46 protein-coding genes are annotated in these 42,657 nt (G+C 62.4%); 13 read left to right on the top strand and 33 right to left on the bottom strand.

Annotation, left to right across the window (positions count from 1 at the left end; genetic code table 11):
• Positions 1 to 249: hypothetical protein (locus QM649_RS15080; protein WP_415199883.1), on the bottom strand; the 249-nt coding region annotated here is incomplete at its 3' end.
• A 249-nt stretch (positions 250 to 498) separates the two neighbouring features.
• On the opposite strand from QM649_RS15080, the gene QM649_RS15075 reads away from it, so the two are divergent.
• Positions 499 to 3,108, top strand: a complete 2,610-nt coding sequence (locus QM649_RS15075; RefSeq protein WP_415199882.1) for an LPS-assembly protein LptD — start codon at positions 499 to 501, stop codon at positions 3,106 to 3,108.
• 91 nt (positions 3,109 to 3,199) lie between these two features.
• On the opposite strand, the gene QM649_RS15070 is transcribed toward QM649_RS15075, so the two are convergent.
• The 6 genes from QM649_RS15070 to QM649_RS15045 all read right to left on the bottom strand — a co-directional run bounded on the left by QM649_RS15070 (position 3,200) and on the right by QM649_RS15045 (position 5,242).
• Positions 3,200 to 3,736, bottom strand: coding sequence for a hypothetical protein (locus QM649_RS15070; RefSeq protein WP_415199881.1), 537 nt, complete (start codon positions 3,734 to 3,736; stop codon positions 3,200 to 3,202).
• Complete coding sequence (locus QM649_RS15065; RefSeq protein WP_415199880.1) at positions 3,736 to 4,470, bottom strand: hypothetical protein; 735 nt, start codon at positions 4,468 to 4,470, stop codon at positions 3,736 to 3,738. Before QM649_RS15065 ends, QM649_RS15070 begins: the two co-directional genes overlap by 1 nt.
• Before the next feature lie 95 nt (positions 4,471 to 4,565).
• Positions 4,566 to 4,691, bottom strand: coding sequence for a hypothetical protein (locus QM649_RS15060; RefSeq protein WP_415199879.1), 126 nt, complete (start codon positions 4,689 to 4,691; stop codon positions 4,566 to 4,568).
• Positions 4,692 to 4,749: 58 nt separating this feature from the next.
• Positions 4,750 to 4,875 (bottom strand): hypothetical protein, encoded by a 126-nt coding sequence (locus QM649_RS15055; protein WP_415199878.1) that lies wholly within the window; start codon positions 4,873 to 4,875, stop codon positions 4,750 to 4,752.
• Between the two features lie 58 nt (positions 4,876 to 4,933).
• The gene (locus QM649_RS15050; protein ID WP_415199878.1) at positions 4,934 to 5,059 is read right to left on the bottom strand and encodes a hypothetical protein; all 126 of its coding nucleotides are present in this window, start codon (positions 5,057 to 5,059) and stop codon (positions 4,934 to 4,936) included.
• A gap of 60 nt (positions 5,060 to 5,119) precedes the next feature.
• Positions 5,120 to 5,242, bottom strand: coding sequence for a hypothetical protein (locus QM649_RS15045; RefSeq protein ID WP_415199877.1), 123 nt, complete (start codon positions 5,240 to 5,242; stop codon positions 5,120 to 5,122).
• Between the two features lie 187 nt (positions 5,243 to 5,429).
• Here QM649_RS15045 and QM649_RS15040 point away from each other — a divergent pair, with 187 nt between their 5' ends.
• From QM649_RS15040 to QM649_RS15025, 4 genes are all read left to right on the top strand, one after another.
• Positions 5,430 to 5,660 (top strand): hypothetical protein, encoded by a 231-nt coding sequence (locus tag QM649_RS15040; protein ID WP_415199876.1) that lies wholly within the window; start codon positions 5,430 to 5,432, stop codon positions 5,658 to 5,660.
• A 556-nt stretch (positions 5,661 to 6,216) separates the two neighbouring features.
• Complete coding sequence (locus QM649_RS15035) at positions 6,217 to 7,194, top strand: DsbA family protein (RefSeq protein ID WP_415199875.1); 978 nt, start codon at positions 6,217 to 6,219, stop codon at positions 7,192 to 7,194.
• A gap of 122 nt (positions 7,195 to 7,316) precedes the next feature.
• Positions 7,317 to 8,450 carry a SurA N-terminal domain-containing protein gene (locus QM649_RS15030; protein ID WP_415199874.1) on the top strand — a complete coding sequence of 378 codons (1,134 nt, stop codon included), beginning with the start codon at positions 7,317 to 7,319 and terminating at the stop codon, positions 8,448 to 8,450.
• 107 nt (positions 8,451 to 8,557) lie between these two features.
• Positions 8,558 to 9,565 (top strand): Gfo/Idh/MocA family protein, encoded by a 1,008-nt coding sequence (locus tag QM649_RS15025; RefSeq protein ID WP_415199873.1) that lies wholly within the window; start codon positions 8,558 to 8,560, stop codon positions 9,563 to 9,565.
• A gap of 365 nt (positions 9,566 to 9,930) precedes the next feature.
• Here QM649_RS15025 and QM649_RS15020 read toward each other — a convergent pair whose 3' ends face one another.
• The 10 genes from QM649_RS15020 to QM649_RS14975 form a co-directional block, all read right to left on the bottom strand.
• Positions 9,931 to 10,749, bottom strand: coding sequence for a tetratricopeptide repeat protein (locus tag QM649_RS15020; RefSeq protein WP_415199872.1), 819 nt, complete (start codon positions 10,747 to 10,749; stop codon positions 9,931 to 9,933).
• A 201-nt stretch (positions 10,750 to 10,950) separates the two neighbouring features.
• Positions 10,951 to 11,382, bottom strand: a complete 432-nt coding sequence (locus QM649_RS15015; protein WP_415199871.1) for an ExbD/TolR family protein — start codon at positions 11,380 to 11,382, stop codon at positions 10,951 to 10,953.
• A gap of 64 nt (positions 11,383 to 11,446) precedes the next feature.
• Positions 11,447 to 11,896, bottom strand: a complete 450-nt coding sequence (locus QM649_RS15010) for an ExbD/TolR family protein (RefSeq protein ID WP_415199870.1) — start codon at positions 11,894 to 11,896, stop codon at positions 11,447 to 11,449.
• 201 nt (positions 11,897 to 12,097) lie between these two features.
• Positions 12,098 to 12,844, bottom strand: coding sequence for a MotA/TolQ/ExbB proton channel family protein (locus tag QM649_RS15005; RefSeq protein WP_415199869.1), 747 nt, complete (start codon positions 12,842 to 12,844; stop codon positions 12,098 to 12,100).
• Between the two features lie 103 nt (positions 12,845 to 12,947).
• Complete coding sequence (locus tag QM649_RS15000) at positions 12,948 to 13,673, bottom strand: TonB family protein (protein WP_415199868.1); 726 nt, start codon at positions 13,671 to 13,673, stop codon at positions 12,948 to 12,950.
• 169 nt (positions 13,674 to 13,842) lie between these two features.
• Positions 13,843 to 15,048, bottom strand: coding sequence for a protein translocase subunit SecF (secF, locus tag QM649_RS14995; RefSeq protein ID WP_415199867.1), 1,206 nt, complete (start codon positions 15,046 to 15,048; stop codon positions 13,843 to 13,845).
• Positions 15,049 to 15,184: 136 nt separating this feature from the next.
• Entirely contained in the window at positions 15,185 to 16,798 is a 1,614-nt protein-coding gene (gene secD / locus QM649_RS14990; protein ID WP_415199866.1) for a protein translocase subunit SecD, read from the bottom strand.
• Positions 16,799 to 16,878: 80 nt separating this feature from the next.
• A complete protein-coding gene (gene yajC, locus QM649_RS14985) occupies positions 16,879 to 17,187 on the bottom strand; it encodes a preprotein translocase subunit YajC (RefSeq protein ID WP_415199865.1) in 309 nt (102 codons plus the stop codon).
• A 320-nt stretch (positions 17,188 to 17,507) separates the two neighbouring features.
• The gene (locus QM649_RS14980; RefSeq protein WP_415199864.1) at positions 17,508 to 18,713 is read right to left on the bottom strand and encodes a tRNA guanosine(34) transglycosylase Tgt; all 1,206 of its coding nucleotides are present in this window, start codon (positions 18,711 to 18,713) and stop codon (positions 17,508 to 17,510) included.
• Positions 18,714 to 18,895: 182 nt separating this feature from the next.
• Positions 18,896 to 19,345, bottom strand: coding sequence for a peptidase inhibitor family I36 protein (locus tag QM649_RS14975; protein ID WP_415199863.1), 450 nt, complete (start codon positions 19,343 to 19,345; stop codon positions 18,896 to 18,898).
• Positions 19,346 to 19,555: 210 nt separating this feature from the next.
• On the opposite strand from QM649_RS14975, the gene QM649_RS14970 reads away from it, so the two are divergent.
• Positions 19,556 to 20,185 carry a thymidine kinase gene (locus QM649_RS14970; protein WP_415199862.1) on the top strand — a complete coding sequence of 210 codons (630 nt, stop codon included), beginning with the start codon at positions 19,556 to 19,558 and terminating at the stop codon, positions 20,183 to 20,185.
• Between the two features lie 691 nt (positions 20,186 to 20,876).
• Here the strand turns inward: QM649_RS14970 and QM649_RS14965 are convergent.
• From QM649_RS14965 to QM649_RS14955, 3 genes are all read right to left on the bottom strand, one after another.
• The gene (locus tag QM649_RS14965; protein ID WP_415199861.1) at positions 20,877 to 21,842 is read right to left on the bottom strand and encodes a 2-hydroxyacid dehydrogenase; all 966 of its coding nucleotides are present in this window, start codon (positions 21,840 to 21,842) and stop codon (positions 20,877 to 20,879) included.
• A gap of 144 nt (positions 21,843 to 21,986) precedes the next feature.
• A complete protein-coding gene (locus QM649_RS14960; protein ID WP_415199860.1) occupies positions 21,987 to 22,826 on the bottom strand; it encodes a hypothetical protein in 840 nt (279 codons plus the stop codon).
• Positions 22,827 to 22,979: 153 nt separating this feature from the next.
• Complete coding sequence (locus QM649_RS14955; RefSeq protein ID WP_415199859.1) at positions 22,980 to 24,158, bottom strand: pyridoxal phosphate-dependent aminotransferase; 1,179 nt, start codon at positions 24,156 to 24,158, stop codon at positions 22,980 to 22,982.
• 87 nt (positions 24,159 to 24,245) lie between these two features.
• On the opposite strand from QM649_RS14955, the gene QM649_RS14950 reads away from it, so the two are divergent.
• Entirely contained in the window at positions 24,246 to 24,455 is a 210-nt protein-coding gene (locus QM649_RS14950; protein WP_415199858.1) for a hypothetical protein, read from the top strand.
• On the opposite strand, the gene QM649_RS14945 is transcribed toward QM649_RS14950, so the two are convergent.
• The 11 genes from QM649_RS14945 to nadD form a co-directional block, all read right to left on the bottom strand.
• Positions 24,448 to 25,122, bottom strand: coding sequence for a HisA/HisF-related TIM barrel protein (locus QM649_RS14945; protein ID WP_415199857.1), 675 nt, complete (start codon positions 25,120 to 25,122; stop codon positions 24,448 to 24,450). The genes QM649_RS14950 and QM649_RS14945 overlap by 8 nt on opposite strands.
• Positions 25,116 to 25,886 carry an imidazole glycerol phosphate synthase subunit HisF gene (hisF, locus tag QM649_RS14940; protein ID WP_415199856.1) on the bottom strand — a complete coding sequence of 257 codons (771 nt, stop codon included), beginning with the start codon at positions 25,884 to 25,886 and terminating at the stop codon, positions 25,116 to 25,118. Before hisF ends, QM649_RS14945 begins: the two co-directional genes overlap by 7 nt.
• Entirely contained in the window at positions 25,880 to 26,476 is a 597-nt protein-coding gene (hisH, locus tag QM649_RS14935) for an imidazole glycerol phosphate synthase subunit HisH (RefSeq protein ID WP_415199855.1), read from the bottom strand. The genes hisF and hisH overlap by 7 nt, the downstream gene beginning before the upstream one ends.
• On the bottom strand, positions 26,473 to 27,132 hold the full coding sequence (hisB, locus tag QM649_RS14930) for an imidazoleglycerol-phosphate dehydratase HisB (RefSeq protein ID WP_415199854.1): 660 nt from the start codon (positions 27,130 to 27,132) through the stop codon (positions 26,473 to 26,475). Before hisB ends, hisH begins: the two co-directional genes overlap by 4 nt.
• Positions 27,132 to 28,232, bottom strand: a complete 1,101-nt coding sequence (gene hisC, locus QM649_RS14925; protein WP_415199853.1) for a histidinol-phosphate transaminase — start codon at positions 28,230 to 28,232, stop codon at positions 27,132 to 27,134. The genes hisB and hisC overlap by 1 nt, the downstream gene beginning before the upstream one ends.
• The gene (gene hisD / locus QM649_RS14920) at positions 28,229 to 29,503 is read right to left on the bottom strand and encodes a histidinol dehydrogenase (protein WP_415199852.1); all 1,275 of its coding nucleotides are present in this window, start codon (positions 29,501 to 29,503) and stop codon (positions 28,229 to 28,231) included. Before hisD ends, hisC begins: the two co-directional genes overlap by 4 nt.
• The gene (gene hisG / locus QM649_RS14915; protein WP_415199851.1) at positions 29,504 to 30,385 is read right to left on the bottom strand and encodes an ATP phosphoribosyltransferase; all 882 of its coding nucleotides are present in this window, start codon (positions 30,383 to 30,385) and stop codon (positions 29,504 to 29,506) included.
• A gap of 2 nt (positions 30,386 to 30,387) precedes the next feature.
• Positions 30,388 to 30,816, bottom strand: a complete 429-nt coding sequence (gene hisI / locus QM649_RS14910; RefSeq protein ID WP_415199850.1) for a phosphoribosyl-AMP cyclohydrolase — start codon at positions 30,814 to 30,816, stop codon at positions 30,388 to 30,390.
• Between the two features lie 169 nt (positions 30,817 to 30,985).
• A complete protein-coding gene (locus QM649_RS14905) occupies positions 30,986 to 32,542 on the bottom strand; it encodes an ATP-binding protein (protein ID WP_415199849.1) in 1,557 nt (518 codons plus the stop codon).
• 232 nt (positions 32,543 to 32,774) lie between these two features.
• A complete protein-coding gene (rsfS, locus tag QM649_RS14900) occupies positions 32,775 to 33,392 on the bottom strand; it encodes a ribosome silencing factor (RefSeq protein WP_415199848.1) in 618 nt (205 codons plus the stop codon).
• A gap of 97 nt (positions 33,393 to 33,489) precedes the next feature.
• Positions 33,490 to 34,179 carry a nicotinate (nicotinamide) nucleotide adenylyltransferase gene (gene nadD, locus QM649_RS14895; RefSeq protein WP_415199847.1) on the bottom strand — a complete coding sequence of 230 codons (690 nt, stop codon included), beginning with the start codon at positions 34,177 to 34,179 and terminating at the stop codon, positions 33,490 to 33,492.
• A 65-nt stretch (positions 34,180 to 34,244) separates the two neighbouring features.
• Here nadD and folK point away from each other — a divergent pair, with 65 nt between their 5' ends.
• Together folK and QM649_RS14885 are read left to right on the top strand one after the other, a co-directional pair.
• Complete coding sequence (gene folK, locus QM649_RS14890; RefSeq protein WP_415199846.1) at positions 34,245 to 34,811, top strand: 2-amino-4-hydroxy-6-hydroxymethyldihydropteridine diphosphokinase; 567 nt, start codon at positions 34,245 to 34,247, stop codon at positions 34,809 to 34,811.
• A 17-nt stretch (positions 34,812 to 34,828) separates the two neighbouring features.
• On the top strand, positions 34,829 to 37,045 hold the full coding sequence (locus tag QM649_RS14885; protein WP_415199845.1) for a TonB-dependent receptor: 2,217 nt from the start codon (positions 34,829 to 34,831) through the stop codon (positions 37,043 to 37,045).
• A gap of 19 nt (positions 37,046 to 37,064) precedes the next feature.
• On the opposite strand, the gene QM649_RS14880 is transcribed toward QM649_RS14885, so the two are convergent.
• Positions 37,065 to 39,200 (bottom strand): hypothetical protein, encoded by a 2,136-nt coding sequence (locus QM649_RS14880; protein WP_415199844.1) that lies wholly within the window; start codon positions 39,198 to 39,200, stop codon positions 37,065 to 37,067.
• Between the two features lie 184 nt (positions 39,201 to 39,384).
• Between QM649_RS14880 and QM649_RS14875 the strand changes: the two genes are divergently transcribed.
• On the top strand, positions 39,385 to 39,630 hold the full coding sequence (locus QM649_RS14875) for a hypothetical protein (protein ID WP_415199843.1): 246 nt from the start codon (positions 39,385 to 39,387) through the stop codon (positions 39,628 to 39,630).
• 85 nt (positions 39,631 to 39,715) lie between these two features.
• Here QM649_RS14875 and QM649_RS14870 read toward each other — a convergent pair whose 3' ends face one another.
• Positions 39,716 to 40,408, bottom strand: a complete 693-nt coding sequence (locus QM649_RS14870; protein ID WP_415199842.1) for a hypothetical protein — start codon at positions 40,406 to 40,408, stop codon at positions 39,716 to 39,718.
• Here QM649_RS14870 and purM point away from each other — a divergent pair.
• The 3 genes from purM to purN all read left to right on the top strand — a co-directional run.
• Entirely contained in the window at positions 40,395 to 41,474 is a 1,080-nt protein-coding gene (gene purM / locus QM649_RS14865) for a phosphoribosylformylglycinamidine cyclo-ligase (RefSeq protein ID WP_415199841.1), read from the top strand. The two genes, QM649_RS14870 and purM, sit on opposite strands and share 14 nt — an antisense overlap.
• Before the next feature lie 138 nt (positions 41,475 to 41,612).
• Positions 41,613 to 42,107, top strand: a complete 495-nt coding sequence (locus QM649_RS14860) for an MgtC/SapB family protein (RefSeq protein ID WP_415199840.1) — start codon at positions 41,613 to 41,615, stop codon at positions 42,105 to 42,107.
• Between the two features lie 139 nt (positions 42,108 to 42,246).
• On the top strand, positions 42,247 to 42,657 hold a 411-nt coding region (purN, locus tag QM649_RS14855; protein ID WP_415199839.1), incomplete at its 3' end, for a phosphoribosylglycinamide formyltransferase.

The raw sequence follows: 42,657 nt of genomic DNA, 5'->3' as shown, positions 1-42,657 counted from the left end.
GATTGCTTCGGCAGCCAGCATTTCGCTGTAGGTCGGCGCCTTGGAGTAGCGCTCGGCGACACGCGCGGCTACCCGTGCGGCACGCGAGGCCGCGGGCGGCTCCATGCCGGGCAGCGGCTGCTGCGAATTCTCCTCCCCGCTCACGCGGCGAGTGCGGTGCGCACGTACGCGCGCATTGACTTCCTGTTTCCAGTCCGGCACGGATGCCAGCACGGGCTCAGTCTGCATGGGGCTCGTGGAAGCGCTCAACGTTCCTCCTCATTTCTTTCCGCTTTGCATCCGGCCGCAACTTCCGCGACAAAATCGTGCAAGGACGCGTCTGCTGTATGTAGCAACGTGCGTGGATGAAGAGAGGAAAAGAGGCTGGACACACGAGTACGTTTCATTGGCGTATACCCAATGTCGGCGAGAGAACGAAACTTCAAGCCAGAGCGGCGAACCTTCTTCCCGACGATCTCCCCAAACACAGCCTTTGCTATTCTTGAGAAGCCCCTCGCGATGAGAGTCCGCACTTTTTTGTGTACCATGCTGCTCCTGCTGTGTCACTCGCAGCTTTGGTCGCAGGCGTTGACGAAGCAGTTTCCCCTCCCCGGGGCGGCGCTCACTCCACTGTCTGCTTCCACGCCCGCGACGGCCATTTCAGGCTCGACAGATCTCCCGGAAGACGCCAGCGTCGAGAGCCAGATTCCCGAGGCTCACGTCGTTCCCGCGCCCCCGCAGGGCACGCCGGTGCGCATTCAGGCCGACTCGCAAACCTATGTGAAAACGGACAGCGGCGGCGTTTATACGCTGATCGGCCATGTCGTGATCCATTACAAGGACTACGTGATCTCCGCCGACCGCGCGACCTACAACCAGGACAGCGGCGAGGTCGTGGGCACCGGCCACCTGCACGTGGATGGCGGCCCGGACAGCGCACACCTGATGGCCGACCACGGCACGGTGAATCCGGACGCGCACACCGGCCACTTTTACGACGTGACGGGCACGCTGGGACTCGGACACAATCCGGACGACTCCCAGGCCAAGACGGTCACCAAGTTCGTCTCCGGCGCCGGCGAGGTCCAGCAGGCCAAGATCCTGCTCCAGTCCTCAAGCCCGTTCGCGGTTACCGGCAAGGAGCTGATCGAGACCGGCGAGCGCCAGTACCATGTCATCGACGGCTCGATGACCTCCTGCCGCCTGCCCAACCCGGACTGGCGGCTCATCGCGCACGATTTTCTCCTGAACAACAATGTCGCCAAGGGCGCGAACAGCTGGTTCGAGCTTGATGGCCTGCCAATGGTGCACCGCGTGCCGTTGTTCTACCTGCCGTACGTGACCCACCCCATCGATAGCGACTCCCGGCAGAGCGGCTTTGTGATCCCCTCCTTCGGCAGCGACACCACGAAGGGCCTGATCCTCGGCGAGGACTACTACCAGGTGCTCGGACGCAGCGCCGACCTTACCGTAGGCTCGCAATATTACTCGAAGCGCGGCTTCGCCCCGCGTGCCCTCTTCCGCTATCGCGGGCGCGACTACGACTTTGCCACCTTCCGCTTTGTCAGCCTGCTCGATCGCCTGCCAGGCACCGAGAACCAGGGTGGCGTGGACATGCTCTTCGACGGACGGCGCGACTTCGATTCCGAGACCCGCGCCGTTGCCGACCTCGAGTACCTGAGTTCGTACGTCTATCGCCAGGAGTTCGAAGACAACTACGTTGTCGCTATCAACTCCGAGGTCAAATCGCAGGCCTTCTTCGCGCACTCTCACAACGGCCTGGCCGAGAGCGTCGCTTTCAATCGCTACGAAAGCTACGAGAGCAGCTCGTCCACGACTTCGGGCGAGGAAGAGATCAAGATCATTCACGCGCCGACCCTGGCGTTTGACGGCGTCGACCAGTACCTGCCCGGCACTCCGCTGATGTGGGGCGTCAGCTCCAGCGGCACCGGACTCTCCCGCTCTGAGCCCGGATTCCAAACCACACACTTCATCCCGCGCCTCGATCTCGAGCCGCACCTGGCCATGCCGCTGCACTTCTCCGGCTGGAGCCTGCGGCCTGCCATTGGTGTGCGCGACACCTTCTACGGAAGCAGCCAGAATCCCGCTCCTGTCGGCGTGCTGCCGACCGAGCGCGACTCTTCCGTAAATCGCAAGGACTTTGAGGCGGATGTCGACCTGCGCGCCCCTGCACTTCAGCGCGATTTCTCGTCACCGCTGCTGGCCAAGGTCTTTGGCGCGGATATACGCCACACGATCGAGCCAGAGGTTGAATATCGCTACGTGGGCGGCATCGATAATTTCAATTCCATCCTGCGCTTCGACCCGACGGACGTCGCCAGCGACACCAACGAACTCGGCTACTTCCTGCACCAGCGCATCTATCTGCGGCCGCTGAAGCCCAAGCCCTGCAAGGGCGACGAGGCCCTGGGTCCGGATACGATGTGCAACAGCACCACCAACGCGTGGCTGAACTGGGAAATCGGCCAGAAGCTCTACTTCAACGACGATTTCGGCAAAGCCGTGACCGACCGCACCCGCAATGTGCTGGAATCGACACTCGACCTGACCGGCGTCGCCTTCCTGTCGCACCCCCGCGATTATTCGCCGATCATCTCCCGCCTGCGCATGCAGACGACCTCGACGACCAATGTCGAATGGGACATGGATTACGACACCAAGGCCGGGCGGCTGGATTCGAGCAATCTCTTCGGAACATACAAGCAGGGAGATTTCTCTTTCACCCTGGCCGACGCGCACCTGCATACGCTGGCGGGCGCCAGCGCACCCGAGGAATCGAAGACGGCCTCCGGCACCACGACCCTCACCAGTACGACCTCGAGCAACCAGGAGGTCGACTTCAACCAGCTGCGTCTTACTGCGGTCTACGGCAGCCCCATCCGGCCAGGCCTGAGCCTGGGCATGAACACCGGCTACGACTTCACCCTCGATCGGCTACAGTACGGCGGCATCCAGGCCAGCTACAACTGGGACTGCTGCGGGCTGAGCTTCGAGGTGAGGCGCTACTCGCTGGGCACGGTGCCCGAACACACCACCTACCTCTACAACTTCACGCTGGCGAACGTGGGCACAGCCGGCAGCCTCTCGTGGGCTGAACGTGTCTTCTAAAGCCGGCACCTCGGTTCGTGGATCGAGCAAAGTAAAAAGGCGGGACCTGAAGAGGTCCCGCCTTTTATATACCCTGATTATTTTGAATGAGTTAGAGCGCTGCAACCAGCTGCGGGCGAAGGCCCGCGTGCGTAACCTCGTAAAGGCAGAGGAGACGCCGCTGCATGAGGTAGTACGACGAGGCAGCCTGCTGCAGATAGAAGGGCAGGCGAATCGGCCGGCGATGGAGGATGGCGTCCATCCGAATGCGATGCATGGCGCGGCGCAGGAGGAGGGCATCCTGGCGCATGCGCTCCGCGACGATCGCTGCCTCGACCATGTTCCACCGGCTGGCGTAACCGGCCAGGGCTACCATGATTTCGGCATTCGCCTTCATCCGGCGCAGCCCCTCCGAACCGCCGAGCAGACCCCACATTTCGTCCGGCTCAAGATAAATCTGATTCTGCTGCGGCTCGATGTGGTCGCGGGCGACCAGTTCGAGGCCACCGGCGTGCATCGGCTCGAGCATGGCAACCAGCTCATCCCATTCTTTTTTGTTCAAGCCGCCCGGGACGTACAGCGACCACACCAGCGCTGCGCCAGTGGCAGCGAGAGTAGTCCCAGCGGCAATGAGAAAGGGCAGGTTCATTAGGATCGGCGCGTGTGCGGATGAACTAACTTGGCCACATAGTAGTCAAGCTCGCGCTGGCGTTCAACAAGAATTTGATGCATTTCGGGAGTTATTTCGCGAACTGGCTCATTTCTCCAAAAAACTATCATCCAGTAACCCTGGGCAAGTACCCCGGCAAAGGCACTAATCAGGAAAAGCAGGAAGTAGATAGAGCTATAACCCCAGTAACTCTGGCAAGTCTCTACCGCAAAGGTAATAAAGGCCCAGAATGTCCATCCCTGAGCCAGCCCCATAACATGATTGCGCCAGCTGAGGCCGTAGCGTCGCGCCGTGATCAGCACCACAACCGAGACCATGCAGGTAAGCATGATGGCGAAAAGGTCGCCGCGCAGCACCCAGGACCATCCGGAATTGGTCCCCTGTGGCTGCGCCAGAAAGGCGAGCCCTAACGCCAGCACCAGGCAGAGGGAGCTGGCTGCAATCCAGAAGCGCCTGGCTCCGGCCGCCCAGCGGCCGAAAGGCTTGAAAACATGGCGGGCGATCTCCACAACCACTGCAAGCTGGAGGAGGAGGTCGACGATCTGGCCGGCCCAATAGAGCCCATAGTAGATCCGCAGTTTCGTGGAAAAGAGCGGCAGCACTACGCTCTGGAGAGCATCAAAGCCCACCAACGCAGTAAAAAACGGGAAGTCTTTAGCCCTCCGGCGGACTAGCATTACGCCGAAAAGGACCGAAAGGGCGGCGAAACCCACCGCCCAAACCACAGTCTGTGTCCCGCTGAAGCCCATCAGCTAAAGACTTTACCAATGGATGGGCCTGCGCGGACAGAATCTTCTATGATTCCGCCCTATTTGCTGCCGGCGAGCCCAGTCGGGGTCGGCGGAGGCAGCGTCGCCAGACCGGCATAGGAGTTGGCAGCGAAAGCAGCAAGCAGAGAGGCGGCGAGAAGTATGTTACGGACGGTCTTGTTCATGGTGTGTCTCCTTGTAAGTTGATGGAAATATTTCTGTTGTCTTGATAAGGACTTCGGGCTACTTGCTGCCGGCAAGGCCAGTTGGTGTCGGAGGAGGTGCGGTGCAAAGGCCGGCATACGAGTTGGCGGCGAAGGCGGCGAGAAGAGAGGCGGCGAGAAGTACGTTACGGACGGTCTTGTTCATGGTGTGTCTCCTTGTAAGTTGATGGAAATATTTCTGTTGTCTTGATAAGGACTTCGGGCTACTTGCTGCCGGCAAGGCCAGTTGGTGTCGGAGGAGGTGCGGTGCAAAGGCCGGCATACGAGTTGGCGGCGAAGGCGGCGAGAAGAGAGGCGGCGAGAAGTACGTTACGGACGGTCTTGTTCATGGTGTTTCTCCTTGTAAGTCGATGGAGTGGTTGTCGTTTTCCCTACGTGCGGGCTTAGAACTACTTGCCGGCGATGCCAGTCGGGGTTGGAGGAGGTGCTGTAGACAGACCGGCATACGAGTTGGCGGCGAAGGCGGTAAGGATGGAAGCGGCGAGAAGTACATTGCGGACGGTCTTGTTCATGGGAAATCTCCTTTTAAGTAAGTTGCAGTTATCTATGAGAGTGAAGTTATGGACGGGCATCGTTCCAGACAGGCGGCGGCCATGGAAAAGACCCTGGCCGAAAACGGGCTGACTTACGCCCGGGCGTCTCTCCGAACACGCTCGAGAGGGTAGGGAGCAAATACGGAACGAAGTCTGGGGGAACGGCATGGCGAAAAAGCGCGCGAGCTGGCATGTCGCCGCCGCGGAGCGTAGCTTTCAGGCAGCTTCCCAAGAGAAGAAGTGTCCGACGCCCGAAGCTGCACAGGCATTGCGTGCATGCCCGCTGACGGGAGAGGCTTTGCTGGAAATTCACCACCGACATCTCCTGGACAAACATGCTGGAACAGCGAATGCCGACACCCGTGCACAACAGGTATCGAAAACACCCTCGAAATAGGCAGCAAAGCAATGACCAGGAAACCGCGGGAGAAAGCGTCCTTCTCAGGCGGTAAAAGAAATGACACCTGGCGCACGAGCGAGACAACTTGTTGCACACGTGCGCTGTGCAGGATATCTCCGGCACGCTGACGGCGCCGGCGGCTTACGCCCGGAATGACCAGGGGCCGGAGAATGGCAATCCCACAAACGCCGTGTCATATGTGACGGAATTACCTTCGATGCTGCTTACGCCGAATGCAGCCGCTTGTTCCCATTTTGGGACTTCATGCAGGGAACAGGCGGTTTTAAGCATGAGGCTGCTCACTTTCTCTGCAACTGCGCTCACTGCATAGCTACGAGAGTAAGCCCAGTTTCGACGTTCGACAACAAAGGAGTGAGGGTTCCAGTAAATTATCTCTTGACTTATGGGCATCTATAACTTGTTGTTGGTTGGAGCGCTTCAGCCTGATCGCTTCCCGCACGTTCCCAGCCGCAGAATGCCGCCCGATCCTTTGCCGGCGCCCGCCCGCGTCAGGTCCGGATGAGATAATCGAGCCATCCGAAAGGTGGCAGGTTTGTATCGCAATCGACTCTTCCTCTTTTGTCTCATGGCCCTTTCCGTGGCCGGCTGCCGGGCGCAAACGACCCCAGCTCCCATCGACTCGCTGACAGCCCGCAAGATCGAAGTCCTTGCCCGCACCAAGCTGAACGTGCCCACCGAGTACCAGATCTCGGTCGGAGGCCGCGAGGCCAGCACGATGCCCGGCTACGACACGGTCAAGGTCACCTTCTCGCTGCCCGGCCATCCGGACCACACCCAGAGCCTGAACTTCCTGATTTCGAAGGACGGCAACACGCTGGCCCGGCTCTCCGAGTGGGATATCTCGAAGAATCCTGCCGATCTCGTTCCGTATGCTGGCCGCCCGATGCGCGGCAACCCGGATGCCAAGGTGGTGCTGGTTAACTATGACGACCTCGAGTGCCCCTACTGCGCCCGCCTGCACGCGGAGCTCTTTCCGGAGACGCTCGACCACTATAAGGGCCTGATCAAGATCGTTTACCGCGACCTGCCGCTCGAGGAGATTCACCCCTGGGCAATGCACGCCTCGGTCGACGCCAATTGCCTGTCTGCGCAGAACGACAAAGCCTACTGGGACTACGTGGACTACCTGCACGTCCATGGGCAGGACATCACCGGCCCGGACCGCAACGTAGACAAGTCGAAGGCGCTGCTGGACAAGCTAGCGATCGAGGAAGGCGCGAAGGACGGCCTGGAGCCGACAAAGCTGAGCGCCTGCGTGAAGGCCCAGGACGAGACCGCGATCCGCGCCGAGCTGAAACAGGGCGAGAGCCTGGGCATCGAGCAGACTCCGACGCTGTTCGTAAACGGCGAGGAGATGCAGGGTGCGCTCGACACCTCGACGCTGTGGACGATCATCGATCGCGCGCTGGTCTCGGAAGGTGTTACACCTCCGCCGACTCCCAAACCCGCAGCCCCCGCGGCCGCCCCGGCCACCACCTCTGCAAAACCGGGCGCAGCTGGCACGCGTTAGAACCTGTAGAAGCGGCTTTCATATATCCTGAGGAAGCCGCTTTCCCGCGTTCCTCGCCGCATGTGACCCAGGCGGAGTGCCTGTCCGCACCGGAACGCGTTTAAGGAGAAAACCGTTTGTCCTTGAAATTCGAAGCCTGGAAATTCGAAGCCCGCAAGTCTGACGCCCGTCGTACCACCCTCTCGTTCTCGTCCCTGAGCCAGCTTTCCGCCAAGGCCGCCTCTGTTGCCACGCTGGCCGCGCTCTGCGCGCTGGCCGGCTGCCAGCGCAGCCATGGCCCGGACGTGCTCGCCACCGTGAACGGCAAGCCGATCATGAAGGCCGACGTCGAGACCCGCTACCAGGACACACTCGGCCAGTCGAACCAGCACCCCTCGCAGGAGCAGGCGAACATCATCCGCCTGAACGTGGTGCGCGACCTGATCGACGAAGAGATCCTGATGCAGCGCGCCGCGAAGCTGAACCTGACGGCGACCGATGAAGAGGTGCAGAGCAAGATCAACGAGATTAAGGCGCCCTTCACGCAGGAAGAGTTCGACAAGCGCCTGGCGCAGAAGCACCTGACGCTCGATGACCTGAAGCGCGAGATCCGCCGCGGCAAGACCGAGGAGAAGCTCTTCAACAAGGAGATCAACTCCAAGATCAACGTCACCGACTCGGACATCGCGAGCTACTACAACGCGAACAAGTCGGAGTTCAACCTGATCGAGCCGCAGTACCACCTGGCGCAGATCGTGGTGACAGGGCTGCCCGCGCCCAGCCAGCAGGCCGGCAACCTGCAGAACAGCAAGGCCAGCAACGATGCCGAGGCCAAGAAGAAGATCGAAACGCTGCACAATCGCATCGAGAGCGGCGAGGACTTCGGCATGCTCGCGGCGAACTTCTCCGAGCGTCCGGACAATGCGCAGAGCGGCGGCGACATGGGCTTCATCTCCGAGTCGCAGCTTCACTCAGATGCGGACGTCTACAACGCTGTGGCCAAGATCAAGCCCGGCCAGGTCACTGACATTCTGCCCCTCTACGAGAACACCCCGGCGGGCAAGAAGGCAGTTGGCTACGCGATTTACAAGCTGATCGACAAGCAGGCGGCAGGCCAGCGTGAACTGAACGATCCGCGCGTGCAGCAGACCATCCGCACCCAGCTGCGCGATGCCCGCTCGCAGCTGCTCAAGAACGCCTACATCGAGATGCTGCGCGACCAGTCCCGCGTGGAGAACTACCTCGCCGAAGAGATCTTCAAGAACGGCGCGCAGTAGTTCTTTTCACGCACTTCTAACAAACGCCGCCTTCGGGCGGCGTTTTTGTTTTGGGCGGACAGCAGCGCAGCGCGTGCATACTCGCACGGCGGTTATGATGGGGCGTTATGATCCGCTACGGCATTCTCGGCTTCGGCCATCATGCAGTCCGCCGCCTGCTCAAGGGCTTTCGTGAATCGAATCACTCGCAGCTCGCCGGCCTGTGGCGGCGCGATCCCGCAAAGGCCGCAGACAATGCGCGCGAGTATGCGGTCCCGCTGGTTTTCGATACACCGGAGGCGCTCTGTGCTTCTCCGGAGATCGATGCCGTCTTCGTCGCGTCCCCCGATGCGCTGCACCTGCCGCACGTATTGACCGCGCTGGCCGCGGGCAAGCCGGTGCTGTGCGAGAAGCCGCTTGCGATGAATGCTAACGAGGTGGCCCTGATGCTCTCGGCCGCGCATGGGGCGGGGCTGCCTTTTGGAGTAGCGCAGAACTTCCGCTACAACCCCAGCGTGGAACGTATGCGGCAGTGGATTGCCGAGGGCCGCATCGGGCAGCCGAGGCTTGCGCACGCGCAGTTTGCCTACGACACCAACCACAGCCCGCGGCAATGGATCTACGACCCCTCGCTGGCCTGCGGCGGACCTATCGGCGACGTGGGCGTGCATTGCATCGATGCGCTGCGCTTCGTGCTCGACGATGAGGTCACGGCAGTCTCGACGCTCGCCCATGGGGATGCAGAGTCGGGTCACGTGGAGTCTTACGCCAACATTGGACTGGCTTTCGCTTCGAGCGCGATCGGCACGGTTACGGTCACGACGCGGGCGGCCTATCGCAGCCTGGTAGAGATTACCGGCGAGAACGGCGTGATCGTCTGCGAGGATGGCCTGACTGTGGACCATCCCGTGGAGCTGGTTCTGCGGCGCGGCGGCGAGACGGTGGAATCCGTGACCATCTCGAACGCTGACGCCTATAGCCGCATGCTGGATGGCTTCTCGGCCTGGATCGAAGGCAAGGAGCGCTATCGCGCTCCCGGAACGGATAGCCTGCACAACCAGCGCATCCTGGACGCGGCCTATGCGAGCTGGCGCACGGGCACTCGCGAGACGGTCGACCCTGTACCGGCACCTTAACCTGGGCATCGACAGATCTTATTTACGGCAGCTTCTCCCTGCCACGAATATGCCCTTCCGACCAAAGCGGCTGCATGGAACGAGCGAAGAACCCGCAGTGAGATTGCTCACATCCAAAAGTCCTCGACTTGCAAGCAAAACCGCAAGTTCCTCCACTGCGCGAGGCAATGAAGCCGTCTCGCTACGGTCGGAATGACAGACTTTCTCTGAGCATCTCGGAAACAGAGATCGGCCTATGTGGATAGCGCCGGGGGAAATTGCTTGCGATGTAAAGTAATCGGCCCAGGCGCGCGAGAAAAGAAAAGCCCCCGCAGAAGCGAGGGCTTTTGTGTGCCAGTCCATTTGTCCGGCAGGCCGGGCAGGCCTTACTGCATGGTGATGCCCTGGGTCTGCTGGTCCTTCTTTTCTTCGTTGGCCTTGCGGGTCGCCATGGCCTTTTCGCGCCACTGATCGACCTGAGCCATGTCGTCCTTGAGGGCAGGGCCGTTGCCACACTCGAGATCGGCCTTGCGGCGATAGGTCAGCTGCAGGTAAGCCATCGCATCGTCATAGGAAGGACGAATCTCGACAGCCTTGTGCAGAAATTCGAGGCCTTCGCTCACGAGCGGGCCGTTCTGCGCGACGAGATCCTGGCAGGCCTTCTTGGGGAACTTGACGTTGCCCTGACCATCGTCCTGCAGTCCCGCGTTCTTGAGAGCCTGGACGGCATTGCGGTAGGCGAGGCGCCAGTCGATGGAGCCGATGGTGTACGCCGCCTCTGCATCCTGCGGGTCCACTTCGAGCACCTTCTTCTGCCATTCCTTGGCTTCCTGATACTTGTCGGTGTTGTAGTAAATGCTGGCAATACCCTTCAGGCTGTTGACGTCCTTGGGATCCTGCGAGAGCACTTCCTGGTAGTTCTGGATGGCGAGCTGAGCGTTCTTGAGATTGTCCGCGGTCGTGAGATCGGGAACAACCTGCTGTGCGTAAGCGGTAGCCAGGTAAGCGCGGGCCATGGGCAGGGTCGGGTCATCGTTGACCGCTTCCTGGAAGTGATTGATGGCCTCTTCGTACTTCGCGCTCTTGTACGCCTGGACTCCCTTATTCAGCTGATCGCGGGCCTTGAGGCGCTGGCACCCGGTCATCAAGACCAGCAACGAAAGCGTCGCGGCGGTCATCACCGGAAAACGTGCAATTCGATTCATTCTGTATCTCGTCTCCTTCGAATCGCCAGGCGGGCCCTGACAATTGGGATGCTTCAAGGTCGCGAATGGGAGAAACTCCCCGCGCTGCTGATTGTAATTCGTTTGCGCCTTTAGGCAAGCCTCAGGGACAAACAGGGACGTTGCGGACGGCAGCGCACTCCCTGGGGTAGAAGGCGGGCGCCCGATGCGGGAAAAGCGGGCCTACTGGCCCGCTTCAATCTTGGGAGTGAGAAGACCGACGTGGTCGATGCCTGCGGCATGGGCGATGTCGACAACTTCAGCTACCGACTCGAAGTTGAGATTCGGATCGCCCTTGACGAACATGACCTTGGTCGCGCGCGTCGCGAAGATCGCATCCAGCTTGCTCTGGATCTGCTCCTTCTGCACGTCGTCCTGGTTGATCTTATAGGTGGGCACGCCGCCGGCTGCGCCATTGATCTGCACAACGATAGCGGTGTCGTTGTCCTGCTGCTGCGGCGTCTTCGGAGGCTGGGGAACCAGCGCATCCAGGCCGTGCGGAGTGACCGGCACGATGACCATGAAGATGATCAGCAGCACCAGCAGCACGTCGATCATCGGCGTTACGTTGATGTCGGAATTAAGGCCGCTGCCGCCGCCAGTTCCCATTGCCATAGGTCAGTTCCTCATCTCTTCAAAAAGATCTGTGCTGTGAAAGCCTTTGCTGCTTGCGCCTGGACTACTGGCCGCCCGACGGAGGCGCGGTTGCTGGCGCCTGCTGCTCGGTGAGCAGTCCGATTTCGTCCACACCCGAGGTGCGAACCGCATCGACGGCATCTTCCACGCTGCCGTAATGGGAGCGGGCGTCGGCACGGAAGTACACCATCTTGGATGTCTTGTTCTGAAGCAGGTCCGTCACTTTGGGGCCGAGATCGGCCAGCGTGACCTGGTCCTTGTTCAGATAAATTCTGCTGTCGCGGGTGACCGCAACGGTAACGGCGTCTTCCTTGCTGGCGTCATCCATGGCGATCGCGTTCTTGCTTCGTGCCAGTGTGACGTTGACCTTGTTGTTCAGCATGGGCGTGATGACCATGAAGATGATCAGCAGCACCAGCATGACGTCCACCATGGGGGTGACGTTGATGTTGGAGTTTACCTTCTTGCCTTCGTCTCTCTTAACTAGTGCCATGCTTAACTCCCCTGGTCTTCTGTCGTCCGTGAACGGATACAACGGCTGGCTGCCAACGGGTTCAAGAACCACCCGGGCTGCCCGTTCGCGCAGCACCCCTCGCGCCGACCCAGGTGAAATTTTGGGCGTTGGCAGCGGAGCGGAACTCCGCTGCCAACGTGTGATTCCCGTTACTTCCCTGTTTCGTCAGGGCAGAGCGAATTAGCGGCGGCCGCTCTGCTTGATGAAGTAGTCGATCAGTTCGCTCGACGAGTTGTCCATCTCGACGTCGAAAGCTTCGACCTTGTTGGTGAAGTAGTTGAAGGTCATAACGGCCGGGATAGCGACCAGCAGACCGAAGGCGGTGGTGACCAGGGCTTCCGAGATACCGCCGGCGACCGCACCGATACCGGGGGTCTTCTGGGTGGCGATTTCCTGGAAGGCCTTAAGGATACCGGCAACCGTACCGAACAGACCGACGAAGGGAGCCGTCGAACCGATGGTGGCCAGGCCGCCGAGACCGCGCTTCAGCTTGGCATGAACGATCGCCTCGGCACGCTCGAGGGCGCGCTTGGACGACTCGATCTGCTCAGCGGTCACGGTGCCGCCGCCGCCGTAGTTGCGGAACTCCTGCAGACCGGCGGTGACAACTTCCGCCAGGTGCGACTTCTTGTTGCGATCGGCAACCTTCACCGCTTCGTCCAGCTTGCCTTCCTTGAGGGCGCCGGCAACGCGAGGAGCGAACTCACGCGACTGCTTGCGGGCTGCCGCGAAGTAGAGGTAGCGGTCGATGATCACGGCCAGCGACCAGATCGACATGATGAAGAGCACCAACACAACGCCACGGGCCAGCCAGCCCATGTTGTTCCACAGGTCAACGGGGCTGAAACCTACGGACGTCTGCTGATCCTGAAAGAAGCCCAGCGCGGCCGGATGAAACGCAAGCTGATTGAGATGAGCGAGAATCACTGAATCTTTCCTCCTAGGGAGTAACTTCTGGAATCACAAGTTCACAAGTTAAGCGGCTGCGGATTGCTTTCCCCGGTAGTCCCGGATCGGCGTACTCCGAAAATCAACCACCGAGGGTAAAGATCACGTTGACCTGGGTTTCCACCTCCACCGCCTCGCCGTTGAGGAGGTAGGGCTTGTAACGCCAGGTTTTCACGGCCGAGAGCGCCGCAGACTGGAGCATCGGAGGACCGCTGATGACTCTCAGACCTTCGATCGAACCGGTCTTGGAGATCGTCGCCTGCAGAACAACCGTACCTTGGATGCGTGCAGCCTTGGCAATGGCCGGATACTGGGGCTGATCGCCGCTGAGCTTGTTACCGGCAACCACACCGGCCGACACAGCGATCTTCTTGGGAGCAGCAGCCTTGACGACCGGAGCAGGACCCGAGCCGATGCCGCCCAGGATGCCGCCCATTACGCCGCCGGCGCTGCCGCCAGCCATACCGTCCATGCCGGCCACGCCAGCGTCAGACGGCGGTGGCGCATCTTCATGCACCATCTTGATTTCTTTAGGAATGGTCCGGGGCGCGGCCATCGCATTCAGCGTCGGCACGACCTTGACCTGGTGCACCGGAGCCGGCGGCGGTGGTGGTGGCGGCGGCGGTGGCGGAGGTGGCGCGACCAGCAGCGTGCTCATGGCCGCCTTCGGAAGAGCCTCGGGGTAAATCAGCGGAACCAGGATCAGAGCAGCGAGGATCGAACCGTTGAGCAGCACTCCAACAAAGATGAAGTACTTGCTTTTCGTCTTGATCTTGCCACCCGACTCCATGAGAGCGTCTTGAAACATGGCCTACCTCGATCGTGCGAATCTTGTTACCACCTATAGACACCAACCCGGTACAGTTTTGTTCCCAAAAAATTGAATCTAAATTTCCGGGTGAAAAAGGCGGGTCTTGAATCTATAACACAGCAACCATACGACTGAAAACCCGCGCCGGGGCGCGGGCTTTTCTTTGCTATGCGCGTGCTTTCTTGGATGCAGGAAGCACGGCAGCCTTGCCACGCTTCGCGCGCCATTCCTGATAGGCCACCAGCATCGGCGCCGCCACAGCGATCGAGGAGTAGGTGCCGATGAGGATGCCGATCACCAGGGCGAAGGAGAAGCCACGCAGCACTTCACCACCGAACACGTACAGCGACAGCACGGTGAGGAAGGTGAGGCCGGACGTCAGCACGGTTCTGCTCAGCGTCTGGTTGATGCTGCGGTTCACCACGTCCGCCAGCGGTTCACGGCGGCTGAGGCGCAGGTTCTCGCGGATACGATCGAAGACCACGATGGTGTCGTTCATCGAGTAACCGATGAGCGTGAGGATCGCGGCGATGACGGTGAGCGAGATCTCCTGGTTCTTGAGCGAGAAGGCGCCGACGGTGATCAGCGTGTCATGGAAGACCGCGACCACGGCGGCTACGCCGTAGATCAGCTCGAAGCGGAACCAGAGATAGACGAGCATGCCAGCCAGCGAATAGAGCGTCGCCAGCAGGGCCTGCTTGCGCAGCTGCGCGCCCACCTGCGGTCCGACGATCTCCACGTTGCGCACGGCGAAGCCGGAGAGGAACGAACTCTGCTTGAGGTCATTCACGACGGCCGGCGTGGCCACGCTTGAGAGGCTGTCGACCGAAGGCAACAGGCCGCCGTTCTGGTTGTCACGGAAGTTCAGGATCGCGTTCGCCTGCTCGGTGTAATGAGCCGTTGCCGCCTCGTTGTTGCCGAGGTGCTCGGCATCATGCTCGACGAGCCACGGCGTCAGTGCGCTCTTGCCGGCATTGTCGAGATCGAGCTTGCCCTGATTCGAAGGGCCGGTCGCCGAATAATTGTTGGTTAACGTAGCAACAATCGCCTCGCGACCACGGTCGAGAGCGGACTCGCTGGTCTGCGACTCGGCCAGCGTGATCAGCACTTCATGGCCTGTGGCGGGACCGTAGTCCTGGGTGCGCACATCCTTGAGGCCGGCCTTGTCCGCGGCGGCGCGAATCTTCTCAAGATCCGGCGCCTGGTCGAACTTCACGCGAACGACCGTGCCGCCCTTGAAGTCGACATCGAGCGGGAGGTGATGCCAGAAGAGCATCGACAGCACGCCGGCGACGCTGAAAATGAGTGAGAACCCGAGGAAGAACCACTTCTTCCCCAGCCAGTCGATCTTCACTTCACGAAACAGTTCCACGAAAGCATCCCTCAGGGGCAACGGCCCCGGGCATTTCTAACTTTTCCCCGGCAGGCTTCTCAGCCTGCCGGTCTTGCAGATCCCATCTGGCCGCCTGCAGCGCAATCGCGTGGGCGGCCAGTCCCGGCTCGATCGTCTAGATCGAGAGCGCCCCACCACGCTGCTTGCGGTTCAGGTTCGCGTCGAAGATCGTGCGCGAAACGAAGACCGCCGTAAACAGGTTGGCGAAGAGACCGAAGGACAGCGTGACGGCGAAGCCGCGCACCGGACCGGTACCGAAGATAAACAGGATGATCGCCGAAACGATGGTCGTCACGTGCGTATCGAGGATCGTCGTCCACGCATGCGCAAAGCCCTGCTCGACGGACGCAGACGGGCTCTTGCCCGCGCGCATTTCTTCGCGGATACGCTCGAAGATCAGCACGTTCGAGTCGACGCCCATACCGATGGTCAGGATGACGCCGGCGATGCCGGGCAGCGTGAGCACCGAGTGCGTGTAACCCATGAAGCCGAGCAGGATGACCAGGTTCAGGAAGAGAGCCAGATCGGCGTTGATGCCCGCGCCACGGTAGTAGATGAGCATGAAGAGCATGACCGCGATCATGCCCACGAGCGAGGCCATTACACCCTGGTGGATGGAGTCAGCACCGAGCGAGGGACCGACCGTGCTCTCCTGCAGGTAGTGCAGCGAAGCGGGCAGCGAGCCGGTGTTCAGCAGCATGGCCAGATCGTTCGCCGAGTCGGTGGTCATATTGCCGCCGCTGATGTTGCCCTGGTCGCGGATCTGGTCGTGGATCGTCGCCGCTTCCTGGATCTTGCCGTCCATGGTGATGGCGAGGTATTTGCCCTTGTTCGCGCCGGTGAAGTCCGCGAAGTGATCGCCTGCCGCCGTGGTCAGGAAGAAATCGACCTCGGGCATGTTGGTGTTCGGGTTCTGGCTGACACGCGCGCTGCGGATGTCGGTGCCGCCCACCTCGGCTACGCGCTTCAGCTCATACCATTCGACGTTGCCCGACGACGAGGCGCCCGGCTTGGTCGGCAGCAGCAGCTCGTCGACCGGCACCGTGCCGCCCAGCTGCTGAAGAGCATCCTGCTCGCTGGTGTAGGGACCGCCGTCGACGGCGTGGATCTCGAGGCGCGCGGTGGACTGGATCACGTCCTTGACCCGGCCGAGATCGTCGACACCCGGCAGCTCGACGAGGATCTGGTTGCTGCCCAGGTTGTATTCCTGGATGACCGGCTCGCTGGTGCCGAGCTCGTTCACGCGCTGGGTGATGACCTGGATCGACTGATCCATCGCGGCCTTCTTCAGCGCGTCGACCTCGGAGGGCTTCATGGTCAGCGTGAGCGTATTGTTCGCGCCGGAGGCGATGTCATACGCGGTGCCGTACTTGGCGTCGATGGTGCTGCGCACATCGCTGCTCTTGTCGGCCGGGATACCCGCAATATTGATGACGTCGGTCCGCGAGGTGTCCGGCGTAACCGAGCCCACCGTGATGCCGGCCTGCTGGAGGTCGGTCTGGATGTGCGAGGCGTCGCTGTCGCGGGTGATGCCGACGGCCTCATCCACCATGACCTGCAGGATCAGGTGCGTACCGCCCCGCAGATCGAGACCGAGGTTGATCCGCTGCAGGAGAGCGTCTTTCAGGGCAGAGCTGCTGAGGCCCTTCGGCACGCCGATGATGCCGCCGATGAAGAACAGCAGGACGGCGATGATGACAACGACTTTAGTGGTCAGATTCTTACGCATGGACTCGAATCAACTTCCTACGCATGGAGCTGGGTAGAGCTGGGGCACAGCAGAGGTGGTGAGGAGAAGACAAGCGGCAGCTACTTCGCCGCCTCGTCGGTGGTCACCGAGGCGATTGCGCTCTTCACCACTTCGATCTTGATATTGTCCGGTGCGACCCGCAGGGTAATCGCGTCATCCTTAATCGAAAGGATCGTTCCGCGAATGCCGCCGTTGGTCGTCACGCGGTCACCCGACTTCAGATTGCCGAGCATCTGCTGCCACGTCTGCTGCCGCTTCTGGTTCGGGCGGATAAGCAGGAAATAAAAGACCACGATGATCAGAACGAAGGGCAGGAACTGTAGGACGCCGGGAGGAAGCGCGGCAGCCAGCAAGAGAGTCGGTGTCAACACACAATCCTTTTTTGGCCGCACCCGGATTCCGGGCCCGGACCATGGGAAACTCGGGGTGTTTCGGAGGGAAGGCCCCGGAGGCCAGGCGGGTCACCTTTGCCGGAGGCTTTGAACAGCATAGGCTGCTTCCTTCGTTTGCACTTGCCCGGCAGCCTGCCGGCCTTTCCACCCCGATCGCTGGGGCTTGAAACTCGCGTGGAAATGACCTGGGGGCGCCTAGCAATTTAGCATCGCTGACCGGATAGGCCCTGTCAAGGAGCCGTTTACTTGCCCAGGCCCGCCATTGGCTGCGGCGGGCTTGGATTTTCTCCGGATTTTCACCCTGCCGCGGGAGCCGCAGCCGTGCCGGCATCCGATTTCGCCGCGGCAATCTGCGCCCGCACCTTCTCCATGGTTCGCAGGTAGAAAGCCAGGTTATGCAGCGTGTTGAGGGTCGCGGCCAGCGGCTCGTGCGCCACCATGAGGTGCCGCAGGTAGGCGCGGGTGTAGCGGCGGCAGGTGGGGCAGTCGCACTCGGGATCCACGGGGCCCTGGTCCTCGGCGAACTGCTTGTTCTTCATATTCAGCCGGCCCTCGGAGGTGAAGAGCATGCCGTGGCGGGCAGCGCGCGTGGGCAGCACGCAGTCCATCATGTCCACGCCCATCTTCGCGTATTCGACGATCTCGTCCGGGAAGCCGACGCCCATCACGTAGCGGGGCTTGTCCTTGGGCAGATAGGGCAGCGTCTCAGCAATGACCTCGAGCGTCAGGTTGCGCGGCTCACCCACGCTCAGCCCGCCGATGGCGTAGCCGGGGAAATCCATCTCGACCAGGCGCTCGGCCGACTCACGGCGGAGATCCTTATACATGCCGCCCTGCACAATGCCGAAGAGATTGGGCTGGAGCCCGGCAAAGCCGTCCGGTCCCTCGCCGCGCAGGCCTGTGCCGGAATGATTCATGCCGCGATCTTCCACGCCGGGGATGTGCAGGTCCCAGGGGCGCTCGTGGCGGTGCTCGTCGAAATACTTTTTGCTGCGCTCGGCCCAGCGGAGGGTAATGTCGAGCGACTGGCGGGCGCGGGCGTAGTCGGCCGGATACTCGGTGCACTCGTCAAAGGCCATGCAGATATCCGCGCCGAGGGCGATCTGGACCTCCATGGAGTGTTCGGGCGAGAAGAAGTGCTTGGAGCCATCGAGGTGCGATCGAAACTCGACGCCATCCTCTTTGACCTTGCGTAACTCGTTGAGACTAAAGACCTGGAATCCACCCGAGTCGGTCAACATGGCGCGGTCCCAACTCATGAAGCGATGCAGACCGCCCATGCGCCGCACCAGCTCGTGGCCGGGGCGCAGGTAGAGGTGGTAGGTGTTGCCGAGGATGATGCGCGCGTCCAGTTCTTCGAGGAAGTGCTGCGGCAGCGCCTTGACCGAGGCGACCGTACCGACCGGCATGAAGACAGGCGTTTCGACGGCGGCGTGGGGCAGCCGCATGGTGGCGCGGCGGGCAGCGCCATCGGTGTGATGAATCTGGAATTCGAGAGACACTCTTAGGATTCTAGCCGCTGCTTTGCCAGGCAAGACCCCGGGGCCTAATGTCTTGCCCACTCGATTCGCAAAAGCTTGCCTCGGAAGTATCAGGGCACGGCCAAAACTGTGCCCTGATACAAAACCTCAGCTCGCGACCAACGGGAGCAGAGGCCGAAGGCGATCCGCCCTGCGCGCAGCAGCTAGAAGACCATCAGCGAGGAGACGCGGTTGTTCCAGGTGTGGCCGCCGCGGAAGGGGACACGGCGCAGGTCGGGGACCGAGTTGCGCAGGGTGACGCTGCCGTTGCGGAAGTTGCTGTCATTGAAGAGCCGCACCTGCGCGCCTCCGAAGATCTGCACGGAGGAGATGTTTCCACCGATGTTGCCGGGCAGGCCGGGCAGCTTATCCCCGGCACGGACGCAGAAGCGGTTTCCCCGGAAGGGCGCCGTCGTGAAGAAGCAGGCGCCGCGGCGCGGGTTGGGACGGTTGTTCCAGTCCGGGCGCCAGGCGTTGTTGTTCGGTCCGTAGGCCCAAGGGTCGCCCTGCTGACCCGGAGGCGGGCCGGGGCGCTGGCCCGGGGGCGGATAGTTCTGTGCAATGGTAGCGCTGACAGCGAGGAGTAGAGTGAGGACAGCGGCGAAACGCTTCATCGATTTCTCCTGATATTCCGGCAAGAACTGCGTAAACCTGCGGAGACCATCCGGCGGACGCCGCCATACTAGCCGAGAATCGGCATCCGGACCAGAAATTCGGAGTGAAATGCCGCCTGCCGCCCGCAAGCGCTTCCTGCTGATATCCGCAGCCGCTCAGGCGCTACACTTTTCCTTCAGGATTCCTCCTCCCGGGAAGTCGCCCTACCCATGTCCCAGCCGCATTTTCAGCCTCTGCCCGTCGCCCCGGGCCGTATCGAAGTCATTGTCGGGCCCATGTTTTCCGGCAAGTCCGAAGAGCTCATCCGCCGCCTGCGCCGTGCGCGCATTGCCCGGCTGCGCGTGCAGTGCTTCAAACCGGACCTCGATGTGCGCTATCACCGCACGGCGATCGCCTCGCACTCAGCCCAGACCCTCGACGCCTCGACCGTGGCCAATGTGGATGCACTGCGCGACGCACTCTATCCGGTGCTCGACGAAGTGGACGTGATCGGGATCGACGAATCGCAGTTTTTTGACGCGGCGCTGGTGCCGCTTGCACTGGACCTGGTGCATCGCGGCAAGCGCGTGGTGCTTGCCGGGCTGGATACGACCTTCGCGGGCGAGCCGTTCCCACCTGTTCCCGACCTGATGGCCGTAGCGGACGAGGTCACCAAGCTCTCGGCCGTCTGCATGGTGTGCGGGCAGCCCGCCATCCACACGCAGCGCCTCGGCGAGAGCCAGTCGCTGGTGCTGGTGGGCGCGGCCGGCATGTACGAGGCCCGCTGCCGCAACTGCTTCCGGCCTTATCAGGAAGAGCTAGCCGCCCGGCAGATGGAGCTGCCTACGGCGGCGAAGTAGGGCTCAGGGCTCAGGGCTCAGGGCTCAGGGCTCAGGTGAGAGATTCCCACCTGTCAAACACGAGAGGTGGGCACCCGCGTTTTCGTCTGCCTGACGGAGAACTGCAGGTTCCTCCACTTCACGGCCTGCGGCCGCTCCGGTCGGAATGACACGGTTTTTTCGTTTCCTATCAAGCTCTTTTGTTTCCCGCCCAAGCGAAGCTTGGACGGGGCACCCTTATTCTGCAGCTACTGGCGAACCGCAGGCCCCCGCGCTTCGGCCGGGTGTGCGGGTGAATTGGGTATATCCGCCCTCACTCAAGCCAAAACCGGGCTTGAATGAGCCACCTTTAAGATCTTCGCCTGACGAGAGAACCGCAGGTTCCTCCACTTCACGGCCTGCGGCCGCTCCGGTCGGAATGACACGGTTTTTTCGTTTCCTATCAAGCTCTTTTGTTTCCCGCCCAAGCGAAGCTTGGACGGGGCACCCTTATTCTGCAGCTACTGACGAACCGCAGGCCCCCACGCTTCGGCCGGGATGGCCGGGTGTGCGGGTGAATTGGGTATATCCGCCCCCACTCAAGCCAAAACCGGGCTTGAATGAGCCACCGTTAAGATCTTCGCCTGAGGACGGAGCTAGAGGTTCCTCCCCTTCGCGGCCTGCGGCCGCTCCGGTCGGAATGACATGGATGAGGGATGGATGATCGCGCCTCCTAGTAGCTGCCGGACACTACGTTCTCGAGGGGCTCACCCTTCAGGTAGCGGCGCACCTGCGCGGCGGCGAGGTCGATTGCGCGGCCGGTAAAGTGTGGGCTCGATCCGGCGACGTGCGGCGTGATGAGCAGATTCGGGGCAGACCACAGTGGATGCCCTTCGGGTAGTGGCTCGGGGTCTGTGACATCCACCGCGGCGCGGATGCGTCCCGACTGGAGAGCCGTCAGCAGCGCATCGGTCTTCACGACAGGACCACGTGCGGCGTTCACCAGCAGCGCACCCTGCGGCATCAGGCTCAGCTCCGCCTCGCCGATGAGGCCGGTCGTCTCCTCGGTCAGCGGGACAATGAGGACCACGATATCGACCTCGGGCAGGATCGGGTGGAGGCGCGAGATCGGCTCGACGCCCTCGCGCGCCGAACGCGCCATCCTGACGATCTCGACGCCGAAGGGCAGCAGGCGCTCCTCGATGGAGCGGCCGATGGAACCGTATCCCACGATCAGCACACGCTTGCCGTAGAGCTCATCCTGCAAAACCCGGAACTTCGCGGGATGCGGCCCGGGGATGAGACTGCGATAGATGCCATCCACCTCGGAAGCGCGCTGCCACTGACCGGTGTGCTGCAGATCGCGATAGAAGGGGAAGAATTTGAGCGAGGCGAGGATGGCCGCGATCGTCCACTCCGCCGTGGGGATGTTGTGCAGTCCCATGCCGTCGCAGAGCACGGCGCCCTCCGGCACCATGGGGCGCAACCAGTCGACGCCCGCCATCATGGCCTGCACCACCTTCACTCCATGCACGTAGGGCAGAGAGTCGCGCATGGCCACGGGGGAGGAGTGCGCCAGCCAGAATTCCACTTCGATTGCCTGCTCGGGCTTTGCCGGGATGCGCTCGATGGCGACCCCTTCCGGAAACTTTGCCAGCAGGTGCTCATCGATCCACTCCGGAACTCCGACCTTCAGCATGCACTCTCTCCTTGTTGTCCATGATGCAGCAAAAAAGCCCGGCGAAAACGCCGAGCCCTGTTGCCGCTCTCAGATCGCGACCGAAGGACGCGCCAAAACTCTTCGCAGTCGCAAGATGCGCGCGAAGGCTCGGACGGCCAGTCCCTAGTCCTTCTGATGGAAGATGTGGTCGTTGATGTCCGGCCAGAACTCCTTGAAGACAAACGTCAGGCCATCGAGACCGACACTGGTGGCCCAGCGCTGGCCGACCTTGGTCCAGTCGCGATCCGCGCTGGGATAGTAGAGCGCCGAGATCCCTGCTGCCGCGCCCGCGCCGACCACTTCGGAGTAGTTGAAGTTGCTCGAGCCGTCATCCTGCCGCGTGATGGCGATGCGCGAGAACGAATAGCCGAGCCGCTTGAGGAAGCTGCCGCGCTCCAGCGTGTAGTAACGCGGATCCTGATGCAGCGCCACAGGCACAAAGAACTCGACCATGTAGTTTTCGTCGATCTGGTCCGCCGCGGTGTGCCAGTAGTAGCGTCCGTAGCCGGCCGCGCCCTGGTGAAATTGCGGATAGGAGTTCTGCGCCTGCGAGATGCCGGCCAGGATGCCGATGAAGATGAAGTCCGAATAATCGAGGCTGTCTTCCGTGGCCCCGATGAACTTGTCCTTCACCGTCATGGGCGGCAGCTTGGCGTCCACCGAGACGGAGCGGAAGTTCGGCACGATGCCGAGAATGCGCTTGGTCTGCTTGCCGCCGGTGGCCGCCTGCGAGGCGTCCTGCGCCTGCGTGCCGGGGTCGTCGGGCAGATCCGCAGCCGAGGAGCTCGCGTCCGGCAGGTTGGCAAGCGAGGAAGAGGTTTCGGTATCGCCGCTGTGTGCGGCGGGCGTCGTCGTGGCCAAGGGCTCCGGCGCCTGCTGCGCAGAGGCCGAAGCAAAAGCCAGCGGCACTCCCAGCACAGCGATCGCCATCGCCTTAAGAGAAAAAGGGGAATTCCAATGCATGAAAGAGTTAACTCTTCTCCGCTCCGGATGATGGATATGTGTTCTAACCCGGAGACACACCATTGGACGCTTGAACGGAGGAATTCGACGCCAAATAGCGCAAACCGAATTTTCGGCATGACGAAAGTTACATCCTCGCCGGCAAAACGGTGATTACGGCTTCCCGGTAAACGCTTTGAGCGCGGTGAGCCCGACCGAGATCGCTTCTTTCGTCATGGTGTAGCCGAAGCGCACAAAGCCTTCACCCTGCGCCCCGAAGACCACGCCCGGAATGGTGGCCACGTGAGCCTTGTCGAGCAGAGTGGCGGCTGCCTTGCGGCTGTCCTTATGGATTTTGCGCGTGTCGGCAAGAACGTAGTACGCGCCGGCGGGCTTCTCGCATGAGAGCCCCACCTCGTTAAGCCCCTCCACCAGCAGGTCGCGCCGCTCACGGTACTGCTCGAGGCGGCAATCGAGATAGCTTTGCGGCATCTTCAATGCTTCGAGCGCAGCCCACTGCGTGGGCGTGGAAACGCCGATGACCGAATAAAGAATCACCTTCCGGAGACCGGTTATGAACGGCTCCTGCGCCACCGCGTAGCCGATACGCCAGCCCGACATGCCGTAACTCGTCGAGAGCGTGTAAGTCGTAATGGTCCGCTCCGCCATGCCCGGCAGCGAGGCGATGGAGACGTGCTCGCCCTCGTAGACCAGATCCTCATAGGCTTCGTCGGCGATCACCACCAGGTCGTGCTTCTTCGCAAATGTTGCTACTTCCTCTGCTTCGGCGCGGGTGAAGACCGTTCCCGAGGGGTTCTGCGGCGTGTTGTAGTAGATGGCCCTCGTGCTCGGGGTCGAGAACTGCTCGAGCGTTTGCGCGATGCCGCTGCGGCGCGCCGTCGCCGTGGGCACAAAGAGCGCACGGGCCTCGGCGGCGGTAATCATATCCTTGATCGGTGTCCAGTAGGGCGAAAAGAGCAACACGTCGTCACCGGGGTTCAACACCGCCTGGAAGGCGGCATAGAGGGCGTGCATGCCGCCTGCGGTGACGAGAACCTGATCGATCGAGGACTTGATGTGGTTCTTCGCCTGAAGCTTGCCCGCGATGACCTCGCGCAGCGGCTCAATGCCCGATGACGGCGCATAGCGCGTGCGATTCTCTACCAGCGCCTTCACCATCGCGTACTTCACGGGTTCCGGCGTCTCGAAAAAGGGCTCGCTGCTATGGAAGGCATGCACGGTCTGACCCGCGGCACGCAGTTCATATACTTTGTTGCGGATCTGGACGATATCGGAAAAGCCGACCTCATCGAGGCGGCGCGCAAGATGATGCGATTTCTTCTTGGTCGTCATGAAGACATCCTGGTCTCCAGCCTCTGGCGGGCGGGGACCGATCAGCTTAGCGCATCTGCGCGATTTTGGATGCTATTCTGCGAGCGCATGCGCCGCTCGAGTATCTGGTTCCTCATCGCCTTCCTGTGGCTTATCGACGCCGGCATCAGTCTGCACAGCGGAGGGCTGCGGCGAGCGGCCCTGCCTGGGGCGATTCTGGGGATATTTCTTCTGGTCGGACTGGTGCATCGCAAACGCGAAGAGGCGGCGCAGGCCATCGCCAGACGCCGCCCCCGCATTTCCGGACAGACTAAGTAGCCAGCAGGCCGGTGTAAACGGCCATACCGGCGACCGCGTCGACGCCGAGGTGATCGAGCGCGTCGATCTCCGCCTGCTCACGGATGCCGCCGGCCACGATCAGGCGACGTTTCGTGAGGTTGCTCAGCGTCTCCGCACGCTCCACCGGGAAACCGCTGAGCGTGCCTTCGGTGTCGACGTGGGTGTAAAGGTACGCGCCGCAGTAGGGGTCTAGCTGCGCGATGGCCTCTTCTGGCGTGAGCGAGACCTGCTCCTTCCAGCCTTTGACGGCAACCTTGCCGCCTTTTGTATCAACGCTGGCTACAAATTGCTCGTCGCCGATGGCGCTCGAGAATGCCGCGGCAATCTCGGTGTCGACCGAATCGTGACGGAAGAGCACCGAACCAATGATGACGCGCTTTGCCCCTGCTGCGAGCAGCTGCTGCGCGCGCTCCGGCGTACGGATGCCGCCGCCGACCTGGCAGGGCAGGCGGCTGGCAATCTTCTCGATGATGGCGGTGTTGTCGCCCTGGCGCATGGCGGCGTCGAGGTCGATGAGCTGGACTGTGGAATATGTCGAGAAGCGCTCGATCCAGTATTCGAAGTCATCGAAGGCGAGCTTGAGCTTTTCGCCCTGCACGAGCTGGACGATACGCCCGCCCATCAGGTCAATGGAAGGAATCAGCATGGGAGCCTCATGGGAACGCCTGCCCGTGCGACTTCTTCTTTAAGAGCGCGCGCGTCGGCAATGCCAAAGTGAAAGATACTCGCGGCGAGTGCGGCGTCCGCCTTGCCAGCGAGAAAGACCTCAGAGAAATGCGCCGCCGAACCTGCGCCGCCCGAGGCGATGACCGGAATCTGCACAGCTTCGCTGACGGCTGCAGTCAGCAGGCAGTCGAAGCCCGCGCGTGTGCCGTCGGAGTCCATCGAGGTGAGCAGGATTTCGCCCGCGCCGCGCTGTTCGGCCTCACGCGCCCACTCGACAGCGTTGCGGCCAGTGGGCTTGCGTCCACCTGCGACGAAGACTTCCGCCTCTTCGGGAGACTTGTCTCCACGGCGTGCGTCGATGGCGACGATGACGGCCTGCGCGCCGAAGCGCGAGCCGATCTCGTCGATGAGTTCCGGCCGCGAGAGCGCGGCGGAGTTCACACTGACCTTGTCTGCGCCCGCATCGAAGACCGCTGTCGCGTCGTCAAGCGTGCGGATGCCTCCGCCGACGGTGAACGGGATGAAGAGACGCCGCGCGGTGCGGCGCACGGTTTCGATCAGCGTGCCGCGTCCTTCGTGCGTCGCAGTGATGTCGAGCAGTACGATCTCATCCGCGCCCGCGAGCGCGTGGCGCGCGGCCAGCTCCGAGGGATCACCCGCATCGATCAGATCAACGAACTGGACGCCCTTGACGACGCGGCCATCCTTTACATCGAGACAAGCAATGACACGACGCGTCAGCATGGCAGCTCCACAAAATTGCGCAGGATGCGGAGGCCGGTAACGCCCGACTTCTCCGGATGAAACTGCACGCCCATCACGTGATCGCGTTCGGCAGCCGCCGTGAATGCGCCGCTATATTCGGTGGTACCCACGGTCTCATCCGTGACCGGCGCGCGGAAGGAGTGCGTGAAGTAAACGAAGCTGCCGTCCGGCACGCCTGCGAGCAGGCGCGAGCCTTCCTTCACGGCAACAGCATTCCATCCGACATGCGGCACTTTGCCGCCGCCATCGAAGCGCGAGCATATCGCGGGGAAGAAGCCGAAGCCCGGCGCATCGGGAGCCTCCGTGCTGCCTTGGTAGAGCCACTGCAATCCTACGCAGATGCCGAGCAGCGGCACGCCTTCGGCGACGCGCTCGGCAATAGCCTGCTTGAGGCCGTGCTGCTCGAGAAAGGCTGTGCCACTGAAGTGGCCGACACCGGGCAGCACGATCTTCGAGGCCTTGCGCACCACGTCGGGGTCCTCGGTGACCTGGGGATGCGCCTCGACCGCGCGCAGCGCCTTGATCACCGAGGTGAGGTTGCCGGCCTTGTAATCGATGACGGCGATCACAGCAGACCCTTTGTGGAGGGCAGCATCTCGCCAAGCTGCTTGTCGCGCGAGCAGGCCACGCGCAGAGCGCGGGCGAAGGCCTTGAAGAGCGCTTCGACCTTGTGATGATTGGAACGGCCGTACATCGTCTTGATGTGCACGTTGGCGCGAGCGCCGCGGGCGAAGCCGTCGAAGAAGTCATCGACCAGCTCCGATTGCAGATCGCCGACGAGGCGCGTCTTTACCTTGGTCTTGATGACCGACTCGACGCGGCCACTGAGGTCGACAGCGGCGAGGCCGAGGGTTTCATCCATGGTCATGACGAAGTAGCCCGCGCGCCAGATGCCGCGCTTGTCGCCGAGTGCCTGATCGAAGGCCTCACCGAGCGCAATGCCCACGTCTTCTACAGTGTGATGCTGATCGACATCGAGATCGCCGGTGCAGGTGAGATCGAGATTGAAGGCGCCGTGGCGCGTGAAGAGCTCGAGCATGTGATCGAAGAAGCGGATGCCGGTGGAGACGTTGTACCTGCCCTCACCTTCGATTGTGAGCTTCAGCTTGATCTGCGTCTCGGCGGTCTTGCGATCGATGACGCCGACTCGCTTTGTCGTGCTTACCGCTTCTTCCGCTGCGGCTTTGGACTTCTTCGTGGTCTTTGCTGCTGCTTTCTTCGCCATCAGGCTCTTTCTCCTGTCCATTGAATCTCGTTGAGTACTGCGGCCATCGCTGCGATGCCTGCGATCGTATGCTCACGCGTGCCGATAGTGATGCGTACGCAGCCGTCGCAACCGGGGTCGCTTGAGCGGTCGCGCACCAGCACACCGCGCGCGTGCATGGCCTTCGAAAAGGCTGCATGCTGCGGGCCGATCTTCGTGAGCACGAAGTTGGCCTGCGAGGGCCACCAGGGCACACCCAGGCTGCTGAGCGCGGCGGTGAATTCTTCGCGCGCCTGCTTCACCTCGTTCACGTACCAGTCGATATAGGCATCGTCTTCGAGCGCCGGCGGCAGGCAGGCAAGCGCGAGCGCGTTCACGCTATAGGGCGAGATGACGCGGCGCAGCCACTGCATCGCCGATTCATCCGCGGCCAGGAGGCCGAGGCGCAGACCGGCAAGGCCGTAGACCTTCGAAAATGTACGCGCGACGATTACATTTGGGATCCGGCCGACGAGATCCATCACACTCTGGCCGTAGAAGTGGTAGTAGGCTTCATCGATCAGCACCATCGCGTGTGGCGCGGCCGCGATCACCTTGAGGATGTCTTCGCGCGAGATCGTCTGCCCCGTGGGACTGTTGGGGTTGGCGATGGCGATGAGCTTGGTTTTGGGCGTGATGCGCGAGAGCAGCGCCTCGAGCGGAAAGCGGAAGCCTTCAGCAGCCGGCACTTCGACCAGCCTCCCTTCTGTCGCCGATGCGTAGACGCCGTACATGGTGTACGTCGGCACAGGCAGCAGAAGCTCGTCGTCCTTATCGAGATACGCCTGGCACAGAACATGGATCGCTTCGTCCATCCCGTTGGTGAGCAGCGCCTGCGACGGCTGAATACCGAGCTTTGCCGCAACGATGGCCTCGACCGGCGTGCGTTCGGGATACATCGTCAGGTCGCCGCGCGTGACACGCTGCAACGCCTCAAGCACCTTCGGCGAACAGGCGAAGGTGTTCTCGTTGAAGTCGAGACGGAGACCGCTACGGTCGCCAAGCGGCGGATGATATTCCTTGATCTTTTTTACGAGCGCGCGGGGCTCGGGAGCCGCTACGGATGCGATGAATTCGCTCATGCGTCTTTCCCTTCTGCCAGCGCCTTCAGCCGTACCTCGATGGCTTCAGCGTGGCCTGTCAGGCCTTCGGCCTTTGCCAAGGAGACGGCTGCGGGGCCGAGCTTCGCGAGGCCCTTTGCGGTGTATGACTGCACGGTGATGAGCTTCACGAAGTCCATCGCGCTGAGGCCACCGCGCACACGGGCGAGGCCGCCGGTGGGCAGCGTGTGATTCGGGCCGGAGACGTAATCGCCGAGCGGCTGCGCGCTGTATTCGCCGATGAAGACCGAGCCTGCGTTCTCGACCCACGCGAGATCTTCTTCGGTATCGACGGTGAGGTGTTCGGGCGCGAGCGCGTTCGTCAGCGTGCGCGCTTCTTCCTGCGACCTGGCGACGAGAATCAATCCGTTGCGCTGGATGGCTTCGCGCGCTGTTGCGTTGGACTTCACGCGCTGCTTCACCTCTGCGGAGACGGCGGCGGCGAGATCGGCGCGGGTGGTGAGGAAGATGGCGAGCGCATCGGGATCGTGCTCGGCCTGCGCAACCAGATCGGAGGCGATGCCAGCGGGCGTGCCCGCATCGCTGGTGACGACGATCTCTGTGGGCCCGGCAAGCATATCGATGGCGCAGTCGAAAGAGACGAGCTTCTTGGCCGCGGTCACGTAGGCATTGCCGGGACCGACGATCTTGTCGACCTTCTGCAGGCTCTCCGTGCCGTAAGCGAGCGCAGCCACAGCATGCGCGCCGCCCAGGCGATAGAACTCGGTGATGCCGAGCAGGTGCGCGGCGGCGAGCGTCTCCGGCGCGGGCTTCGGCGAGACGGCGACGATACGCGGCACGCCAGCAACCTGCGCAGGGATCGCTGTCATCAACAGCGTCGAGGGTAGCGGGTAACGGCCGCTCGGCACGTAGCATCCAACTGCGCCCAACGGACGCACACGCTGGCCGGTGGTGACGCCGGGAACAGGCGCAAAGTCCCAGTCCTTCGGCTTCTGCTTCTGCGCAAAGGCGCGGATGTTCTTCGCAGCAGTCTCGAGCGTGCGGCGCATCTCGGGCGCGATCGCATCCCAGGCTGCCTTCAGCTCTTCCGCGGGTATTTGTAACGGCGTCTGTGGCGAAATCCCGTCAAGCTGCTGGGCATAGCGGCGCAGGGACTTATCGCCACCCTTGCGCACGCCATCGACGATGCGCTTCGCTGTCGGCGTCACGCGCTCCCAGGTATCGCTGCGGCGGGTGAGCAGTTCGCCGATGCGCCGCTTTGCAGCGGCGCTCCGGGTTGTCATGACCTTCATCTAGAGAACCACCTTGTTCAGCGGATACTCGACGATGCCGGTTGCACCTGCGGCCTTGAGCTTCGGCACCACTTCGCGGACCACACCTTCTTCGAGGATGGTATTTACCGCGCACCAGGTGGAGTTGCTAAGCTGCGAGACAGTCGGCGAATTCAGCGCGGGCAGAATGCCGAGGATGGCATCGAGGTTGTTCTTCTCGACGTTCAGCATCAGGCCAACCTGGCCCTGCGCGTCGATAGCCGCATTGAGCATGAGCGCAAGGCTGTCGATCTTGTTCTTCTTCCATGAGTCCGCATACGCGCCCTTGTTAGCGATAAGGCGCGTCTCGCTCTCCATGATGGTGTCGATGATGCGCAGGCGGTTGGCGCGCAGCGAGCTGCCGGTCTCAGTAACTTCGACGATGGCATCGGCAAGCATGGGCGGCTTCACTTCCGTCGCGCCCCAGCTAAATTCGACCTTCACGGGCACGTTCTTCTCGGCGAAGTACTTCTTTGCGACTTCGACCAACTCAGTCGCGATGACCTTGCCGGCGAGATCTTCGGCCTTCTGATACGGCGAATCTTCGGGCACGGCAAGCACCCACTTCACACGCTGGCGGCTCTGCTTTGAATACACAAGGGCCGTCACGCTCTCGACTTCGAGGCCACTCTCGACGACCCAGTCGATGCCGGTGAGGCCTGCGTCGAGCACGCCCTTTTCAACGTAGCGCGCCATTTCCTGCGCGCGGATGAGCATGCACTCGATCTCCTTGTCGTCGATCGAGGGAAAGTAGGAGCGGCCGTTGGCGTAGATGTTCCAACCGGCGCGCTGGAAGAGAGCGAGGGTGGCATCCTGCAGGCTGCCCTTGGGGATTCCGAGACGGAGCTTCTTCGTGTTCGACATGATTACTTGGCCTCCTTGGCGGCAGTGCTGGACAGGGTGATGGGACGGGTGAAGCAGCTGACGGTGCCTTCGTGGCAGACCAGACCATCACCTTCCACCTCGACGCGAAAGAGCAGGGTGTCATTGTCGCAGTCGGTTGCGGCCTCGACCACGCGCAGGCGGTTCCCGCTGGTTTCGCCCTTCATCCACAGCTTCTGCCGGGTGCGGCTCCAGAAAGTCACAAAGCCGGTCTCGAGCGTCTTCTCGTAGCTGATGCGATTCAGAAAGCCAACCATCAGCACCTCGCCGGTCTTCGCATCCTGCACGATGCCCGGTACCAGACCTTCCATCTTCTCGAAATCAATCGTCGTTTCGCTCATCGTCTCGCCATTCCTGTTTTCTTTGCTGACGCAAAAAGCCCGCCGGGCTGGTTGCGCCGGCGGGCTTTTCAAGATCCTGTAGTGGGAGGGCTTAGTTCTCTAAGCCAGACAGGTCCGCCGACACGTTCGTCACGTGATGGTGATGATGACGATGGTGGAGATGAACCTGCATCTGTTTTCGAAACTATCCGCTCACTCCGATGCTGTCAAGCGAGCGGCAGGATGCACGAGCAATCGACGGTCAGGCGCGAACGTTGAGCAGCTCCGAGACGGTGCGCGCCAGCTGGTGCAGGCTAAAGGGCTTTTGCAGGTACACGGCGTATTCGGTTGCCGGACCGTGGATGAGCGCCGCCTGCTGGCCGGACATGAGCACTACGCGTGCTTCCGGATGACGCAGACGGATCTGCTCAGCGAGGATCTCCCCCGAGACATCGGGCAGCAGCAGGTCGGTGATCACCAGGTTGAGCGGGCGGGAAACGGTGCGAGCCCACTGCATGGCCGAATCGGCGGTGCCACAGGAAATGACCTCGTAGCCACGGGCGATCAGGAAATCCTGAATGAGCTTACGCAGCTCCTCGGCATCCTCGACAAGGAGAATGAAGCCGCCGGGATTGTCGACGCCGGCGCTCTCGGGAGCAGGGATAAAGATGTCGAAGCGGGCGCCCTGGCCCGGCGCGCTCGTGAGCCGAATGCCTCCGCCGGACTGCTGTACCACGCTCTGGACCGAGGCCAGTCCCAGGCCGCTGTTGCGGCTGCGGGACTTGGTGGAGAAATAAGGTTCGAAGGCATGGGCCCGCGTCTCTTCGGCCATGCCGATGCCGGTATCCCGCACCACGACGTGGATGTAGCGGCCGTGGGGCAGACCGAGCTCGGCGTCGTCTCCAGCCAACAATGCGCGCCGGGTGGAGATGTAGAAGGTTCCACCCTCAGGCATCGCGTCGCGCGCGTTCACGGCCAGGTTCAGGATGCTCTCCCGCCACTGGCTCTCGTCGGCAAAGACGCTCCAGAGGTTTTCATCGAGGTGCATCTCGAGGACGACGTCACGGCCAAGTAGCGCACGCAGTGCGTCGCTCTGCTCCTCGAGCACGCGGTTCAACTGGATCTGCTCACGCCGCGACTGCTGCTGATGGCCCTGCATCAGCCGGTGCGAGGCCAGCTCCTGCGCATTGCGCACGGTGCGGGAAATCAGCTGTGCCTGCAGCTCGGGATCGCCTTCACCATCCTGCATCTGCTCGGCGACGGCGAGTATGACCGTGAGGAGATTGTTGAAGTCGTGAGCCAGGCTGCCAGAGGGCGCCGCATCCATCTCGCGGCGGTTCGCGCGACCCACCAGCCGGGCGGGCCGGGGCGATTCCAGCTGAAGAGGATAACGAACCATGGAGAAACGCGCCGGGCGGTCCTGCCAGCGGATCGGGAAGGAAAAAACTTCTACCGGAATGCGCGTATTGCCGAGGAGGTGTTCGGTCTGGAACTCGCGGCTCACTCCCTCCATGCCTGCGCTCAGGGTCAGGCGGAGCTCATCGCGATATTCCGGAGGGATCATGCGTTCGATCCCTTCTTCGAGAAAGGTCTCCCGGCTGAGGCCGTACTTCTGTATCGCCGCCTCATTGACTTCCACGATGCGGAACTGTTCGCAGTCCATCACGAACATGGGCCATGGGGAAGCAAGCAGAATCTCGCGGCACAGTTCCTGGGGCCAGCCAACCATGTCGTCCTCGGGGCCGGTCTGTGTGCCGGCCTTTGCCTGGTAAGCAGCGATTCCGTAATTCGAGGAAATCCGCTCTTCGTTGATCCGCATGAAACCTACTTCCTGACGTCTGAGGGATAACACCCGTTGCCACCCGTTTACCGGGCAATGCTTACCGGAGAGTCGCCTTATGCACAGCTACGCATAAAGGCACGCAAGGCGGCCCCGGCTGGGGGAGATCCATTCGCGATCAGGGAAGAACGAAGAACAACGGTGTTGCGGACTGCCTGCCGGCTTTGGTTTTCCCTTTGCCGGACTCGTCTATTGGTTCAATCTTCGGGTTTTACGCTTTGGACTTCGAACGCGTCGCCTTGCCAGCCGGCGCCTTTTTACTTACAGACTTGGCGACCGCCGCTTTCGTTGCTACTGCTTTCTTCGCGGCCGGAGCCTTCTTCGCGACAGCCTTCTTTGCCGGCTTCGCCGCAACCTTCACCGGAGCCTTCTTTACAACGGCCTTCTTCACCGCAGCCTTTTTCACTGCCGTTTTCTTGGCTGCAGCCTTCTCACGGACCGCGATGGTCTTCTTTGTGAGCGCCTGGCGCAGTTCTTCCAAATCAACCGGACGGGCAGACTTTCTCAATCGCTCGATATCGTAGTACGCGCGACGCTCGCCGAGGAATACATGAACGACGAGATCGACGTAATCGATCAGCACCCACTCACCGACGCGACGGCCTTCCACCGAATTGGGGAGAATGCCGAATTCACGCTTCAGCTTCGCCTCAACTTCGTCGGCGATCGCCGTCGTCTGCCGCTCATTCGTACCGCTGGCGATCAGGAAGAAGTCGGCAAAACCGGCGTCCGAGGCATCGAGCTCGAGAATGCGGATATCTTCGGCCTTTTTGTCTTCACATGCGGCAGCTGCCGCCATCACCATCGCGCGGACTTCGTTTGACGCCATATTTTCGAGTTATCTCTCCTAGGGACCCTTCATGGTACCGTGACCCACCCTCGCATTGCCAATGCAAACCCAGCGGATGACAAGAAAAAGCCCGTGGTCATCGGCCTTGATTCTGGTTCCGGTTCGCGATTCTGGCGCGGTAAAGGCCATGTGTTCGGATGTACCCAGTCACAGCCGGATTGAGCCGCTCATCGACCTCCGCGTGCTCCGTCCGGATCTCCGTAGCCGACACCTCTTCCGCCAGATCGGGCAGCAGGTACAGCATGGAGCGGCCCGACGGATGCTGCACGGTATACCCCCGGCATCCTGGCCGGTCTTCCGCAAGCCCCTCCACCCGCACGCCGGGCGGCAGGGTCAGCGCCGCATGGTCGAGGACGAAGCCGGGCCGCGCGCCCACCACCAGGTCGCTCTCCGCGAAGAGGCCCACCGCATCATGCCACTTGCCGAGCGTGAGAAAGGAATCCGCGCCCATGATGCAGTAGAGCCGCGCTCCGGCAGGCAGCTCGCGGCGCAGGCGACGCAGCGTGTCCACGGTGTAATTCGGCTCGCCATCCGGCATCGGCGCATCCGCCAGCGAGACTTCGAGCCGCGGATCGCCCGCGATGGCCAGCTCCAGCATGGCTACGCGATCGGCAAAGGGAGCCGCGTCGCCGTGCTTGAGCGGCTGGCGGCCCACCGGAGCCAGCAGCACCCGCTCCAGGTGCAGCTGATCGGCCGCAAGACAGGCCAGCGCCCGGTGCCCCAGGTGCGGCGGATCGAAGCTGCCCCCGAAAAACCCAATCCTCATGTCTCGCATTGTAGGTGGCGCGAGAGTCCGCCACAGCAAGCGCTGCCGCCGCTATGCTGGAGGGGATGCCTGCACATGCCTATATCGGCCTCGGCGCGAACCAACCCTTCGGCCAGCTCTCCCCCGCCCAGGTACTGGAAGCGGCGCTGACGGCGCTCACCGAGGCCGGCGAGGTCGTCGCCCGCTCTTCGCTCTACCTGACCGCGCCGGTTGGCTATGAGGAACAGCCGGACTTTCATAATGCAGCTGCATCGATACGGACGAACTTCGCACCCGAGGTGCTGCTCGACCTGCTGCTGGAGATCGAGCGCCGGTTCGGCCGGGATCGTGCTGGGGCCGTCGTGAAGGGCCCGCGCACGCTCGACCTCGACCTGCTGCTGATGACCGGCGAGGACGGCGAGCCGATCCGGCGCGAATCCGAGCGGCTCACCCTGCCTCATCCCGCCATTGCGGACAGACGCTTTGTGCTGGCGCCGCTGGCCGAGATAGCACCCAAACTCGAACACCCGATCCACCAAGAGACGATTGCTGCCCTTCTGGATGCGTTGGCCGACGAGGGTCCCAATGCCCGTTCCGCGGTGCAGCGGGCTGGAAAGCCCGGCCAGAACAACGAACACCAAGGCAATAAGTAGAGAATCGGATTCCCCCCATGCGACAAGCGCTCCTGCTGCTCACCTTCGGTCTCGCCGCCTGCGGTATGGCCCTTGCCCAGGCCCCACTTTTGCCACACGGACGCGTGCTCGACAGCAGCGGCGATTCCATCGCGGGAGCGGAAGTCCGCGATAAAGATCACCACCTGCTTGCGGTTTCAGATGCCGATGGAAACTTCAGCGTGCCCTCCGGCATACATACCCTGTTCGTCTCCGAAGGCGGATTTGCCACTGCAACGGTGACAAATCCTACGCAGGTGTTCCTTGTCACGCTGACAAGGCTTGAAACCGTGAACGTGACCGCCTATCGCACGCCGCTGCCTGCGCTCGATAGCCCGGCCAGCGTGCGCGTGGTCAGCTCCGCGCAGTTGCAGCAATCCTCTGCGCCGCTGCTCGACGGCAAACTGCGGCAGGTTCCAGGCTTCGAGCTCTTCCGGCGCTCGAGTTCGCTGGTGGCTAACCCCACCACGGAGGGAGTCTCCCTGCGCGGGCTCGGCTCGACGGCAGCAAGCCGCTCGCTGGTGGTCTTCGACGATGTGCCGATGAACGATCCCTACGGCGGCTGGATTCACTGGGACGAGCTGCCCGCGCCGGTGATCCGCTCGGTCGAGGTGGTGCGCGGCGGCGCTTCCGACTTATACGGATCGAGCGCCATCGGCGGCGTGGTGAGCCTGCTGCCCGCGCAGCCTCCTGTGAATGACGGCGCGAACTTTGCGCTAGACACGAATTACGGCGCACTTGAGACAACCGACGACAGCGGTATCGGCGCGGTTCGCCATGGCGCGTGGTCGGCGCTGGGCGCTGCCGGCGTGATCGCCACCGACGGCTACACGCTGGTGGCGCCGAACCTGCGTGGGGCTGTGGATCAGCCCTCGAATGTGCACGCGCAGAATGGCTACCTTGATCTCGACCGGCGGCTTGCCGGCGACGACAATCATGTGTTTCTGCGCGGCAACGTGCTGAACGAGGCGCGACACAACGGCACGCCGCTCACGACCAACGGCAATCGCCTATGGCGCTACGCCGCGGGTACGGACTGGCATGAGCTTTCGCTGCGGCTCTTCGGCGACGACGAGCATTACCGGCAGACCTTCTCGAGCATCGCCACCGGACGCGGATCGGAGACGCTGACGCGCTACGCCGAAGACCCCGCCGCCGAACTGGGAGCAGCAGCGCATGTCCACCATGCCTTCACTCCGAAGCTGCTGGTGATCGCGGGAGCGGACACGCACGATGTGCGCGCCTCGGACGACGAAATTCTTTTCACCGGCAGCGGCGGCACGCTGACCACGACGGGGCGCCAGCGCCAGACAGGCGTCTACGGCGAAGCCCTGGCAACGCCGGGACCATGGACACTCTCGGGCTCTGCGCGTGTCGACCATTTTTCGAATTTCGACGCGGAGCAGTTCGCCAGCGCGACCGCACCGAAGACGCTGCCAGCGTTCAGCGAGACTGTCTTCGATCCGCGCCTTGGCCTTTCGCGGCGCATCGGACCCCACTTTGCACTTTCGGCCTCGGCCTTCCGCGCCTATCGCGCGCCTACGCAGAATGAGCTTTATCGCACCGGACAGGTCGGGCAGCAGCTCACCGAGCCAAACGCCAACCTGCGCTCGGAACGCGCCACAGGCTGGGAAACCGGAGCACAGGCCGAACTGCCGCGACTGCGCTCGAGCGTGCGCGTGAGCTGGTTCTGGACGCAGGTGAACCGGCCGATCACGGCACTGACGCTCTCAACTACGCCGACGCTGACCACGCTCATCCGCGAGAACCTGGGCCAGATCGAGAGCCGGGGATTGTCCGCGGACTATGCCCTAGCGCCCGCGCCCTGGATTTCGCTTGAGGGTGGCTACCAATTTGCCATCGCAACGGTTACAAAATACGCGCAGGAACCGCAGCTGGTGGGCAACTGGATTCCGCAGGTGGCGCGAGAGATGGCCACGGCGCGGCTGCGTCTTACCAGTCACCGTCTCGGCTTGCTCAGCCTCGAGGAGCGGACCTCGGGACGGCAGTTCGACGATGACGCGAACCAGTACCTGCTCCATCCGTACTTCCGCTTCGACGCCTACGCTACGCGCTCGGCAGGCAGGCATCTCGATATCTATGCGTCCGGCGAGAACCTCTTCGATCGCTCCATCGAAGTAGGCCGCACGCCGATTCTCACCCTGGGCACGCCACGCACGGCGAAGATCGGTCTGCGCCTGCACTGGGGTGAGTAACAAGGGAGAATCGCCAAGACTACGCACCCTCTTCTTCCACTCCCGGTTGCGAGGTGGGCGCGATGCTGGGGATCTCCGGGGCTTCTCCTACGGGATAGAGGAACTGCAGCGGTGAGCGCACCGCCCGGCCCAGCACGTAGCGCAGGATCGACAACCGCTCGCTCTGCTTCACTTCGTAGGCGCGCAGCGCCACAATAGATGCGATGGCGAAGCTGACGCCCAGATTGAGCACGAAGGTGACGCCGATGCCTGCTACTGCCGCGTAAAACCAGTGCGCGCCGAAGGCGGCCGTGCCATAGCGTGCAGCAGCCAGCGCCAGCATCCCGGTGTTCAGCGTGACGTGGCGTACATCGAGCGGCACGCCGAAGAAGTGCGCGATCTCCGGCGTAAAGCCGAGCAGGAAACCGAGCACGATGCTGGTGCTCCAGCTGGCGATGTTGTGTTCGAACCAGCGTGCGATCTTCTGCATGCGGCGCGCGCCGAAGCGATGTCCGAGCGGGTGCGCGGCAATGGCCTCGGGCACGCGATTGAAGACAGCGAAGTTCTCGCACCATCCACCGATGAGGCCGGCCAGCCAGAGGATAACTCCGGTGAGCGCGGCGTCGAAGGCCGTGGCAGAGGTGAAGGGATGCAGTGTCTCGTAGACGTGCTGCGCCGTCTGCTCGGGCAGATAGTGCGAGCGGAAGAGGTGCAGCCACAGCCGCTCAAAGGCGAGCGCACCGAGACAGACCGCGAAGACGTTCCCCAGCGCGGCGGCCAGCTGCGTGCGGCTGATGGAAGCGGCGAAGTCGGCGATCTTGCTGCGGCGTGACGCGCCGCGATTCTGGCGAATGATGCCGGCCAGCGTCGCCGCCGTCATCGAAGGCTGCTTGGTGGCGAGCGCGAGGCCGAAAACCTGTAGCAGGATGAAGCTGATGGCGTAGTTGAGGCCGATGAGGAAGCCTTCGACGAAGGGCGGAAAGTGGCTCTCCACCACGCGCAGCTTGAGAGCCGCGGTGAAGACAGTGAGCAGGCCGCCGCCGATGGCCGCGAGCCACATCTGGCGATACTCACGCAGCGAGTGCGCAATGTAGTGCTCGCCGCCGAAGCCGGTGCGCTCCACCGTCTTGCGGGCGAGCAGGTTCAGGTTCTGGCGCACCAATGCAGAGATGCGCGTGTCCTCGAGCAGGCCGGAGACCAGCGTGTTGAGCAGCTGGCGCGCCGCGAAGGATGGCTTTTCGACGGATACGCGCGCCGGGGCTTCGCTACCGGGCGCAGCCTGCACTTCCGGCGCGGGATGCATGCCCGGTTCGACCAGCGTGGCGGCCAGCATCTCGAGACGATCGAGGGCAGCCTCCATGCTGGTGATATCGAACATCAGTCCGGTGCTTACGCCGGCCTCTTCCATGTGCAGACGAACCTGGTTCAGCTCCTCACGGCAGGCGTGCAGCGCCGCACACCAGCGATGCCATGCTTCCCGCGACTGCACGGAGTCCTCGACAGTGACGAAATCCTCCACCGCGAAGATGAGCCGATAGAAAGGCGATTGTTCGGGCGTCTGCGTACTGCTGCGCTGGCGGATGGCCGGATTCGCGCCACGCCCCGCCACGCGAGCGGCCAGCAGGCGCATGGCCTGATGCAGGTTTTCGCGCACGCCGGGCAGCGCCTCAAGGCCGCCGGACGGCCAGAGCAGGCGGGCGAAGCGCGTGAAGATGAATCCGTCGATATTGCGGAAGCGCTCGACGGCCTGCGGCGAGGAAAGCACGGCGGTGAAGAGCCTCGCCGTATCGACGTGCTCGCGGGCGCTTGGCAGCAGGCGCTGGAAGATGCGGCGCGTGGCCTCCGGCCAGAGCGCATGCTGCACCGGGATACCGGCGTCGGCAAAGAACGGCACCGAGTCGAGCTGCGCCACCGCGCTGCTCCAGCTGGCGCGGAAGCGCTCGCGTAAGGCGCGATCCTGCTCCAGCATGCGGACCCAGCGCAGCAGTCCGGCCGTGAAGGCGCGCTCGGTGGGCAGCGTCCACAGGGAGGTAAAGAGCGCGATGGCGCGGCGCGTCTGCGCGGGCAGCGTGTTCGCGCTGCAGAAGGCCTCAGTGAGCTGGCGCAGCTCGGACTCAGGCCGCGCGAAGACCGGCTCCTGCCGGCGCCGCCAGAGTTTCCGGAATGGATTCTTCATGTTCATGCATTGGATGCGGATACGGCCCCGTTGTTCGCGCTTCTCCGCCGTTCCCCCGGAAGTGTTAAAGGACTATACCCCACCTGTAGACCGGGACGTCGCTTCGTGGGATACCAGCAAACCCTGAAATGCGGGAAGCTAAGGGTGTTGAGAGGCACCCACTCAAGGTTTCAGGAGAACGCACATGATTCAGATCATCCTCGCTATCGCCTTCCTCGCCATGATCGTCACCCCGGCCGTCATCGCTGCCACTTCCGGCAAGAAGGAAACCGAGATCGAGCAGGACGAGCTGGACATGCATGTCCCCGGCGCCGAGGCGCTTAGCCCGGCTGCCCGCCGACAGATGGCCGCACGCAAGAGCGCGCAGAATGTCCCGGTTGTCGCCGCCACCCTGCCGATGCACGGCACCCTCGGCATGGCGAACCGCTAGGTTTTAGCTCTACCCGTTTTACCTTCACAGACGATAATTCGACCCGGGCGCGAGCCCGGGTCATTTTTTTCGACAAAGACCATCCTCATGGCGCTGACGGCGCCTGCCCCGCGACGCTTTTCAGTTCGGAGACAAGCGCATCCACCGCATCATCGAAATTCCGGTCGTGCGTCTTTTGCAGATTCGCTCCCTCAATCGGCCAGGTGATCGCCCAGAGCGCATAGTGGGTTGGGCGGTCGTAGATCACCAGTCGCACCTGCGGCAGCGGATCCGATGCGCCCTTCGTCTTGTCGGCATTCTGCGGCCCTTTCGGGGCGAGCAGCTGGACGGCGAAAACCAGGTCGGCTCCCGCCGGATCACCCACCAGGTCGTAGCGTCCCCATTGCCGCAGCGCGGCGTAGAGCTGGTTATAGGCACGCGATTCCGTTCCAGTGAAAGGGTGCGGAAACAACCCTCCATCCGAGCCTTCATTGGAAAGAAAGACGGTTTTCGCCTGAGCGATCTTCGCCGGGATCGGCGCAGGCGCGGAATCTGCTCCGTAAGCCGCCCGTACCATCCCCGGAAGCACCATCGTTACAAGGCAGAACCACAAAACACCTGTTCGCATCGTCAGAGCTCCTTTTGCCGCGACTTCCCGGCTGCCCGCAAAGACGATTCCTCCCGGCCGATGGTTTCGCTTCTGCACCGGGATATCCGGCCCTGAATGATAAAATTTTCTTTCCGGCCTGTGTTTTAAGCCCATTCCACGCAGTCGAGACGCATCCTTGCCCGAATCCAAGAAGAAGCCCTCCTCCAAGTCTGTCCGCCCCGCGCCCGTCACCTACGCCTCAGCCGGCGTCGATATCGCCAGCGGCGACCAAGCCAAGGAGCGCATCAAGGAACTGGCCAAGCAGACCTTCAGCCGCAATGTGCTTGGCGGCATCGGCGGCTTTGGCGCGCTTTTCAAGTTCGACGCAAAGAAGTTCAAGGACCCGATCCTGGTTTCGAGCGCGGACGGCGTGGGTACCAAGCTCAAGCTGGCCTTCCAGCTCGGCATTCACGACACCGTGGGCGCGGACCTCGTGAACCACTGCGTGAACGACATTGCCGTGCAGGGCGCGACGCCGCTGTTCTTCCTCGACTACCTGGCTACCGGCCGGCTCGAGAACAAGGTCATCGAGAAGGTCGTCACCGGCCTGGCCACGGCCTGCCGCGAGAACGGCTGCGCGCTGATCGGCGGCGAGACGGCGCAGATGCCCGGCTTCTATGCGGATGGCGAGTACGATCTGGCCGGCTTCATCGTCGGCGTCGTCGACCGCGACAAGCTCGTGACCGGGGCGAACATCAAGACCGGCGACCTGGTGCTTGGCCTGCCTTCGACCGGCCTGCACACCAATGGCTATTCGCTGGCCCGCAAGCTGTTTTTCGAGACCGCAGGCTACAAGCCGAACGAGCGCGTGAAGGCCATCAAGGACAAGGCCGGTGCTGCATTGATGAAGACCCACCGCAGCTACCTGCCCATCATCCAGAAGCTCACTGCGGCGAAGCTCGTCGAGGGCATGGCCCACATCACCGGCGGCGGCATCACCGAGAACGTGCCCCGCATCCTGCCCAAGACCGTTTCGGCCGAAATCGAGCTAGGATCCTGGCCGGTGCTGCCCGTCTTCGAGCACCTGCGCGAGCTGGGCTCGGTGGAGCAGGACGAGATGATGCGCACCTTCAACATGGGCGTGGGCCTGACCATCGTCGTCCGCCCGGAAAAGTACAAGAAGGTTGCCGCGCTGCTCGCAAAGCTCAACGAGCCGCACTACACCATCGGCCGCATCGTGAAGGGCGACCGCAAGGTGGTTTACACGCAGAAGTAATCCGCAGCCAGCCATTCGCCATAAAGACGGCTAGTGATGAAACGGCCAGCAGCCAGTATGGCTTGCTGGCCGTTCTTGCGACTGGCGACCAGGCGATCTGGCACGAACCGCTGCTCCGCTGACGGCTACAATGTGCCCATGCCAATCTTTGAGCCTTCCGGAGAAGGACTGAAGCAACTCATCGAGCTGGGGCTCGCTTTTCTGCTCTCCGCTGTAATCGGGTTGGAGCGGGAGATCCGCCACAAGAGCGCGGGGCTGCGGACCTACACCGTCGTCGGCACCTCATCGGCGCTCTTTCTTCTCATCTCGAAGTATGGATTCACCGATGTGCTGCACAACGGCACCATCGTGCTCGATCCGTCGCGCGTGGCTGCGCAGATCGTGACCGGCATCGGCTTTATCGGCGCCGGGCTGATCTTCATCAAAAACGATCGCGTGGCCGGGCTGACCACGGCTGCGACGGTGTGGCTGGTGACCGGAGTCGGCATGGCCTGCGGCGCTGGACTGCCCCTGCTGGCCATCGCCTCGACCGTGGCGTACTTCATCGTGGCATTTGTCTTCCCGCTTCTGCTGCGCATGCTGCCCGGAGGACGTCTGCCCGCAGAGCAGGATGGCCGCAACGAGCACGATTAGCAATCAAGAAATTGGGGATAAAGCGGTTAGCAGGCAGGCATAAAACGGCCAGCAGCCTCCGCTGACGACCAGCCGTTGCACAACTCACTGCTTTCACGCCTACCTGCTGACCGCTCCAAGGCTTTGCTAACCTGAACAGATGGCCCCCGCAAAACGACTCGGCATTCTTCTCTCAGGACGCGGCTCCAACTTTATCGCCATCGCCAGGAACATCCGCGAAGGCAGGCTCTCCGGCTGCGAGATCGCTGTCGTCATTTCCAACAAGGCCGATGCACAGGGACTCGCCTCTGCCGAAGCGCTGGGCCTCAAGGCTGTAGCCGTCGAAGCGAAGGGACGCAAGCGCGCCGAGCATGACGCCGAGACCATCGCCACGCTGCGCGAGCACGGCGTCGACCTGGTGATCCTCGCCGGCTACATGCGCCTGCTCTCGCCGGATTTCGTGCGCGCGTTCCCGAACGCGATCCTGAATATTCATCCCTCACTGCTGCCGGCCTTTCCCGGCCTCGATGCACAGACGCAGGCCTTCGAATACGGCGCGAAGGTCGCGGGC

Source organism: Silvibacterium sp. (assembly GCF_047605705.1).
Lineage (GTDB): Bacteria > Acidobacteriota > Terriglobia > Terriglobales > Acidobacteriaceae > Silvibacterium.
Note: the sequence above shows the minus strand (reverse complement) of the source record. Positions and strands in the feature narration are given on the sequence as shown.

Excerpts from the sequence above, each read along its gene's own strand:
- nadD (WP_415199847.1), bottom strand. The coding sequence starts at position 34,179 with ATGAGGATTGGGTTTTTCGGGGGCAGCTTCGATCCGCCGCACCTGGGG.
- QM649_RS14875 (WP_415199843.1), top strand. The coding sequence starts at position 39,385 with ATGATTCAGATCATCCTCGCTATCGCCTTCCTCGCCATGATCGTCACC.
- hisF (WP_415199856.1), bottom strand. The coding sequence starts at position 25,886 with ATGCTGACGCGTCGTGTCATTGCTTGTCTCGATGTAAAGGATGGCCGC.
- QM649_RS14960 (WP_415199860.1), bottom strand. The coding sequence starts at position 22,826 with ATGCATTGGAATTCCCCTTTTTCTCTTAAGGCGATGGCGATCGCTGTG.
- QM649_RS15045 (WP_415199877.1), bottom strand. The coding sequence starts at position 5,242 with ATGAACAAGACCGTCCGCAATGTACTTCTCGCCGCTTCCATCCTTACC.
- folK (WP_415199846.1), top strand. The coding sequence starts at position 34,245 with ATGCCTGCACATGCCTATATCGGCCTCGGCGCGAACCAACCCTTCGGC.
- QM649_RS15015 (WP_415199871.1), bottom strand. The coding sequence starts at position 11,382 with ATGGCAATGGGAACTGGCGGCGGCAGCGGCCTTAATTCCGACATCAAC.
- QM649_RS14885 (WP_415199845.1), top strand. The coding sequence starts at position 34,829 with ATGCGACAAGCGCTCCTGCTGCTCACCTTCGGTCTCGCCGCCTGCGGT.
- hisG (WP_415199851.1), bottom strand. The coding sequence starts at position 30,385 with ATGTCGAACACGAAGAAGCTCCGTCTCGGAATCCCCAAGGGCAGCCTG.
- QM649_RS15040 (WP_415199876.1), top strand. The coding sequence starts at position 5,430 with ATGGCGAAAAAGCGCGCGAGCTGGCATGTCGCCGCCGCGGAGCGTAGC.
- QM649_RS14945 (WP_415199857.1), bottom strand. The coding sequence starts at position 25,122 with ATGCTGATTCCTTCCATTGACCTGATGGGCGGGCGTATCGTCCAGCTC.
- QM649_RS14950 (WP_415199858.1), top strand. The coding sequence starts at position 24,246 with ATGCGCCGCTCGAGTATCTGGTTCCTCATCGCCTTCCTGTGGCTTATC.
- hisD (WP_415199852.1), bottom strand. The coding sequence starts at position 29,503 with ATGAAGGTCATGACAACCCGGAGCGCCGCTGCAAAGCGGCGCATCGGC.
- QM649_RS15070 (WP_415199881.1), bottom strand. The coding sequence starts at position 3,736 with ATGAACCTGCCCTTTCTCATTGCCGCTGGGACTACTCTCGCTGCCACT.
- QM649_RS15000 (WP_415199868.1), bottom strand. The coding sequence starts at position 13,673 with ATGTTTCAAGACGCTCTCATGGAGTCGGGTGGCAAGATCAAGACGAAA.
- QM649_RS14970 (WP_415199862.1), top strand. The coding sequence starts at position 19,556 with ATGTCCCAGCCGCATTTTCAGCCTCTGCCCGTCGCCCCGGGCCGTATC.
- hisC (WP_415199853.1), bottom strand. The coding sequence starts at position 28,232 with ATGAGCGAATTCATCGCATCCGTAGCGGCTCCCGAGCCCCGCGCGCTC.
- QM649_RS14905 (WP_415199849.1), bottom strand. The coding sequence starts at position 32,542 with ATGCGGATCAACGAAGAGCGGATTTCCTCGAATTACGGAATCGCTGCT.
- secD (WP_415199866.1), bottom strand. The coding sequence starts at position 16,798 with ATGCGTAAGAATCTGACCACTAAAGTCGTTGTCATCATCGCCGTCCTG.
- QM649_RS15075 (WP_415199882.1), top strand. The coding sequence starts at position 499 with ATGAGAGTCCGCACTTTTTTGTGTACCATGCTGCTCCTGCTGTGTCAC.
- QM649_RS15010 (WP_415199870.1), bottom strand. The coding sequence starts at position 11,896 with ATGGCACTAGTTAAGAGAGACGAAGGCAAGAAGGTAAACTCCAACATC.
- QM649_RS15055 (WP_415199878.1), bottom strand. The coding sequence starts at position 4,875 with ATGAACAAGACCGTCCGTAACGTACTTCTCGCCGCCTCTCTTCTCGCC.
- QM649_RS14880 (WP_415199844.1), bottom strand. The coding sequence starts at position 39,200 with ATGAAGAATCCATTCCGGAAACTCTGGCGGCGCCGGCAGGAGCCGGTC.
- QM649_RS14860 (WP_415199840.1), top strand. The coding sequence starts at position 41,613 with ATGCCAATCTTTGAGCCTTCCGGAGAAGGACTGAAGCAACTCATCGAG.
- QM649_RS15020 (WP_415199872.1), bottom strand. The coding sequence starts at position 10,749 with ATGAATCGAATTGCACGTTTTCCGGTGATGACCGCCGCGACGCTTTCG.
- hisB (WP_415199854.1), bottom strand. The coding sequence starts at position 27,132 with ATGGCGAAGAAAGCAGCAGCAAAGACCACGAAGAAGTCCAAAGCCGCA.
- QM649_RS14965 (WP_415199861.1), bottom strand. The coding sequence starts at position 21,842 with ATGCTGAAGGTCGGAGTTCCGGAGTGGATCGATGAGCACCTGCTGGCA.
- QM649_RS14975 (WP_415199863.1), bottom strand. The coding sequence starts at position 19,345 with ATGAAGCGTTTCGCCGCTGTCCTCACTCTACTCCTCGCTGTCAGCGCT.
- QM649_RS15025 (WP_415199873.1), top strand. The coding sequence starts at position 8,558 with ATGATCCGCTACGGCATTCTCGGCTTCGGCCATCATGCAGTCCGCCGC.
- QM649_RS15050 (WP_415199878.1), bottom strand. The coding sequence starts at position 5,059 with ATGAACAAGACCGTCCGTAACGTACTTCTCGCCGCCTCTCTTCTCGCC.
- rsfS (WP_415199848.1), bottom strand. The coding sequence starts at position 33,392 with ATGGCGTCAAACGAAGTCCGCGCGATGGTGATGGCGGCAGCTGCCGCA.
- QM649_RS14955 (WP_415199859.1), bottom strand. The coding sequence starts at position 24,158 with ATGACGACCAAGAAGAAATCGCATCATCTTGCGCGCCGCCTCGATGAG.
- QM649_RS15060 (WP_415199879.1), bottom strand. The coding sequence starts at position 4,691 with ATGAACAAGACCGTCCGTAACATACTTCTCGCCGCCTCTCTGCTTGCT.